The organism is Phenylobacterium sp. Root700 (genome assembly GCF_001429025.1).
Taxonomy (GTDB): Bacteria; Pseudomonadota; Alphaproteobacteria; order Caulobacterales; family Caulobacteraceae; genus Phenylobacterium.
The window spans coordinates 105160-162830 of record NZ_LMHT01000031.1; the positions used below are offsets into that span (position 1 = coordinate 105160).

Genomic DNA, 57671 nt, shown 5'->3' on the forward strand with positions numbered 1-57671 from the left:
GCATCGTCCCTCCATGCCTAAGCTCTCCGCGCCCACTTGGTGAGGTCTCGCTCCCGGCCCATCAGTGCCAGGCCCGAGGCGATGGATTCCAGTTCGCTGCCGCTCTCGATCTTCGAGGGCTCGAAACGGCGGTGGAAGATGTCGCGAACCGCCGGCACCAGGGACGAGCCCCCGGTCAGGAACACCCGGTCGATCTGCCCGGCGTCGAGCCCCGCGTCGACCAGGGCCTCGTCGACCGCCTTCTCGATCAGGCCCAGCTCCGGGGCGATCCAGCCTTCGAACTCAGACCGCGCCACGTCCCTGGTGATGGAGATGGTCCCGGCCTCGAACCGGAATTCGGCGCTCTCCTGCGAGGACAGGGCCTCCTTCAACTTGGAGATCGAGCGGTAGAGCATGTAGCCGTAGTTCTCATCGAGCACCTCGACCAGCCGCTCGATCTTCTCCGGCTCGACCGCCTCGCGGACCAGTTTGCGGATGTCGCGCATCTCGCGGCTGGCCCGCATCAAGGCCAGCTGGTCCCAACGCGCGAAGGTCGAATAGTAGCGGTTGGGGATCGGCAGCACCTTGCCGAACGAGGTGTAGCTCGAGCCCTTGCCGAGCTGCGGCGAGACCAGGTTGTCGATGATCCGGTAGTCGAAGGCGTCGCCGGCCACCCCGACCCCGGACCGACCGAGCGGCGTGGAATGGATCTCGCCGCCCTCGCGGGTGAAGCGGATGATCGAGAAGTCGCTGGTGCCGCCGCCGAAGTCGCCGACCAGTACGGTGGCGTCCTCGGTCAACTCCCGGGCGAAGAAGAAGGCCGCCCCGACCGGCTCGTAGGAATAGAGGATCTCGGTGAAGCCCAGCCGCTCGAAGGCGATCTCATAGCGGCGCAGGGCCAGCTCCTCGTCGGGCGCGCCGCCCGCGAAGGTGACCGGCCGGCCGACGATCACCCGCTTGGGCAGCTGCGCCATGTCGTCGCCCGCGTGGTCGCGCAGCTTCAGCAGGAAGGCCGAGAGCAGGTCTTCGAACAGATAGCGGCGACCCAGGATCTGGGTCTCGCTGAAGCTGGCGGAGGCCGCGAAGCTCTTGAAGGACTGGATGAACCGCGTCTCCAGCGGGTCTTCGACATAGGCCTCGATGGCCCAGGGGCCAGCCTCGACCTCGCGCTCCTTCGGCCGCTCGGCCGGGGCGTGGAAGGAGATCGCCGAGCGGAAGGCGAAGACTTCCTTCTCCGGCGCGGGGAAGCGCACCAGATGGGCCGGGCCCTCGGCCCCTGCGAGCGCGATGACGGTGTTGGTCGTGCCGAAATCGATGCCGATGCTGAGATCAGCCATGTCGCGCTCATTTCTCTTTTCTTGGAGCGCGACGGCCGCCGAAACCGGCTTCCACTTTCGGCTGTCGCGCTCTTCAAGGGGTGTGGACGACGCATCGTCCACACCCCCGAGAGCGGACGATCCGTTTAGTTGGTGGTCAGGACCACGCTCACGAGGCCGAGGCCTCGGCGATGTCCTGCTCATAGGCGGCGAGCGTCGCCATCTGCAGGACCCGAGAGACCGAGGCGGACAGCGGTGCGATCTGCACCGACTTATCCATGCCCAGCAGCAACGGTCCGATCACCGTGGCGCCGCCCAGGGCCTGGACGAGCTGGGTCGAGATCGCCGCCGAATGGATGGCCGGCATGATCAGCACATTGGCCGGGCCGGTCAGGCGCATGAACGGATAGTTGACCCGCTTGCTCGGGTCGAGAGCGAGTTCCGGCGGCATTTCGCCCTCGTACTCGAAATCGACCTCCATCTCGTCGAGGATGGCGACGGCGTCGCGCACCTTTTCCGAGCGCACGCCCATCGGATTGCCGAAGGTCGAGTAGGACATGAAGGCCACGCGCGGCACATAGCCGAGGGTCTGCACGGTCCGGGCCGCCTCCATGGCGATCTCGACCAGTTCCTCGGCCTCGGGCATCTCGGTGACATTGGTGTCGGCGATGAACAGGGTATGGCCCTTGGCCAGCACCACGCTCATGCCCATGACCCGGCCGCCAGGCGCCGGATCGATCACCCGCAGCACTTCTTCCAGCACCTGGTCATAGGAGCGGGTCACCCCGGTCACCATGCCGTCGGCGTGTCCCAGCGCCACCATGCAGGCGGCGAAGGAGTTGCGGTCCTGATTGATCAGCCGCTGGACGTCGCGCTTCAGGTAGCCCTGGCGCGACAGCCGCTCATAGAGGAAGTCCACGTACTCGGGGTTCCAGTGGGAAACCCGGGCGTTGATGATCTCCAGCTTGGTCTCGTCCAGGTCGAGGCCGGCCGTGAGCATGTTCTCGCGGACCAGTTCCTCGCGGCCGACCAGGACCGCGTGGCCAAGGCCGGCGGCTTCGAAGGCGTGCGCCGCGCGGATCACCGTCGGCTCCTCGCCCTCGGCGAAGACGATGCGCTTCTTCGGGGCCTTCAGCACCGCGCCCTGCAGCTTCTGCAGGAAGGCGGCGGTCGGATCGAGCCGCTGGGCCAGCGACGCGCGATAGGCGTCCATGTCCTCGATCGGCTTGCGGGCGACCCCGGTGTCCATCGCCGCCTGGGCGACGAAGGGCGGGATGTAGGACAGCAGGCGCGGGTCGAACGGGGTCGGGATGATGTACTGCGGGCCGAACTTCAGCTGGGTGCCGTGATAGGCGGCGGCCACTTCGTCCGGCACGTCCTCGCGGGCCAGGGCGGCCAAGGCGTTGGCGCAGGCGATCTTCATTTCCATGTTCACGCGGCGGGCGCGCACGTCCAAGGCGCCGCGGAAGATGTAGGGGAAGCCCAGGACATTGTTGACCTGGTTGGCGTAGTCGCTGCGCCCGGTCGCCACGATGGCGTCGGGACGCACCGCATAGACCTCTTCGGGGGTGATTTCCGGATCGGGATTGGCCATGGCGAAGATGATCGGCTTGGCCGCCATCGTCTTGACCATCTCCTGGGTGACCGCGCCCTTGGCCGAGAGGCCCAGGAACACGTCGGCGCCGACCAGCGCCTCGGCCAGGGTCCGCTTGTCGGTGTCGACCGCGTGGGCCGACTTCCACTGGTTCATGCCGGTCGGACGGCCGTGATAGATCACCCCGGTGTTGTCGACGGCGATGCAGTTCTCGGGACGCACGCCCATGGCCTTGATCAGCTCGAGCGAGGCGATACCCGCCGCGCCGGCGCCGCACAGCACGACCTTGACGTCCTTCAGCTCACGCCCGGTGATGGCGCAGGCGTTCATCAGGCCCGCCGCCGAGATGATCGCCGTGCCGTGCTGGTCGTCATGGAAGACCGGGATGTCGAGCAGCTCCTGCAGCTCGGTCTCGATCCGGAAGCACTCCGGGGCCTTGATGTCCTCGAGATTGATGCCGCCGAAGGTGACGCCGATGTTCTTCACCACCGTGATGATCTCGTCGGGATCGGTGGCGCTGACCTCGATGTCAATCGAGTCGACGTCGGCGAAACGCTTGAAGAGGACGCTCTTGCCCTCCATCACCGGCTTCGACGCCAGGGCGCCGAGATTGCCCAGGCCCAGGATCGCGGTGCCGTTCGAGATCACCGCCACCAGGTTGCCCTTGGAGGTGTAGTCGTAGGCCGCTTCCGGATCTTCAGCGATCTTCAGCACCGGCACCGCGACGCCCGGCGAATAGGCGAGCGACAGGTCCCGCTGGGTGGCCATCGGCTTGGTCGGCACAATGGCGATCTTTCCCGGCGTCGGGTACTTGTGGAAGCTCAGCGCTTCTTCATCGGTGAAGGTGCGTTTTTCAGCGTCGCTCATTGGGGGCGGCGTGTCCTCGTGGCGCGTGTTTGGGTCGGCCAACCTATAGGGCGGCCATTGCGCTCACAACACCTCTCAGGTGTCGGCGTGAGCGTTCTTTTCCTTGCTCGCGCTCGGTCAAACGCGGCGCGCGAACACCGTCGACGCGGCTATTTTTCAGCCGCTTGCGCCATGCTCCGGGCATAGCGTGAGCTGGAACCGTCGGTTCTGAGCATGATCAACGCGCCGTCCTCGAACCGCACGCGCCGCAACGGGGCGCCCTCGACCACGAACAGTCCGCCCTGATCGAGCGGCTTCAGCGTCGCTTCCGGCCGCCGCCCCTGGCGCAGCACCAGCCGCTCGCCCGCCGTAGTGACCCGATAGGCGCCGTAGTCACCGGCATAGGCCGCCAGTTTGCCGGGCTCCACGGCAGGCGCGTCGGCCAGCGCCTCCAGCGCCCAGCGGTTCTCCACGCTCGCGGCGCCCGGCGCGGCGGCCAGCTTGGTCAAGGCCAGGCTCTGGGCGCGGACCAGGGCCAGTTTGGCGGGAACCTCGACGTCAGGCGCGACGCCGGCTTCCTCCCAGTTCTTGCCGGTGATCGGGTTGATCGGCGTGCCGCTGGACACAAAGACCCGCAGCCCATCGCCGACCTCGACGTCGCCGCCGGGATTGGCCGCGCCGGCCGAGCGCTCCCCGACGACGATCGCGCGCTTGGCCGACTTCAGGGTGTAGGCGAAGCTCTCGGCGGCCGAGCCGGTGCGGCCGCTGACCAGCACATAGAGCGGGGTGTCCAACCGCCTAGGCTCGGTGATCGCCACCGTCGGGCGCTCGGTGGAGTCCGGCTCGCCGCGGGTCTTGAAGGTGTTGTAGACATTGGCGTCGGCGGCGACGAAACGCCCGACCAGATAGCCGACCATGGCCGGGGACCCACCGCCGTTCTCGCGCAGATCGAAGATCACTGCATCGGTCGAAGCGACCAGGGCCAGGGCCGCATCCGCCGTCTTGCGGGCCGCCTCGTCGCCGGGCGTGAAGTCGGCGAACTCGCTCACCTCCACATAGCCGATATTGCCCGGCAGCACCTCGGCGCGGCGGAAGCCATAGTTGATGCGGCGCAGGTGCTCGGCATAGGCGCCCGGACCCGCGCCTTGACGTCCAGCCTCGGCCGGCGCCGGCGGCGACCAGCTGACCCGGAAATGGCCATCCAGCGGTGACAGCCGGGTGGTGAGGGCGACGGCGAAATCGCTAGGATTGGTCAGGCCGTCGTACTTGCCCCGGCCAGCCTCGGCGCGCAGATCGCGAGCGATCCGCCCGGCCCTGGCCTCGTCATAGAACTGGGTCTGAATCACGCTGGCGATCTTCTCGACCGCCGCCCGCGGCTTGATGGCCTGGGCCTGCGCCAGAGCCGGCGCCGTCAGGGCCAAGGAAAGCCCCAGGATCGAGGCGAGAAGGGTCTTCATGCGAGGTCCAGCTCCACGTTCATTGAGCGATGTTCTGCGCAAGCTTGGCTATTTTGCGGCGACCAGGTCCATCTGGCGACCATGATCTCCAAACCCGGCTCGTGGCGCGCCGGCCTTGACCCCGTCGCCAAGGCCAGGACACTAACGCCTCGTGTTCGCGTGCCTCGGAGAGTTTCCCCTGACCAACCCCATCGATATCGCCGTCGCCGGCGCGCTCGGCCGCATGGGTCAGGCCGTGGCCGCCGTGATCGAGAGCCGCGACGACGCGCGTCTCGCCGCCCGCTTCGACCGTCCCGGCGCTGTCGGCGAAGGTCTGGTCGATGTCGACGCCGCCCTCGCCGCGGCCCAGGTGGTCATCGACTTCACCACCCCGGCCGCCTCGGTCGCCCTGGCCCAGGCCGTGGCCGTACGCGGCGGGCCGGCCCTGGTGATCGGCTCCACCGGCTGCTCGGACGAACAGCTGGCCGCCATCGCGCAGGCCGCCAAGTCGGTCGCCATCGTGCACGCCGGCAACTACTCGCTGGGCGTCAACATGCTGATGGGCCTGGTGGCCAAGGCCGCCCAGGCGCTCGGCCCCGAGGCCTATGACATCGAGATCTTCGAAGCCCACCACAAGCGCAAGGTCGACGCCCCGTCGGGCACCGCCCTGATGCTCGGCCAGGCCGCCGCCGAAGGCCGCGGCGTCAAGCTGGACGATGTCGCCCAGCGCGGCCGCGACGGCATCACCGGCCCGCGCCGGGTCGGCGACATCGGCTTTTCCGTCATGCGCGGCGGCGACATCATCGGCGAGCACTCGGTGACCTTCGCCGCCGAGGACGAAATCCTCACCATCAGCCACTCGGCCCGCGACCGGGGCCTGTTCGCCCGCGGCGCGGTGGTGGCCGCCCGCTGGGTGGCCGGCAAGCCGCCGGGCCTCTACGACATGCAAGATGTGCTGGGCCTGAAGGCGTGACCGATCTCCTCGCCCGCGACGCCACGGCTCAGCTGTCGGCGCTGAGGGCGAAGGATATTTCGGCGGTCGAGCTGCTGAAGCTCTCCCTGGCCCGGCACGAACAGACGCATCAGACCCTGAACGCCGTCGTCACGGCCGATCTCGGCCGGGCTCTCGACACCGCCCGGGCCATGGACGACCTGCGCGCCAAGGGCGCCTCGCTCGGTCCCCTGGCCGGCCTGCCGATGACCATCAAGGACGCCCTCGACGTCGCCGGCATGGCGGCGTCGTCAGGCGTCGAGCTGCTGCGGCGGCGCAAGCCCCAGGACGCCGTGGCCGTCGGTCACGTCCGTCAGGCCGGCGCGGTGATCTGGGCCAAGACCAATGTCCCGGTGATGACCGCCGACTGGCAGAGCTTCAACCCGCTCTATGGCACCACCAACAATCCCTGGGACCCCGCCCGCACACCCGGCGGATCGTCGGGCGGCGCGGCCGCGGCGCTGGCCGCCGGGGTCACCGCCCTGGAGATCGGCTCGGACATCGGCGGCTCGCTGCGCGTTCCGGCCAGCTTCTGCGGCGTCTTCTCCCACAAGCCGACCTGGGGCCTGGTCTCGCAACTGGGCCACGTGCCTCCGGCCCCTGGAACCCACGCCGAGCGCGACCTCAACGTCATCGGCCCGATGGCCCGCTCGGCCCGCGACCTGCGTCTGCTGCTGTCGGTGCTGACGGCCGGCGTGCCGGCCAAGGCCGAGGTCGCCGATCTCTCGCGCCTCAAGATCGGCCTGTGGCTGGAAAGCTTCCCCCTCGACCCGGAGGTCGCCGCGGTGATCGAGGTGCTGGGCGCCCAGCTCTCGGCGGCCGGCGCCGAGGTGCGGCCAATCTCCAGCCCGGTGTCTGCGGACCAGTTGACAGCCGCCTACCAGACCCTGCTCGGCGCGGTGCAGGCCACCGACATGCCGATCAAGGCCCAGACCTCGCTGCGGCGGATGCGCGGGGTGGCGGGCCTGGCCCTGCGACTGGGCGCCGGCCCGCAATCCTGGGCCGGACTGGCCCGCGCCTACGCAGCCACCCACGCCGAATGGATCGCCGCCGACGAGGTCCGCGCACGCCTGAAGCAGACCACCAACGAGGCCTTCGCCGCCTTCGACGTGATCCTGGCCCCCGTGGCGCCGGTCGTCGCCTTCCCTCACGACCACCGGCCGTTCATTCGGCGCAGGCTGACGACCTCCGAAGGCCAGGCGCTGCCGTACGCAACGATGTTCAACTGGATCGCGCTGGCCACCGCCTGCCATCTGCCGGTGACCACCATTCCGGCTGGTCTAGCGGCCAGCGGCCTGCCGGTCGGCGTCCAGATCATCGGCCCGCACGGCGCCGACTCCCGCACCCTGGCCATCGCCCAGGCCATCGACGAGCGCCTGGGCGGCTTCATCGCCCCGCCGATGGGGTAGGCCCCACCCCGCCAGAAGTTGTGCGACCACAATCCTTGCGCGTACAGACGACCGACCTGTAGGTTCGGCGCGGGGATATGGGGGAAACACAATGCGCCTGATGTTGGCGGCCGCATCGGCGGCGCTCTTGACCGTGGCCGCTCAGGCTCACGCCGCGCCGCCGCCGGCCTCGGCTTTCGGACGGGTCCCGGCCGTGGTCGACGCCACCATTTCGCCGGACGGCAAACGCGTCGCCATCCTTGGCGGAACCTCGGACCAACGGTTCGTCTCCATCGCCACCATCGATGATCCCGCCCTGCCGGTGCTGCCGCTTGGCGACGCCGAGGTGGTCGGGCTGTCCTGGGCCGGCAACGACCACGTCCTCGCCCGCGTCGGATACTGGGAGAAGTACGGCCCAAGGCTGGCCTACCGCTTCGAGCGGAACGTCTCCATCACGCCTCAGGCTAAGGCCGTCGCGCGTCTGCTGGACGGTGACGCCTTCTCCCAATACCTCGTCGAGCAGCCCGTCCTGGGCACATCGCCCGGTCCACCGGCCCAGGTGTTCGTCATGGGCCTCCTGCCTGGCGAGGCCGTCGGCGGCATGGACACCCGCATTCAGCGCAAGGGCGAGGAAGGCTATGTCTCAGCGCTATTCAAGGTCGATCCCGCGACCGGAAAAGGGGTGCGGATAGAGCGCGGCGATTCCGACACGATCGGCTGGGAGCTGAATACCGCAGGCGAGCCGCGCGTACGCCTCGACATCGACGAGCTCAGCCATCGCTTCACGGTCTACGCCCGCGGCGCCAGAGCCGGGCAGTGGACGGTTCTGTGGGACGGCGGCGATTTCGACAGCCGCCGGCGTTACCTCGGCTATTCGGCCCCGGAAGACGCCATCTATCTGTTCCTGGACGGCGCCGTGATCCGCAAACGCGTCAGCGACGGCGCGATGGAAACGGTCAGCCAGATCCCCGCCGACACCTCGCCGCGCCTGCTCTGGGACAGTCGCAGCCTTGGGGCCTTCGCCATTCTGACCGGAGGCGAGAAGCCGGCTTACCACTGGCTCGATCCCGAGATCGGCGCGGTCCATGCCGCCCTTACGAAGGCCTTCAAGACGCAGGACGTCTGGCTGTACGAGTGGTCGGCCGACCGGACGCGCTTCCTGGTCCGCGTGAGCGCGCCCTCCTCGCCGCCGACCTGGCACCTCTTCGACAAGATCCGAAAGGAACTCTCTCCGCTCGGGGACGAGTACCCAGACCTCAGGGGCGTAACGCTCGGCCAGACCCAGTGGATCACCTACAAGGCCCGCGATGGGCTTGAGATTCCGGCCTACCTCACCCTGCCGCCCGGCGCGGGGCCAAACGACAAGTCTCCACTGATCGTCCTGCCGCATGGCGGGCCGACCAGCCGGGACGTCTACGACTTCGACTATCTGGTGCAGTTCCTGGCCACGCGAGGTTATGCGGTGCTGCAACCGCAGTTCCGAGGCTCATGGGGCTTCGGCGCCGCTTTCGAAAAGGCCGGACAGGGCGAATGGGGCGGCAAGATGCAGACCGACCTGCTGGACGGCGTGGCCGCGGTCGCGGCCACCGGCCAGATCGACGCCGGCCGGACCTGCATCGTCGGCGGAAGCTTCGGCGGCTACGCCGCGCTGGCCGGCGCGACGCTGCACCCTGACGCCTATAGATGCGCGGCCTCGATCGCCGGCATCGCCGACCTCGGTTTCTTCCTGGTGCAAAGGCAGCAGCTCTATGGGGAGAGTTCAGGCACGATCGGCGAGCTTCGGACAGCGCTCGGCGCCGCCTCGAAGGACAAGCTGGCGGCCACCTCTCCCGCGCGACTGGCGGCGAACATCAAGACGCCGATCCTGCTCATCCACGGCGACAGGGACACCATCGTGCCGCCGGAGCAGTCGCAAAAGATGGTCGATGCGATGAAGGCGGCGGGCAAGCCGGTTGAGTATGTGGTCCTGGAAAACGAGAACCACTACCTGACCCGGTCGGCCACCCGGACGCAGACGCTGGAGGCGCTCGAAGGCTTCCTGGCCAAGCACCTGCCGGTCACGAACTGATCGACTGGCGGGCGTGTGACCCTGTCGCGCGCCTGACCGCCTTGAGGCGGCGGCCGGCATCTGGCATTCCGCCGCTTCAATCTCGTTTCCAAGGGCGACCGACCATGACTGAACCGCGCGGCGTGACGCCCCTGACGGCCGCCTTCAAGCGCTGGGAGGGCAACCACGACCTGCCCCTGCCCGCCTACGCCACCGCCGGCGCCGCCGGGTTCGACTTCCGCGCCGCGACGCCCGAGGGCGAGACGGTCAGCATCGAACCGGGCGCGCGGCGGCTGATCCCCACCGGCTTCGCCGTCGCCCTGCCGATCGGCTACGAGATGCAGATCCGTCCGCGCTCAGGCCTGGCGGCCAAGAACGGCGTCTCCATCGTCAATGCGCCGGGCACGGTCGACTGCGATTATCGCGGCGAGATTTCGGTCTGCCTGATCAATCTGGGCGCCGAGACCTTCCACGTCCGCCGCGGCGACCGGATCGGCCAAGGCGTCATCGCCGCCGCGCCGCAATGGACCCTGATCGAGGCCGACGAACTGGACGACACGGTCCGCGGGGCCGGCGGTTACGGTTCCACCGGGGTCTGAACCCCGTCGCTTGACATCTGTATACAGTAGGCGAGAAAGTCCCCTCACGCTTCCCTAGAGCCTCAAGGCCGGGACGCCCGTGCAGGCCCTCATGGCCCGCAGGTGCAGGAGCGATCAGGGGGCGATCCATGCGAGGCGTTTTGTTGGCGGCCGTTCTCGTGGCCAGCGCCGGGGTCGGCATGGTCCAGGCCCAGACCCGCGACACGCCGACCAATCCGTTCGCCGCCGATCCCGCCGCCGTCGGCGCCGGACGGGAAGTCTTCGAAGGGACCTGCTCGGCCTGTCACGGCCCGGGCGCTTCGGGCGGCCGCGCGCCGGCGCTGAACACCGGGCGCTTCACCCGGGGCGGCGAAGACTTCGAGCTTTTCACCACCATCCAGGACGGCGTGCCCGGCACGGAGATGCCGTCGTTCAAATTCATCTCGCCCCAAGAGACCTGGAAGGTCGTCAGCTATCTGCGCAGCTTGTCCGGCGGCGGCGGCGCTCCCTCTTCAGGTCCAGTCCCCGTCGCCTCGGCCGAAGCGGTTCAGCGCGGCGAGGCGGTGTTCTTCGGCAAGGGCCAATGCTCCACCTGCCATGAGGTGAACGGCCGCGGCCTGCATCTAGCCTCCGACCTCTCAGGCGCCGGATCCAGCGACGCCAAGGCCCTGCGCACCGGCGTCCTGCACGCCTTCCCACCGCGCCGTGGCGGCCCGGCCGCGCGCTATGTCGACGTGGTCAGGGCCGACGGCTCGCGGGTCGGCGGCCTGGTCCGCGGCGAGGACAGCTTCAGCCTGCATCTGCTGCAGGCGAGCGGCGAGCTGGTGATGCTCGACCGCGCCAAGCTGACCTCGATCACCAACCGGCCAGGGAACGGCTACCCCGCCGATGTCGCCCTGCGCCTGGGGGCTGAGGAGGTCGACGACGTCATCGCCTATCTGTCGCGCCAGAAGGGCCGCGACGTGACCGGCGCGCTCTCGCCGCAAGGCCCCGCCGTGCTGCCGGCCCAGCGGCTGCTGAAGGCCGCGGCCGAACCGGACAACTGGCCGACCTACTGGGGCGACTACACCGGCAAGCACTTCTCCGAATTGACGGAGGTCGACGCCGGCAATGTTGGAACCTTGCAGGCCAAGTGGGCCGCCCAGCTTCCCGGCCAATCGCCGCTGCAGGCCACGCCCATCGTCGTCGACGGGATCATGTACGTCTCCGGACCGCCCGGCGACGTCTACGCCTTCGACGCCCGCACCGGCCTGCAGATCTGGAAATACTCGCGCAAGCAGGACGTCACCAACCCCTACCAGATCAACCCGACCAATCGCGGCATCGCCGTGCTGGACGGCCGGGTGTTCATGGGCACGCTGGACAATCTGCTGATCGCGCTGGACGCCCGCAGCGGCCGGCCGCTGTGGGAGCGGCGGATCGCCGACACCCTGTTCGGCTACACCATGACCGGCGCGCCCCTGGCCCTGCCGGGCAAGATCATCGTCGGCGTCGGGGCCGGCGAGTACGCCATCCGCGGCTTCCTGGAAGCCTACGACCCGGCCACCGGCAAGCGACTATGGCGCTTCGAGCCGATCCCCGGGCCGGGCGAAAAGGGCAACGAGACCTGGGCCGGCGACTCCTGGAAAACCGGCGGCGGCGGCACCTGGCTGACCGGCAGCTACGACCCTGAACTGAAGCAGCTCTACTGGGCCATCGGCAATCCGGCCCCCAGCTTCAACCCGCACATCCGCAAGGGCGACAACCTCTACACCAACTCGGTGGTCGCCCTGGATCCGGAGACCGGCAAGCTGAAGTGGCACTACCAGTTCACGCCCAACGACAGCCACGACTGGGACTCGGTTCAGGACCTGGTGCTGACCGACCGGGTGGTGAACGGCCAAATGCGCAAGGTCATGCTGCACGCCGACCGCAACGGCTTCTTCTACATGCTGGACCGCACCAACGGGCGGTTCCTGTCGGGCGCGGCCTTCGTGCATCAGAACTGGAACGACGGCTTCGACGCCAAGGGCCGGCCGAAGGTTCGCCCCGAGTCCGTCGCCACGCCGGACGGCGTGCCGATCTATCCGGCGGTGGGCGCCACCAACTTCCAGGCGCCGTCCTATGACGAGAAGGCCGGGGTCTTCTACCTGGCCTTCCAGGACGCCGAGGGCTTCGCCGGCTACGGTCCCGCCGAGGTGGAGAAGGGCAAGCTCTACACCGCCCCGCGCCGCCTGCCGGCCCCGCCCGCCTCACGCGCGCCGATCCAAGGCGTCCGCGCCCTGGACGTCGCCACCGGCAAGGCGCTGTGGAGCTTCCCGCTGACCCGCAACTCCCTGGCCGCCGGCGTGCTGGCCACCCGCGGCGGGGTGATCTTCGCCTCATCGGCGGAGGGCTCGTTCCTGGCGCTCGACACCAAGAGCGGCTCTCCCCTGTGGCGCTTCAAGACCGGCGGCGGGATCTCCGGCTCGCCGATCTCCTACGCCGTCGACGGCCGCCAATACGTCGCTGTCTCGGCCGGCAACATCGTCTACAGCTTCGCCCTCCCTGGGGATGTGAAATGACCCGTATCGCGCTCGCCGCTCTGTTCGCCGCCACGGCGCTGTCCTCGGCCCAGGCCGCCGAGCTGCCGCTCAAATTGCTGATGATCGATGTCGAGGGCGGGGCCGCGACCCTGTTCGTGACGCCGGAGGGCAAGTCGATCCTGGTCGACGCCGGCTGGCCGGCCGGGGCCGGCGTTCCGCGCCCGCCGGAAGGCGCGCAGCCCGGGCCGCCGCAGCCCTCCAGCGCCGAGCGGATCGTCGCCAAGGCCAAGGCGGCGGGGGTGACCAAGATCGACTACCTGATCGTCACCCACTACCACATGGATCATGTCGGCGGGGTCCACGACCTGCTGGCCCGCATCCCGGTCGGGACCATCATCGATCACGGCCCGAGCCGCGAAGAGACGCCGGCGACCATGACCCCGGCCCAAGCGGCGAACATGCCGGCCAGCCTCTACGCCGGTTACGAAACCGCCGCCGCAAAACTCCATCGCTGGGTGGTGAAGCCGGGCGACGTCCTGCAGACCGGATCGCTGAGGATCACCTTCGTCGCGGCCGACGGCCAGGTGCTGAAGACCCGGCTGCGCGGGGCCGGCGGCAAGACCGCCTTCTGCGACACCACGCCCGACAAGGACGCGATCGGCGGCGAGGAGAACGTCCGCTCGACCGGCTTCGTCGCCACCTATGGCAAGGCCCGCATCCTCGATCTCGCCGACCTGACCTGGAACCAGGAAAAGGCCCTGGTCTGCCCGACCAACATGATGGGGCCTTCCGACGTGCTGATCGTCTCCCACCACGGCTCGGCGCTGAGCAGCAGTCCGCCGCTGATCGCCGCGGTCGCCCCGCGCGTGGCCCTGCTGGCCAACGGCGCGCGCAAGGGCGGCGACAAGGTGGTGCTGGACACCCTGAAGGCGGCGGCCTCCAAGCCCGTCGTCTGGCAGTCGCACTTCGCCACCCGCGAGCCGGACGGCAACCGCCCGGCCGACTACATCGCCAACCTCGACACCTGGCCCGACGCCGGCCACTCCATCGAGGCCGAGATCTCCAAGGACGGAACCATCAAGGTGGTGAACGCCCGCAACGGCTTCACCGAAACCTATCGGCCGAACTAGCGATCAGGGCTTGGGTGCGGGCCCGACCGAGACGCCCCAGGGGCTCTCGCCGACCTTCACCCGGCTCATGACCTTCAGGTTCTTGGCGTCGACGACGGAGACGTCGTTCGACGGGCCATTGGCGGTGTAGATAAACTTGCCGTCCGGGCTCGCGCCGATGCCCCACGGCCTCTGCCCCACCGGCTCCTCGCGCAAGACTTTCAGGCTGGCGACGTCGATGCTGACCAGGGTCCCGCCCCGGCCGGTGGACACGAACAGCGTCTTGTTGTCGGGCGAGACCACGGCGCCCATCGGCCGGGCCGCCTCGCCCTTGATCGCGATCGAACCGACCGCGACATGCTTGGCCGTGTCGATCACCGTGACCACGCCGCCGGTCTCGCCAGGGACATAGGCGCGCGATCCGTCGGGCGAGAACGCGATGTTGCGTGGCCGCGATCCGACCTCGATCTTGGCCAGCGGCCTGTGGGTCACGGTGTCGACGATGGTGACCGCATGGTCCTCCTCGGAGGTGATATAGACGTTCTTTCCGTCGGGGCTCACGGCCACGCCCTCCGGCTCGCCGCCGGCCGGGATGCTGGCCAGCGGTTTGCCCGCGGCGTCCCAGATGACCAGGGTCCCGGTGTCCTCGCTGGCGATGAACAGCAACTTTCCGTCCGGCGACACCACCACCTGTTCGGGGTCGGACACCCCGCGCAGCACGGTGACCAGTTTCAGGGTGGCGGTGTCGAACACGCCAATGCCGTCCGCGCCCTTGTCGGCCGGCGGCAGGGTGCTCTCATCGACGCCCGGCGGGGTGATCGGCGAGCCGGACAGGGCCACGAACAGCAGCTTGCCGTCGGCGCTCAGGCTCGACCCGCGCGGCCGTTTGCCCAGCGCGACCGTGGCGATGATCTTGTTGGACGGGGCCTCGATGACGGTCAGGTCGCCCGACCGCTCATTGGTCACATAGACCCGCCAGATCTGCGGCGCGGTGACGGCGGCAGGGGCCTGGTCGCTGGTCGGCCCTCCACATGAGGCCAGGACCAACGCCGCGACCCCGACAACCGCGGCGCGAGCCAGCAGCATAGATTTCGACCCAGGCATTGCGCCCTCCCAGATTATGACGTCCACGGACGAACCGCCGGCCAGGCTTTGAGCGCAAAGGCTCGGAGAACCGACACTCTGGACCCGATAGGGCGCCAGCCGTTCTCGGTCCGGCTTCAAGCCCGTTCCGCGATACGACGATTTTCAACCGGCGAGCGCGAAGCGGTTTGAAATTTGGGCCGAAACACGCTTCCCATCGATAATCTAAACTGTATACTAAATGCGGATTTGAGGTGTCAACGGGGCGACCTCCAGGCTGCACGGACGATTCCGCGCCGCTTGGCGGTTCTTAAGCACGGTGAAGCGCCCGCGACGGCCGCAAGCGCGGACCGCCAGCCGGCCGATCGTGTGTCGTCAGCTCATGAGAACTAAGAGGGAAGGTTGAGAATGAGCGATGCGTCGCGTGCGGCTGAGTCAGAGATTCCAGTGCGCCCCCTGAAGGGGAAGGTTGCGTTCGTCACCGGGTCCGGCCGTGGTTTGGGGCGGACGATCGCCGAGCGGCTGATGGCCATGGGGGCCGACGTCGCCCTTCACGACATCTCCGAGGAAGCTCCTGCCCGGTTCGGCGAGGTCGCCAGCCTGTCGGCCCTGGCCGAAGAGCTGACCAGCAACGGCGCTCGCGCCGTCGCCGTCACCGGCGACATCTCCGATAACGCCGCCGTCGAGCAGATGGTGGCCGCCGCCCAGGCCCGGCTCGGTCCGATCTCCATCCTGGTGAACTGCGCCGGCGGCGACATCGGCGCCAGCGGCGACAAGCCCAATCCCTCGACGCCCACCCAGTTCAAACTGGAGGACGTCCAGGCGGTCCTCAACCGCAACCTGATCGGCACCATGTTGATGTGCCGCGCCGTCGCGCCAGGCATGGCCGAGCGCAACGAGGGGGCCGTCATCAATATCGGCTCGATCCTCGCCCATCAGGGCAGCGCCATCGAGATCGGCTACGCCTGCGCCAAGGCCGCCGTCGTCCACTACAGCCGCTGCCTGGCGATGGAGATGCGGGGCCACGGCGTGCGGGTCAACGCGATCAGCCCCGGCCCCGCCAAGACCGCCCGCTTCCTGGCCACCCGCTCCACCGATCCGGTGATGATGGAGGAAGGCCCCTCGCTGGACCGCTACGCCACTCCGGCCGAGATCGCCGACGCCGTCGGCTTCCTGGCCGGCCCCGACAGCCGCTTTGTCTCCGGCCAGGTGATCCGCGTCGACGGCGCCGCCGGCCTCTACGCCGCCTGAGAATAGGAACTCCCCCATGACCAGACTGACCGGCAAGACCTGCGTCGTCACCGGCGCCGGCCAAGGCATCGGCCGGGCCATCGCCGAAGCCTTCAAGCGCGAGGGCGCCGACGTCGTCGCCGTCGACCTGCAGCAGGCCGTGCTCGAAGCCTGGGCGCCCGCCGCCGGCGTCAAGACCGCGGTGCTCGACGTCACCAACGAAGAGGCCGTCGGCAAGCTGGCCGCCGAATTCGCCCACGCCCAGGTGCTGGTCAACTGCGTCGGCATGGTCGGGGTCGGTACGGTGCTGGACGCCTCGGCCGCCGAGCTGGAGCGCAGCTTCCGCGTCAACGTCGTGACCATGGCCTCGACCATCAAGGCCTTCCTGCCGCACATGCGCGAGCGTCGCGACGGCTCGATCGTCAACATCGCCTCGGTGGTCTCCTCGGTGAAGGCCGCGCCGGACCGGTTCACCTACGGCACCACCAAGGCCGCGGTGATCGGCCTGACCAAGTCGGTAGCCCGCGACTTCATCGGCGACGGGGTGCGTTGCAACTCGATCAGCCCAGGGACGGTGGAGAGCCCGTCCCTGCAGGAGCGCATGGCCGCCCAGGGCGACGTCGAGAAGGCCCGCGCGGCCTTCATCGCCCGTCAGCCGATGGGCCGGATCGGCACGCCGCAAGAGATCGCCGAGGTCGCGGTGCTGCTGGCCTCAGACGAGGCCGGCTTCATGACCGGCGAAAACATCGTCATCGACGGCGGTATGAGCCTCTAGAGGGTCCTCACTCACAACCGCCTTCGTCGACGGCCGGCGCGCCCCAGCGCCGGCCGTCTTTTTTTGTGCGCGGCGGGGCGCAGCCCCGATGCTGTCATCCCGGTTTGCGCAGCAAGACCGGGACCCATGAACACCAGATGGGGCAAGTCGCCGCGAGGCTTCGCCAGCTTCCGCGAGCGCGGCGCGAATGGGTCCCGGACAAGCGCTTCGCGCTTTCCGGGATGACAGTCGTCGTTGGCGCGACTACCGCCGCAGGATGGCGCCGATGCGCAGGGTCCGGGGCTGGTCGTAGCTTTCGAGGCCATCGCCGGTCTGGGCGGTCTCGATCTTGGCGTTCAGCAGGTTGTCGGCGGCGGCGTAGAGGGTCACGGCGCGGGTCACCGACCAGTCGGCCCGCAGGCCGACCTCGACCCCGGCGGCCAATTGGCGAGTGTTGAGGTCGTCGTCATAGCGCTCGCCCTCGTAGCGGACCACGGTGCGCAGGTTCAGCGCCGGGGTCGGTCGCCAGCCGGCCTCGCCGGTGAGGCTGAGCCGTGGGGTCTGGGCCGGACGCAGGCCGGTCAGCTGCGGCGCCTGGGAGCCGCCATCGACCTCAGCTTCGGTATAGGCGCCGGCCAGCCGCAGCGAGACGCTCTCCCAGCGCCGCTCGACCTGCGCCTCGATCCCGTAAGCGTCAATCTGGCCGGCGTTCTGGCGCTGGCGCAGCACCCCGCCGGCCGGGATGAAGCCGGCGACGGGGAAGGCGCCGGGTCCGGCGCCGATGGTGACATTCGCCACCGCCTTCTCCAGCCGGTTGGCGAACGCGGTGACGTCCCAGCGCAGGACGCCTTCCGAGCCCAGCCCCAGCTCGACCCCGTAAAGCTGCTCGGGCTCAAGCCCGGCGTTGGCCTCGGTGACGTCGTTGCCGACCCGGAACGGGCGGTAGAGTTCGTTCAGGGTCGCCGGCCGGAACCCGGCATAGGCCGCGGCCCGCACATAGCCGTCATCCCAGGCGGCGTAGCGCGCGCCCAGGCGGCCGGTCGGCAGCCAGCCGTCGCGGTCCTGCGGACGGTTATCGAGGGTCGTCGCGCCATTGGCTGTGTCGTGCTCAGTCCGCTGGCCGTCGTAGGTGGCCCAGCGGTCGAGCCGCACCCCGCCGGTCAGCAGCCAATCGCCGGCGTTGCGATAGGCCTCGCTATAGAGCCCGGCCACCGACTGGGTTCCCCCAGCTACGCGCTCACGGGTGAAGGCGCCGGTCATGTAGCGGAAACGCTCGCGGGTCTCGCCGTCGAACACCCGCGCGTCGAAGCCCAACTCCCAGCCGCCCTGCGCGGCGTCACGGCGCAGGGCCGCGTTGAGGCCATAGCCAATGGCCGGGGTGGCGAACTGCTCGCTGGCCGGGGTGGTCGAATTGCGACCGGCCGCGACCGCCGCCGAGCGGTTCTCCAGGTCCGAGCGCTTCAGCCAGCCTTGCACCCGCCAGGCCAGCGCGCCCTCGGCGACCGGCGCCTGAGCCAGGGTCGCCGACAGGGTCGCGCCCAGCGCGCGGCTGTCGGCCCCGATCAGCCCCGCCCCGCGCTTCTCCTGATAGCCCGACAGCCGCAGCGCCAGCTCCTTGCCGGCCAGCTCCGGCGTCCAGCGCAGCGCCCCGCTCAGGCCGCGGTAATAGAGCGCCTGGTCGGCCGCCCCGCGCCCGGCCTTGCTCATCGGGATCCAGCCGTCGCTGCGCTCGGCCGCGGCGGTGACGAACACCTGCCCCAGCGCCCCGGCCATCGCCGCGCCGCTCAGGCCCTGCTCGCCGCCATAGACCTCGTACTCGCCGCCGCGCGGGACAGTGGTCCGCTCGGCCAGCTGGATGGTCCCGGTCAGCGCCCCGGCCCCATACGGCCCGGCCCCGGCGCCGCGGATCACGCGGGCCTGCTCCACCCCGATCGGCGGCAGGCCGGTCCACAGCACCCAGCCGCCGAACGGATCGTTCTGCGGCACCCCGTCCAGGGTCACCAGCGCCCGGCTGGCCCCCGACCCGGCGATCGCGCGCGCGCTGATCCCCTGGGTGGTCGGGTTCGAGGCCTGGCTCGAGGTCCGCCGGAACAGCTGCACCCCCGGCGTCGCCGTCAGCGCCTCGTCCAGACGCGGCGCCGTGGCGATCACATCGCCCTCCAGGGTCACGATCGAGAACGCTCGATCGGCCGGCGACACCGGCAGACGCGCCGCCTCAACGATCACGACATCAACGGCGGGGGGGAGATCTACAGGCACAGGGACGTCACTTCTCAGTTGAAGGATTTGCGGAGGCTGAGGCGCAGGTTGCGATAGGTCTCGTCGTCGCGCCGCTCGAGATATTGAAGGTCGGTCATGTGGCGCGGGCCGGCATAGACCTCGCGCAGGTTCCAGGATGGCCGCGCCGTTAGGTTGTTGATCTCCAGCCGCACGGTGACGTCAGACCTGGGAGTATAATCCACAAAGGCCGACGCGTACGGCTCAGCTTTCCAGGCCTCGGTCCGGTCGAAGCGATAGGTGGTCCGTTCGCTGGCGCCGGAGATGTTCACGCCCCAGGTGGCGTTCCAATCGGGAAGATCCTGGGTGAAGGCCGCGTTCCATTCCAGCGCCGGCTGGCCGGAGAACGCCCGCGACTCGCCGGTGGTGGGATCGGTCAGCTCCGAGCGCACCGCCTTGACCCCGGCCTTCAGCAGGCCGCCGGGAATCCCGCCCATGTCGAGCGGCAGGGTCGAGTTGACCTCGAGCACGTCGCGCACGCCCGAGCCGATGTTGCGGCGAATATCGAAGACGCCCGTTGGTCCGGTCACCGGCGCGCGGTCGATGACGTCGTTCAGCCGCTCGCGCCGGATGGCGGCGACCAGGGCGCCGCGCTCCCAGAACTGCTGCTCGAAGGCGACCTCCGCCCTCAGGGTCTGGGTTGGGATCAGCAAGCCCGCGCCGCCGGTCACCGAGCCGTTGTTGAGCGACGCCTCAGCCACGAAGTCGTTGAAGTTGAGCTGGCCGACCTCGCGCTCTATCCGCATGCGCACCAGCCGCTGCGGGGTCGGGGTCCAGGTCAGGGCCGCCGACGGCTTGGCGAAATCGAACTGCGTCTCCTCGCCGCGTCGGGGCGAGAAGCTTGAGACCTCGACGCGCAGACCCGCCTCCAGAGCCAGGCTCGGCGCCGCCTGCCAGACGCCGCTGCCGAAGCCTTCGCCGCGCCGTTCCTCGACCCGCGCCCGCGACCCGGGCACCTGGGTCAGCACGCCGTCGATGACCAGGGCGCTGTCGCCCTCCAGCCAGTTGGACGCCGCCTCGATCCCGGTCTCGAAGGAGACGGTGTTCCAGCGCTGCACCCGCAGGACCGCCCGCCCCACCGTCTCCCCGGACTCATCGGACCTCCGGTAGCCGGTCTGTGTCTCGCCATTGACCGAGTTGGCCAGGGTCTGGTTCTCGCGCCAGGACTTCAGCGCGATGGCCTCGATCTCCAGCCCGTCGGCGACCGGCGCGATATAGCGGCCGCCGAACTCGCCGCCCTGGCCGCGATAGGCCTCACGCAGAACGCCCAGCCCTCGGGGCAGGTCGAAGTCGTCGCGCTCGGTGATGTCGTGGGTGTTGCGGTAGGCGCGCGCGCTGACCTGGACGTCGCCGACCGGCAACGGCGTCTCGGCGGCGGCCGTCGCCGCCAATTCGGTGGCGGGCCGCTTGGCGGAGATACGGGAGTCCAGCAAGGGCGCGCCCGACCGGTCCTGGCGCTTGCGGTGAGTAAAGGCGCGGTCGTGGCCGTCGCCGGTCTCGTACTCGACCGAAGCCTCGATGACGCGGGCGCCGAACCGGGCGCCGACCTCGGCCTCCAGACCGACCTCGTTGCGACCATCAGCGTCCAAGGTCAGTCGATCGATCAGCTCCACCGCGCCGCTGATCCCGCCACGGGGATCGCGCACGACATTGGCCACCACCGGCTTGCGCTGCATGTCGATCCCGGGCGCGCCGCCGCGGATGACGTCGACGCGAAGCACCTGGTTGGCCGGCACCCGGCCCAGCACGTCGCTGAGCGCGTCGCTCTTGCTGGCCGGCCGGCGGCCGTCGATGAGGACATTGCCCGCCGCGCCGGACAGGCCCCGGACATTGCCGCCGCCGTCGAAGCTGAACCCCGGCAGGCGGTTGATCATGTCCATCGCGTTGGCCGGGCGCGCGGCGCTGAAGAAGTCGGGAGCGTAGGTCGAGACCGCGTGGTCTTCCGGCGCGGCGGGGCCCTGGGTCAGGGCCGCGGCGAGCAGCAACGAGGTCGGCAGTCCCACGGCGCTCTCCCCGAGCTTGATCAGTACACCGAATAAAAGCCCGGCTAGTGGGTCGAGCCTTCCGCCGTCTCGGGCAGCGCCTTTTCGAGATAGGCGGCGATCTGCTCGATCTCCTCGGGGGTCGCCACCGCGCCCTTGTCGACCATGGACTGCACCACGTCGGGCCAGGCCATGTCCTTCTGGGTGCGGTTCACGATCACCTCGGCGGCGTGACAGCCGGTGCAGACCTTGAGCACGGCCTCACGCCCCGCCCCTTCGGGCAACAGTTCGGCGCCGGGCGAGGCCGGTTGAGCCACCGCCTGCCCCAGCCCGATCACCAGGGCGCCGACGATCAGAGCTGTGAAGATACGCATCGCTTACTGTTTCCTAGCCCCTGGCCGTGGCGGACCACCGCTCCCCTAAGGAAGCGAATAGACCACCAGGGAATCGCTGAGCAAGGGCGCGCCCACCTGGCTGCCGCCGGTGGCGACGACCGCGAGGTACTGCTTGCCCTTGGCCTGATAGGTGACCGGCGTCGCGTAGCCCGAGGCCGGAAGCTTGGCGGCCCACACCTCTTTGCCGGTCTTGGTTTCAAAACCGCGGAAGCGGGCGTCGTCGGTGGCGGCCACGAAGGTCAGGCCGCTGGCCGTGGTGATGGCGCCGCCCAGGCCCGGACGGCCGGTGTTCTGCTTGCCTTCCGGGAAGTCGTCGGTGACCCCCAGGGTCGAGCGCCAGGCGATCTTGCCGGTGTTGATGTCCACGGCCACCAGCTGGCCCCACGGCGTCGGGCCGCACGGCAGGCGGGTTTCCGGGTTCCAGAAGCGGCGGGTGCCGGCCAGCGGCCCGGCGTTCTGGATGCTGCCGTCAGGGTTCAGAACCATGCGCATCGGCTGGGCCAGGTTGTTCACATTGACCACGAACAGGCCAAGCTTCGGATCGACCGTGCCGCCATAATAGTTCACGCCGCCCTGGGTGCCGGGCAGGTTCACCGTGTAGCGGTTGAAGGCGATAGGCGTGTACGGGACCTCGCCCAGCAGCATGTTGTTGTCGTCGACGAGCTTCTCGCAATATTCCTTATGCTCGGGCGTATCCTTGTAGAGGTTGTTCCTCGACAGGGTGTTCTGCGACAGCGGCTCGGGCAGGACCGGGAAGGGCTGGGTCGGGGAGTAGTGTTCGCCGGGGACGTCGCCCTTCGGCACCGGCCGCTCCTCGACGCCGAAGATCGGCTCGCCGGTGACCCGGTTGAAGATGAACATCAGCGCGTTCTTGTTCACGGTCGCGACGGCCGGGATCACCTTGCCGTCCTTCTTGACGTCGAACAGGGTCGGCGGCGACTGGGTGTCCCAGTCCCAGATGTCGTGGTGCACAACCTGGAAGTGCCAGAGGTACTTGCCGGTATTAGCGTCGGCGGCCACCAGCGAGGTGCCGAACAGATTGTCGCCCGGACGGTCGACGCCCTGGCGGTCGTTGTTCGGCGCGCCGAACGGCATGTAGACGATGCCGCGTTCGGCATCGACGGTCATGTGGCCCCAGACGTTGACGCCCGAGCGGTTCTTCCAGCTGTCTCCGCCCCAGGTGTCGTGCCCGAATTCGCCGGGCTTCGGCACCGAGTGGAAGGTCCACACCAGCTTGCCGGTCCGGGCGTCCCAGGCGCGGGTGTCGCCGCGCGGACCAGGGCCGGAGGCCAGGCCGCCGGGGCCCTCGCCCATGCCGGCGCCGGTGATGATCAAGTTCTTGAAGACGATCGGCGGCGAGGGCAGGAAGTAGGGCTTGTCCATGCCGGTCTGCATGACCTCGGGGGTCTTCAGATTGACCACCCCGGCCTCGCCGAAGGCTGCGTTCGGCTTCCCGGTCGCGGCGTTGATCGAATACATCCGGCCCATGCGGGTGCCAAACACGATGGACGCCGGGTGCTTGCCCTCGCCCTTCCAGTACTCAACGCCGCGCACCGACGGGGTGTCGCCGTCGGGGATCTCGAAGACCCATTTTTCCTTGCCGGTGGCCGCTTCCAGGGCGACGACCCGGCCGTAGGGCGTGCCCAGATACATGGTCCCGCCGATCACCAGCGGGATGCTCTCGGAGACCCGCAGGCCCGCCGAACCGCTGCGGCGGCCGGCGGTGGCGGCTTTCGCCGCGTCGGTCTGCATATGGTAGACCCAGGCCTCCTTCAGCTGACCGACATTGGCCGGCGAGATCTGGGTCAGGGGCGAGTGGCGCTGACCGCCCTGGTCGCGGCCGACGCTGGGCCAATCGGCGGGCGCGGGCGCCGCCGCGGCGGTGGTTCCCAGCGCCGCGCAGGCGGCGAGCACCCCAAGCGAGGTCCAATTGAAGCCGCGCCGAGCGCGAAACGAATTATTGGCGTCCATGGACGTCGTCCCCCGATGATGCACGACCGCTTGGCTGGTCTCACCCGCCCGCAGACGGGGTGCAATTGTTGCGCGGACCGTATCGCCCGGCGCCTGGGTGTCAATGAAAAATCTGTATACTAAATACCGACACCCGGCCGCGTGGCCCATCGGCGACACCTGTAGGTTTCAATCAAGAAAACTGTATACAGCATGCAATTATTGTGAAGGATAGCGCACGCGCCAATGGGTGGCTGCAATCGTGCGTGGTGCTCAACCCCTCGCACCCTTGCTGCTGAATGTTTCCAGACGCGCTCGGGGATTCGCCGTACGGCGAGCAACAAAAAGGGAGGGCGCCATGTACAAACATCGCCTCAAGACGTCTGCGGCCCGCGCCGCGCTCATCGGATCAGCGCGCTTCGGCGCCGCCGTCATTTCCGCCGCCGGCCTGCTGGTCGTCGCCGGCGCCGCCTCGGCCCAGGAGGCCGCGCTGGAAGAGGTGGTGGTCACCGGATCGCGCATCGTCCGCGACGGTTACACCGCGCCGACGCCGGTCACCGTGGCGACCACGGAACAGCTTCAGAAGACCGCGCCCGGCAGCATTCCGGACGGCCTGAACCAGCTGCCGCAGTTCACGGGTTCGAAGGGCACGCAGAACACCGGCAACCAGGCGACCAACGCCAACTCCGGCAACTACCTGAACCTGCGCGGCCTGGGCTCGGTGCGTAACCTCGTGCTGCTCGACGGCGCGCGGATCCCGCCCACCAGCTTCGACGGTTCGGTCGACACCAACGTCATTCCGCAAGCCTTGGTCCAGCGCGTCGATGTGGTCACCGGCGGCGCCTCGGCGGCCTACGGTTCGGACGCCGTCTCCGGCGTCATCAACTTCATCCTCGACACCCGCTACAACGGTATCAAGGGCAAGGTGCAGGCTGGGATCTCCGGCCAGGGCGACGATGAATCCTACGGCGCCAGCATCGCCGGCGGGGCCAATGTCCTGGGCGGCCGCGGCCACGTGCTGTTCAGCGCCGAGCACTATGAGCGCGAAGGCCTGCCGCGGAACGAGATGCGCTCGCAGGGCGACGGATGGTGGGCCGAGGTCGGCAACGGCAAGGCCGCGACCCCCTACCGCAACGCCCGGCCGGTCTTCTATCAGACCGGGACCTTCGGGACGGTCTTCCCGTTCGCGGTCAACAACTCGCGCAACGCCGGCAACCCGCTGGCCGGCTACCACTTCCTGCCGGACGGAACCCTGGTTCCGTTCAATCCGGGCGTCACCCCGGCCGGCAGCAGCAACATCGGCGTCGGCGGCGACGGCTCGCCCTCGATCGGCCACAGCCTGACCGGCTCGCAGCGCACCGACCAGCTGTTCGGGCGCTTCGACTACGACCTGACCGACAACATCAAGGCGTTCGCCCAGCTCACCTTCTCGGAGTCGCGCAACGAGTTCGTCACCATCGGCTCGGGCACCCAGACCAACGACTTCTGGATCTACGCCGCCAACCCCTACCTGCCGACCTGGGCGCAGAACGCCCTGGCCGCCACGCCGGGCCAACGCGTCTCCGGCGGCCGGATCCACGCCGACCAGCCGTTCAAGCGGGTCAATACGCTCAACGACGTCTATACGTTCCTGGGCGGCTTCGAAGGCAAGATCGCCGACTACAACTGGAAAGCCACCTACGCCCACGGCGACTCGCTGGTGCGTTCGAGCCACTCCGGCAACTTCAATCAGCGCCGCTGGTACGCCGCCCTGGACGCCGTCCGCGGCCCCAACGGCAACATCGTCTGCAACATCACGGTCACCAATCCGGGCCTGATGGACGACTGCGTGCCGATCAACATCTTCGGGGCGAACTCACCGACCGCGGCGAACTGGGCCTATATCAGCCAGGTCTCGCAGTATCAGGTGAGCCAGCAGATGGACATCGTCGCCGCCGAGTTCTCGGGCGACCTGTTCACCCTGCCGGCCGGTCCCGTGTCGTTCGCGGCCGGCGCCGAGTACCGCAAGCAGAAGCTGGAGCAGACCAGCAACTCCGACCCGGCGATCGCCACCTCGACCCTGGGCCTGCGCGCCAACGTCAACTCGACGATCAACAAGTTCAACTCCACCAACGTCGGCCTGGCCAGCGGTGAGTTCAACGCCAAGGAAGCCTTCGTCGAGTTCGCGATCCCGGTGCTGGCCGACCTGCCGTTCGTCGAGCACCTCGATATCAACGGCGCGGCCCGCTACACCGACTACTCGACCAGCGGCGGCGTCACGACCTGGAAGATCGGCGTCAGCTACCAGCCGATCGAAGAACTGCGCTTCCGCTACACCCGCTCGCGCGACATCCGCGCGCCGACCCTGAACGAACTCTATGCCGGCGAGCAGGCCGCGCGCGGCGGCTTCACCGACGACCTGTCGGGCCGCAACGACAACCTGCTGACCCTGCGGTCGGGCAATCCCAACTTGACCCCGGAAATCGGCGACACCTACGCGGTCGGCGTGGTCTGGCAGCCGAACTACATCCCCGGCTTCAGCGCCTCGGTCGACTACTACAATATCGAAATCACCGACGCGATTCAGAACCTGGACACCAACGACGCCAACAAGGAGTGCATCGCCAGCAACGGGACCTCGCCCACCTGCGCGTTCATCATCCGGCCGTTCCCGTTCAACCACACCCCGGCCTCCGAGAACTTCCCGATCGCGGTGCGGACGACGCCGTTCAACCGGGCTCTCGAGTATCAGCACGGCATCGACTACGAAGTCGGTTACCGGATGCCGATGGAGTGGCTGTACGACGGCTCGGAGGCTCACCTCGATCTGCGCCTGGTCGGCAACTACAACCCCAGCCGCAAGAGCCGCTCGTCGGAAACCGCCGCGCCGATCCAGCGGGGCAACACGGTCTCGGGCGGCTCGGCCTTCCCGCAGCACCGCATCAACCTGCAGGCCAACTATGTCGACGGTCCGTTCAGCCTGAGCGGTCAGGTGCGCTACATCGGCGAGATGAAGCGCAGCCGCACGCCGGGTGAGTTCTATGAGAACATGACCATCGAGGCGGTCACCTACGCCGACCTGACGGCCACCTACGAGTTCACCGTCAGCGAGCACAAGTTCGACGCCTTCGTGACCATCAACAACCTGTTCGACCGGGAGCCGCCGCTGCTCCCCAACGGCCAGCCCGGTCAGCAATATCCCACCAGCCAGGCGATCTACGACGTGGTCGGTCGCTACTTCACCACCGGCCTGCGCTTCGAGTTCTAGTCTCCGCGCGACGACTGAAGGCCCCGGCGACCGCAAGGTCTCCGGGGCTTTTTTTTGGCCCGTGCAGCAGCCTCGAACCGGTCTGGAAAGTCCGTACGCCACGTCAGCTTCGCCTTGTCACGCCCCGCCACATCGCATATTGTATACGAAATAGAAGCGGCTTGGGCGGCAAGCCCCACGCGGACTCGGCGGACATTCGGTTCGCGGAAGCTCGCCCGCGATCATTGGGAGTTCAGCACGCCATGAAGCACTTCGCGCCCCTCCTCCTACTCGCCTTAGCGGCGCCGGCGTCCGCGGCGGCCCAGGATCACGCCCAGCACATGCCAGCCTCCGCCCCCGCGCTCGCCCCCAAGAACGCCTTCTACGAACTGCGCACCTACTACGCCGCGCCCGGCAAGTTCGAGGCGCTGAACGCGCGGTTCCGCAACCACACACTGGCCCTGTTCACCAAGCACGGCATGATCAATGTCGCCTATTGGAGCCAGCCCGACGTCACCGACGGCAAGCTGATCTACGTGCTGGCCTACAAGGATTTGGCGGCGCGCGACGCGGCCTGGGCGGCCTTCCGCGCCGACCCGGAATGGCAGGCCGCCGCCGCGGCCTCCGAGGTCGGCGGCAAGCTCACCGCCAAGGTCGAGTCCGTCTACCTGACGATGACCGACTACTCCCCGACTTTGCGCCTGGGCCAATGACACCAGGAGCTCGCCAGATGAAGTTCACCACCCTCCTGCTCGGTTGCGCCCTCGCCCTCGGTGGAACCCAGGCCCTGGCCGAAACCAAGGTCATCGCCAATGTCGGCCTCCAGGGCTCTGAATCGGCCCGCTACGACGCCGCCGACGACCGCATCGTCGTGGCCAATCTGGGTCCGCGCGGCGGCGGCGACGACGGCTTCGTCTCGCTGTTCACGCCCGACGGCGTGGTGACGAACCTGAAGTGGATCGAAGGCGGCAAGAACGGCGTCGAACTGCGCGATCCGCTCGGCGTCTTCGTGAAGGGCGAGAGCGTCTATCTGGCCGACGTCGCCGCGATCCGGGTCTTCGACCGCAAGACCGGCGCGCCGAAAGCCACCCATAAGGTCGACGGCGCGGTGCGTCTGAACGACGTGGTCGTGGCTGACGACGGGACCATGTACGTCACCGACTCCGGCAACGACGACAATGCGGGCGCGCTCTACAAGATCACCGCCGCCGGCAAGGTCTCGGCCTTCGCCGCCCGCGATCCGGCGCTGGAACGGCCGAACGGCATCGCCATCATGTCGGACGGCGACATCGTCCACGGCGGCCGCGGCGTGAACCTCGTGATCCGCACGCCCAAGGGCAAGATCGTCCGCGAGGTCAGCCTGCCCTACGGCCGCATGGACGGCATCGTCGCCCTGCCGAACGGGGCGCTGCTGGTCGCCAGCCAGGACGGGCACAACGTCTATCACGTGCCGGCGTCCGGCAAGCCGACCGTGGTCGCCTCCGACATCACCGTCCCGGCCGCCATCGGCCTCGACACCAAGCGCAACCGCTTGATCATCCCCCAAATCGCCGCCGCGTCGCTGACGCTGGTCGACCTCCCCTAGCGAAACGGTCCAGCAGACATGGCCAATCCCGTATTCACCGACGACTACGAAGTCCTCATCGACATCCTGGTGGAGACCCGCCGCGGCGCGTCGGTCTCGCAGCGCGGCCTGGCCGCGCGGCTGGGCAAGTCGCAGTCGCACATCAACATGATCGAGCAGCGCCAACGCCGGGTCGAGGTCCGCGAGTTCTATCTGCTCTGCAAGGCGCTCAACGCCGACCCGGTCGCGGTGTTCCAGCGCTTCACGTCCGAGATCGAGATCCGCCGGGCGGCGTAGCCCTCTCCGCGCTCGTCATCCCCGGGCTTGTCCCGGGGACCCATGCACACGAACCGTCCAAGCAAATCCGCGAACGCGGAGTCTATGGGTGGTCGGCACAAGAGGCCGGCCATGACGACCTATATGAGAAACGCCTAGCCGCCCGTCGCGAAGCGCGTGCTCGCCAGGGCCGCGGGGATCGGACCGCCCGCCGCCCAGTCCAGCAATTCCACCGTATGGACGATCGGCACGTCCGATCCGCCGCCGATCTGGGTCATGCAGCCGATATTGCCGGTGGCGATGACGTCGGGGCGCGTGGCTTCCAGATTGGCCACCTTGCGCTCACGCAGCTGGCCGGCGATCTCCGGCTGCAACAGATTGTAGGTGCCGGCCGAGCCGCAGCAGATATGCGGCTCCAGCGGCTCGACCACGGTAAAGCCCGCCGCCTTCAGCAGCGCCTTGGGTTGGTCACGGACGCCCTGGCCGTGCTGCAGCGAGCAGGCCGAGTGATAGGCCACGCGCAGGCCCAGCGAGGCGACCGCCGAGGGGCCGCTGTCCAGGCCCGTCAGGACCTCGCTGACGTCCTTGGCGATCGCCGAGACCGCCGCCGCCGGACCCGCCCACACCGGATCGTCCCGGAACATGAAGCCGTAGTCCTTGACCGTCGTGCCGCAGCCCGAGGCGGTGATCATGATGGCGTCCAGTTCGCCGCGCGCCATCTCGGCGCTCCAGGCGGTGATGTTGGCCTTGGCCTGGGCGTGCGAGCGGTCGGTCTTGCCCAGATGGTGCGTGAGGGCGCCGCAGCAGCCGCTGCCCTGCGAGGTGACAATCTCGACGCCAAGCCGGTTCAGCAGCCGGATCGCCGCGCCGTTGATCTCCGGCGCCAGCACCGGTTGGGCGCAGCCGGCCATCAGCGCGACGCGCGCGCGCCTTGTTCCCTGGGCGGCGAAGACCTGGGGCTTTTCGGCCGGATCAGGAGCTGGCAGGCGCCTCGGCGCCATGGCCGCCATGCCCTTCAGGCGGCCGGGCAGCAGGCCTGCGAACGGCCGGCCGAGATTGGCCAGCCGCAGGGCCCAGCGGAAGACCGTGCGGTCGGGCAGCACGAAGGCCAGCATCGAGCGAAGGAAACGCTCCGGCCACGGACGAACGTGGTGCTCCTCGATGTAGGAGCGGGCGTGATCGACCAGGTGCATGTAGTTCACGCCCGACGGGCAGGTGGTCATGCAGGACAGGCAAGAGAGGCAGCGGTCGACGTGCTTGACCGTCTGCGGCGAGGGCGGGCCGCCCTTCTCCAGCATCTCCTTCATCAGGTAGATGCGGCCGCGAGGGCTGTCGAGCTCGTCACCGAGCAGCAGGAAGGTCGGGCAGGTCGCCGTGCAGAACCCGCAGTGGACGCAGGTGCGGATGATCTTTTCCGACGAAGCGTTGTCCGGCGAGGCCAGTTGCTCAGGTGTGAAACTGGTCTGCATCAGAGGCCTCCGTACATCCGACCCGGATTGAAGATCCCCTGGGGATCGAACTGCTGCTGCACGCGCCGGGTCAGGGCGGCCAAGGCTGGAGCCAGCGGCTGGAAGACGTCCTCGGTCCCCCGCACGGCGTCAGGCGCGCGCATCAGGGTCGCGTGGCCGTCGCCGGCCACCACCTCGTTCAGCACGCGGCGGACATGGGCGGCATGGGCGTCGTCGGCGCCCGGCAGCTCAAGCCAGATCCCGCCGCCGCCCCAGTCGTAATAGCAGCGCCCCGAAAGCTCGCCGGCCAGGCGCGCGCCAACGGCCGCGCCCTTGCTGGGCGGAACCGACAGTTTCCAGACCACCGTGTCGCCGCCGCCGGCGAACCAGGCCGCATCGGCGATCTCTTTCCAGAGCGCCACGGACTGTTCGCGGCCCAGCAGCGCCTGCGGCCCCAGCGCCTGCAAGGTGTCGGCGAGATGCGCCACGCGGGCGGTGACCGAGGGGCGGACGCCTTCCAGCCGCAGCAGCGTGACCGCCGCCGACTGACCGACGATCTCGGGCACCGACGACGCCCGGGCGATGTCGGCCGGCAGGTGCGCCGCCGAGGACACCTGGGCCGAGCTGCCCAGGGCCTTCGACATGACCGACATGGCCGCTTCGTCGCTGAGCCCCACCAGCACCAGGGTGGCGGCGTCCGAGGCGGCGGGCAGGACCTTCAGGGTCAGCTCAGTGGCCGCACAGAGCGTGCCGAAGCTGCCGGTGATCAGCTTGGTGAGGTCAAAGCCGGTGACGTTCTTGACCACCCGGCCGCCGGCGGCGAAGGCCTCGCCGAAACCGTTGACGCCCTTGACGCCCAGGCAGTGGTCGCGCGGGCCGCCGGCGCTCAGGCGGCGCGGGCCGCCACGGCCGGTCATCACCAGGCCGCCGATCGTGCCGCGGCCGGCGGGCAGGCCCCAGAGCGGTCCGAAGTCAGGCGGTTCGAAAGCCAGTTGCTGGCCGCGTTCGCCGAGCATGGCCTCGATCTCGGCGAGGCGCGCGCCCGGCGCGACGGCCAGGATCAGTTCCTCGGGTTGATAGGTGAGGACCTCGGTCAGGGCCGACAGGTCGAGGACCACGTCGGCCTCCACCGGACGACCGAAGCCGCGCCGCGATCCGCCGCCGATCAGCTCCAGGCTCTTGCCCGCGCTCAGCGCGTCGCCGACGGCGCTTGCGACATCAGCCGCGTCCTTGGGTTTCCAGGTCTCAGGCACGCTCAGAACCGATCGAGTTCGGGGAAGCGGACCTTGCCGCCATGAATATGCACCCGGCCAAGCTCGGCGCAGCGGCAGAGCTTGGGGAACACCTTGCCGGGATTGAGCAGGCCGTCGTCGTCGAAGGCGCACTTCAGCCGCTGCTGCTGCTCGAGATCGGCGGGGCCGAACTGGACCTCCATCAGGTCGCGCTTCTCGACCCCGACCCCGTGCTCGCCGGTCAGCACGCCGCCGACCTCGACGCAGAGCGTCAGGATCGCCGCGCCCAGCTCCTCGGCCTTGTGCAGCTCGCCCGGCTTGTCGGCGTCATAGAGGATCAGCGGGTGCAGGTTGCCGTCGCCGGCGTGGAAGACGTTGGCGATCCGCAGGCCGCAGCCGTCGGCCAACTCGTTCATCCGGCGCAGCACCTTGGGCAGGGCCGCCCGCGGAATGGTGCCGTCCATGCAGTAGTAGTCGGGGGAGATGCGCCCCACCGCCGGGAACGCCGCCTTGCGTCCGGCCCAGAAGCCCTTGCGCTCATCCTCGTTCATCGAGATCCGCAGGTAGCTCGCGCCGCAGCCCTCGCCGATCTCGCGCACCACCTCGATCAGGTGGTCGACCTCGGCCGGCGGGCCGTCCAGTTCGATGATCAGCAGCGCCTCGACGTCCAGCGGATAGCCGACCTTGACGAAGGCCTCGGCCGCCGAGATCGCCAGCCGATCCATCATCTCCATGCCGGCCGGAATGATGCCGGCGGCGATGACGGCCGCCACGCAGGCGCCGGCCGCCTCGACCTCGGCGAAGCCCATCAGCAGGGCGCGCTGGGTCTCGGGAGCCTGCAGGATGCGGACCGTGACCTCGGTCACCACCGCGAGCAGGCCCTCCGATCCGCAGACCACGCCCAACAGGTCGAGCGCCGCCGGGTCTAGGTGCTTGCCGCCCAGGCGCAGCACCGTGCCGTCGATCAGCACGACCTCGACGCCCAGCAGGTTGTTGGTGGTCATGCCGTACTTCAGGCAGTGCACCCCGCCGGCGTTCTCGGCGACATTGCCGCCGATCGAACAGGCGATCTGGCTGGAGGGGTCCGGCGCGTAATAGAAGCCCTCGCTGGCCACCGCCTGGGTGACCGCCAGGTTGGTCACGCCGGGCTGAACCACCGCGCAGCGGTTCTCGTAGTCGACCTCGAGGATGCGGTTGAACTTGCCGAGCCCCAGGATGATGCCGTCGGCCAGGGGCAGCGCCCCGCCCGACAGCGACGTCCCGGCCCCGCGCGGCACCACCTTCAGGCCTTGCGAATGGCAATAGGCCAGCACGCGGCTGACCTGATCCACCGTCGTCGGCAGCACCACGATCATCGGGCGCTGGCGGTAGGCGGTCAGGCCGTCGCACTCATAGGCGGCGAGTTCGGCGTCGTCGCTGATCACCCCTTCGCCGGGCACGATGGCGCGCAGAGCCGAGACGAACTCAGCCCGCCGGGCCAGCAGCCCGGCGTCAGGGGTAGGCATCAACATGGGTACGCGGCCTTCAGCCCAGGTGGCGCCAGCCGACCACCGATTGTCGTTGTTCGCCCAGCTTCTCGATGCCGAGCGTGATGGTGTCGCCGGCCTTGAGATAGATCGGCGGCTTGAAGCCGAGGCCGACGCCGGGCGGCGTCCCGGTGGTGATGATGTCGCCGGGCACCAGGGTCATGAAGCGGCTGACATAGCTGACCAGGTTGGCGACGCCGAACACCATGGTCCGGGTGTTCCCGGTCTGCATGCGCTTGCCGTTCACTTCCAGCCACATGTCGAGGTTCTGGGGATCGCCGACCTCGTCGCCGGTGACCAGCCACGGGCCGATCGGGCCGAAGGTGTCGCACCCCTTGCCCTTGTCCCATTGGCTCCCACGCTCCAGCTGGTACTCGCGTTCCGACAGGTCGTTGACGGTGACGTAGCCAGCCACGTGCTCCAACGCCTTGTCCTCGTCGACATAGCGCGCGGTCTTACCGATGACCACGCCCAGTTCGACCTCCCAGTCGGACTTCACCGAATCCTTGGGCAGCATGACCTCGTCGTCCGGCCCCTGGATGCAGGAGGTGGCCTTGGTGAACAGGATCGGCTCGTCGGGAACCGGCATGTTCGACTCCGCCGCGTGGTCGGCGAAGTTCAGGCCGATGGCCAGGAACTTCTGCGAGCCAATGATCGGCGGGCCGTAGCGCTGCGGCCCCTCGACCTTGGGCAGGGAGGCCGGGTCGATGGCGGCCAGCCGCTTCAGGTTCTCGGGCGAGAGTTGGTCGGGGGTGAAGTCGGGCACGTGCGCCGACAGGTCCCGGATCACGCCCTCGGCGTCCAGCAGGCCGGGCTTTTCCTGGCCCACCGGCCCGTAACGAAGCAGCTTCATGCGTCTAACTCACTTGGTCGAAGGATAGGCCCGCGGGCCTAATGGTTGTGGCGGGGCGTGGTGCGGGCCACGCCGCGATACTTGACGGCGAACTCCAGCACCCCGCCGGTGTCCAGCCCGCCCACATGGGCGCGGTAGAACTCCTGCCAGGGGGTCTGGCTCTCGGGGTAGGGCGGCGGCGGCTGGGCCTTGCGCTCGGTGATTTCGGCGTCCGACAACAGCACGTCGCACTTGCGGGTGTTGAGATCGACCCGGACCACGTCGCCGGTGCGCAGCCAGCCCAGCCCGCCGCCGATCGCGGCCTCGGGCGAGGCATGCAGGATGGCGGGGCTGTCGGAAGTGCCCGACTGACGGCCGTCGCCGATCACCGGCAAGCCGCTGATCCCCTGCCGCAGCAGGGCGTCCGGCGGCTGCATGTTCACCACCTCGGCGGCGCCCGGCCAGCCCACGGGGCCGGCGTTGCGCACCACCAGGATGCTGGTCGCATCGACGCCCAGCGCCGGATCATTGATGCGGTGGTGATAGTCCTCGGCGCAGTCGAAGACCACGACCTTGCCCTCGAAGGTGTTCTCCGCGCCCGGCTTGCTCAGATAGCGGCGACGGAACTCCTCGGAGATCACGCTGGTCTTCATCACCGCGAAGTCGAACAGGTTGCCCGACAGCACGACGAAGCCGGCGTCCGCCTTCAGCGGCTGGCTGAAGGGCTTGATCATCTCGCGATCCCAGGTTTCGGCGTCCTGGACGTTCTCGCGCAGGGTCTTGCCGCTGACCGTCAGACGGTCGGCGTTGAGCTTTCCGGCGTTCATCAGCTCCCAGAGGATGGCCGGAACCCCGCCGGCGCGGTGGAACCGCTCGCCCAGGAACTCACCGGCCGGCTGCATGTTGAGGATCAGCGGCAGGGCGTAGCCGTGCTCCACCCAGTCGGCCGCGGTGATCTCCACCCCGGCGTGCCGGGCCATGGCGTTGATGTGCGGCTGGGCGTTGGTCGAGCCGCCGATCACCGTGGTCAGGGCGATGGCGTCGAGGAAGGCCTCGCGCGTCAGGATCTTGGAGGGGGTGACGTCCTCATAGGCCAGCTCGACGATCCGCTTACCGGTCTCGTAGGCCATCTGGCCGCGCTCGCGGTAAGGCGCCGGGATCGCCGCGCAACCGGGCAGCGACAGCCCCAGCGCCTCGGCGATGGCGTTCATGGTCGAGGCGGTGCCCATGGTGTTGCAGTGGCCGACCGAGGGGGCCGAGGCGGCCGCGGCGTCGATGAACTGCTCCTCGGTGATCTCGCCCGCCGCCAGCTTGCGGCGCGAGCGCCAGATCACCGTGCCCGAGCCGACCAGCTCGCCGTTGTGCCAGCCGTCCAGCATCGGACCGCCCGACAGCACGATGGCCGGGATGTCGACCGTGGAGGCGGCCATGATGCCGGCCGGGGTGGTCTTGTCGCAGCCGGTGGTCAGGACCACCGCGTCGATCGGATAGCCGTGGAGGATCTCCACCAGCGACATGTAGGAGAGATTGCGATCAATCGAGGCGGTCGGACGACGGCAGTTCTCGAAGATAGGATGGGTCGGGAACTCCATCGGGATGCCGCCGGCGTCGCGGATGCCGTCGCGGACCCGGCTGGCCAGCGACAGGTGGACCCGGTTGCAGGGCGAGAGGTCGCTGCCGCTCTGGGCGATGCCGATGATCGGGCGGCCGCTGCGCAGCTCGTCCGGGGTGATCCCGTAGTTCATGAAGCGCTCGAGATAGACCGCCGTCATGTCGTTGCGGGACGAGTCGGCGAACCACTCGCGCGAACGGAAGGGTCTGGCGGGCTGTCGGGGTGTCATCTTCGTCATTCCGCGCCGCCTGGGGCCGCACTCAGTTTACACATCACGCTTCATCTCCTGGGACGACGCCGTGGAGGGGGCCACGGCGTCGTCGAACCGGACCTCACATCAGGTGATGTGAGCACGGCCCCAATCGAGGGTCTTCCGGTTATTGTCTTCCTCGGCCTGCAGGCGCTCCTGCGGGGTCAGCTGACTGACGTAAGGCAGCTTCAACGCCTTGGTCTTCACCCATTGAATATGGGTGGCCAGGTCGATCGCCGTGCGGTTCGGGTAGCTCGCCCAGTATTCGGGCTTGAAGTACGGCACCTGCAGCGGATCGCGGGTGATCAGCTCATGCAGGCAGTTGAGCTTGGGGTTGCCCGCCTTCAGGATCGACCACAGCTGCGCCTGGTTGGTCACGCCGGTGTCGAACAGCACTTCGGAGAGCAGGAAGCCGTCCTCGTACGGGGCGACGCCCATGTCCTTCAGCGAGCAGGACAGCACATAGGGCGCGAGCTTGGTGCAGACCTCGGTCGGGTCCTCCAGCATCGAGGAGTTGTTGCCCGGATCGACCAGGGCGCCGAGATATTCGTTGGAGGTCTTCTTGATGAACTCCACGTGCTCGTCGACCAGCCGGTCCTTGTGGTTTTCGAGCGCGATCTTCACGCCGATCTTCTCGGCGATCGGCAGGCACTTCAGGATGATGGCGTTCGCCTCCTCCTGCCAGGCCGTGTACTCGGCCAGCGACTTGAAGCCCTCGTAGCGACGGCCGCTCGTGCCCTTCGGCGGGCGGCTGACCGTGCGCACGACGTTCCCGCCCATGGCCTTGGTGTCCAGCAGGGACTTCTCGAAGGCGGCGGTGTCCTCGCTCAGGCTGCCCGGTGTGCGGGCTTCGCCCTCGAACCACATGCCCAGCTGCTCCATCCGCCTGCGGAGCTTCTTCAGGTCGCCCGTCGGGGTGAACTGCAGGCCGCCGGCGCCCAGCGAGCGGCAGTATTCCACATAGGCCATGGAATCGTCGCGCATCGGCTTGGCGACGCCCAGGCCGTTCAGGTGCATGGCCATGGCCGTGGAGGCGATGCCCATGGCGGTCTTCGGCGGCAGCGGCGCGGCCAGGGCCTCGCTGCTGAGCGTGCTGACCAGGCCGGCGGCGGCGCCGGCCATCAGGAAGTCTCGTCTTGTCGTCATCGGTTTCCCCCCGAGGGTCGCCGACGCCCAGTGGACGCCGGCCTTGTTATGAGCGGCTATTTCGCAGTCCAGCCGCCGTCGATCACGATGTCGGTGCCCGTGATGAACCCGGCGAGGTCCGAGCAGAGGTAGCAGGCCAGCCCGCCGATCTCCTCGATCTTGCCCCAGCGGCCGACCGGCAGATTGGCCAGGAAGTCGGCGTTGGCCTTGGGATCGTTCATCACCGCGTGGTTCATCTCGGTGCCGAACGGGCCCGGGCTGATGCCGTTGACGGTGATCCCCTCGGCGGCCAGCTCCAGGGCCAGCGCCCGGGTGAAGCCCAGCAGCGCGGTCTTGGCCGACGAATAGGGCGTGCGGCCCGGCAGCGAGACGTGGCTGAGCATCGAGGTCATGTTGATGATGCGGCCGTAGCCCGTGCCCTTCATGCCGGGCGTGAAGGCGCGGCTGACCAGGAAGGTCGAGGTCAGGCTGGAGTCGAGCACGCTCTGGAACTCGGCCAGCGAGAGGTCGACCAGGTGCTTGCGGACATTGGTGCCGGCGTTGTTGATCAGGATCTGGGCGGCGCCGAGCTGGCTCTCCACCTCCTGGGCGATCCGCGTGACGTCGGCTTCATTGGTGACGTCGCCCATGAAGTAGGCGGCCTTGCCGCCGGCGGCGACCAGCTTGTCGCGAACCCCGGCCAGCTTGGCTTCGTCGCGGGCCACCAGGGCGAGCGTCGCGCCCGCCGCCGCCAGGGTCGTGGCCATAGCCTCGCCCAGACCACGGCTGCCGCCGGTGATCACCGCCACCTTGCCCGTAAGATCGATCTTCATACTCACTGTATCCGTTCTGGTTCGGCGCTGGGGCCGTAAGGAGTTGGTCGGGTTGGAGGGGCGCGGCCTCAGGCCTCGCCCACCGTGGCCCCCGCCTGACCGTCCGCCGCGTCGAGCGAGGCGTTGCGGCGGGCGATCTTTTCGGGATCAAGGAACAACCAGCAGGCCGCCGAGATGCAGGCCGCGCCGGTCATCACGTAGAGCAGGGCGTTCCAGTCGCCGGCGTGCCGCTGCAGGATGAACCCGCCCAGCACCGGAGCCACGAAGCCCGAGAAGTTGCCGAACATGTTCATCGTGGCCGCGACGGTGGCCGTGTACTTGCGGCCGATTTCCACGCAGGTGTTCCACGAGATCGGCATGGTCAGGTCGCTGAAGAAGCTGGCGAAGGCCATGCAGATCATGGCCAGGGCCACATTCTCCATCTTGGTGACCGCGAACAGCAGCACCGCGGTGCTGGCGAAGCCCAGCAGGGCGACGAGCCGGCGCGGAATCTTGACCGGCAGCATGCCGCTGATCAGCGACCCGAAACCGCCGAACAGCAGCGGCAGGACCGAGTAGCCGGCGGCCTGCACGGTGGTCAGGCTCCAGGCTTCGCGCAGATAGGTCGGCAGCCAGGTGACGTAGAAGTACCAGACGAAGGAGAAGAAGAAGTACTGGGTGACCAGCAGGAAGACTTCCGGCTTGACGAACAGCTTGAGCCAGCTGCCGCCATGGCTGTCGCCGGCCAGTTGGCGCGCGCCTTCGAGCAGCTTCAGCTCCTCGGCGTTGACGCCCTTATGGTCGGCCGGATCGTCCTTGAACCAGCTGCGGAAGGCCAGCACCCAGACCACGCCGACGACGCCGAACACCACGAACGACCAACGCCAACCGAAGGCGCTGATGGCCAGCAAAGCCAGGGGAGGCGTCACCGCGCCGCCCCAGCGGGTGCAGGCCCACATGATGGCCTGGGCCTTGACCCGCTCGCCCTGCGGCAACCAGGTGCCGAGCATCTTGGTGAGGTTCGGGAAGGCGCCGGCCTCGCCCGCGCCGAACAGGAAGCGGATCACCCACAGCGAGGTGAGGCTCCAGGCCGCCCCGGTCAGGGCCGTGAAGGCCGACCACAGGATGACGATCTGGGTGAGCACCCGGCGGACGCCGAGCTTGTCGCCCAGCGCGCCCATCGGAATTTCGAACAGGGCGTAGGAGAGGCCGAAGGCCCCGAAGATCATCCCCATCTGCACCTTGGACAGGCCAAGATCCTCGGAAATCGGGCCGGCGGCCTGCGAGATGGCCACCCGCTGGATATAGGCGATGATGGCCAGGGTGAGGGCGAAGCCCACCACCGTGTAGCGAGCGCGGGTCGGCCTCATCGGGTCGGCTCCATGTAATCGGGGCGCTTGGAAACAGCTTCCGAGGGGTGGCGGACGGCCACGTCAGGGTGTGGCGAAGCCGCCTCCTGCGCTCGAGCCGACCAGATCAATAATCCGCGCATTCTATCCCCCCGTATGGTGGCGCCTCATCGGGCTGGACGCCTCGTAAGCAGCCTATTTCTCTTGAAGTCTCCAAAACATCGCGCAGTTGAATTGGAGTCTGCTGGCACGCCGGGTTAGATTGGGCGAAAGTCGCTCAAGCGATTTCAATCCCGCTTTCCATCGGCGGCTCGATCTGTATACTAAATACGGATTGCCGAGTGTCAACGGGGCTGGGGTTCGCGGCCAGACTTTATCGACGCACGGAACATGAGCACGGATAATGGACGGGAATTCGACCCTAAACGGCCCTGAGGCCCAGCGCCCCATCGCGACGCCGACGACGCTCAAAGCCCATGTTTTCAACATGTTGCGCGAAGCGATCATCAGCGGCCGCTATAAACCGGGCGCGCGCCTCAACGAGAGCCAGCTGGCCCGCGAGTTCAACATCAGCCGGATTCCGATCCGCGAAGCGCTGATGCAGCTCCAGGAGCACGGCCTGGTGATGAACCACGAACGGCGCGGCATGTTCGTGACCGAGCTCACGGACGAAGACGTCCAAAGGATCAACAGCCTGCGCGTCGTGCTGGAGGCCGAGGCGTTGAAACTCTGCCGCGCCAACATGACCAAGCAGAACGCCGCCAAGCTCACCAATCTGGTGGAGCAGATGGAAGCCTGGGAGGACGGCGCGGAGATCGACGCGGCCGCCATCGACCTGGAGTTTCACCGCACCCTGTGGGCCCTGGCGGGCAACCCATATCTAACCAAGACCCTGGACTCGCTCTCCACCGTTCTCTTCGCCCACACGGCGCTGGAACACGTGAGCAACGAGACCATCAAGTGGCGATTGAATCACCATCGCGGCCTGCTTGATGTGGTTTTGGGAAAATCGGACGTCTCACCAGAAGACGCTGTGATCAGCCACTTGAGGGTTTCCTATGACGAGCCGGAGAAATTCTCCAGCTACGCGGCCGAACAACCGGCAGGACCCGAAGCCGATGCGCCGCGCGCCAAGCGCAAGGCCGCCGGGGTCAAGTAGCAGATCGACCAGCGTCAGACGGAGAGACCCGAAGAACAGTTGGGCGAAACGCGGGGCCGCCCAGCGGCCCTCTAATCGCCCAACCCTGGATGAGCTCATCGTTCATCCGCGCTTCATTCGGGAACACTCAAGGTTCCTGCGTATTCAGGAGGATCCAAGTGTTTCGTATCTCGCCTCGCCATCTGCTCGCCCTGACCGCCCTCGTCGGGGGCGTCGCCGCCAGTTCGGGGGCGCTCGCCGCCCCGACGCCCGGCGAGACTCTGTTCCAGCAGCGCTGTTCGGTCTGCCATGCGATCGCGCCCGGCGCGACGAAGATGGGTCCGCCGCTGAAGGGCGTGGTCGGGCGCAAGTCCGGCACGGTCGCCGGCTACGCCTACAGCCCGGCGATGAAGGCTTCGGGCCTCACCTGGAACGCGGCCACCCTCGACAAGTACCTGACCAAGCCCGCGGCCGTGGTTCCCGGCACCAAGATGATGATCGGCCTGCCCGACGCGACCCAGCGGACGGCTGTGATCACCTACCTCACAACGGCAAAATAGCACAGGCAGCAGCATGAGCACCGCCGACCTCCTGCACGGCCATCGTCGCTCCGGCGCCATGGCCCCCCCGCTTCAATCGAAGCGCGGCGCGGCGGAGTCGGCGGCGCCCGACTATCATGCGCTGGGGACCTTCTCCGAGACCTGGGCGTTCCTGGAACTGTTCCTGGACCGCTGCGTCAGCGTCATCGATTTCGACCCTGATCGGGACGCGCGCGAACCATCCAGCCTGAAGGCCAAGCTCGACGCGCTCGACACCGCGGTGCGCCTGCCTTCGCCGCTCAAGGAATTGACCGACGAGGTCACCACCCTGACCGCGGAGGTCCGCATCCTGGCCGGCAAGCGCCAGGCTGTTCTCCAGAACGTCGCCCGCGCCAGCCTCAACCGTCTGGGCATGAACCTGTTCGCGATCCCCGGCGCCACGCTGGGCGCAGGCGCCGTCGGTTCGTCGTTCGGCGACGACGAGACCATCGAGGCGCTGCATCTGAGGACCTGCGACCTGGTCCGCCGCAGCGTCCTGCTAATCGGCGCCCTGCAGGCCCGCTGCGGGCGTTAGGCGCTTAAGGACCTTCAGCCGATCTCGACGACCAGGTCCTTGGCGTCGACCATGTCGCCGGGCGCCACATGGATTTCCTTCACCACCCCGGCATGCGGGGCGTGGAGGTCGGTCTCCATCTTCATCGCCTCGATCGACAGCAGAACGTCGCCGGCCTGCAAGGCCTGGCCCTTGCGCACCGCCACCAGAGACACAGCCCCCTGGAACGGCGCCGCCACCTGCCCGGCCAGCGTCTCGTCGGCCTTGCGCCGGGCCTTGGCCTGCTTGGCCGAGCGGTTGGGCGCGCGGACGCTGCGCGGCTGGCCGTTCAGTTCGAAGAACACCTGCACCTGGCCGTCGTCATGGGTGTCGCCGATGGTCAGCAGCCGGATCACCACGGTCTTGCCGCGCTCCAGGTCGACGGTGATCTCCTCGCCCGGGTTCATGCCGTAGAAGAAGACGTCGGTGGGCAGGGCCGAGACCGGACCGTACTTGCGGCTCTGGACGCAGAACTCGGCGAAGACCTTGGGGTACATCAGGTAGGAGGCGAGCTCGCGGTCATCGAGTTGGCGACCGCAGCGCAAGGCCCCGGCCGTGCGTTCGGCGGCGAGATCGGCGGGCGCCAGCAACGAACCGGGCCGGGCCGAACCGGGCTTCTCGCCCTTCAGCGCCTTCTTCACCACCGCCGCCGGCCATCCGCCATGCGGCTGGCCTAGGTCGCCGCGCAGCATCTCCAGCACCGATTGCGGGAACGAGACATCGCGCGCGGGATTGACCACGTCGGCCGGGGTCAGCCCCTGCGACACCATCATCAGCGCCATGTCGCCGACCACCTTGGAGGACGGCGTGACCTTCACGATGTCGCCGAACATGTCGTTGGCGTCGCGATAGGCCTGGGCGACCTCGTGCCAGCGGGTTTCGAGGCCCAGCGCCCGGGCCTGCTCCTTCAGGTTGGTGAACTGCCCGCCGGGCATCTCGTGCAGATAGACCTCCGAGGCTCCCGACTTCAGGTCGCTCTCGAAGGCGGCGTACTGGTGACGCACACCCTCCCAATAGAGGCTGAGCTTGCGGATGGCGTCGGGATCTAACCCCGTGTCGCGCTCGCCGCCGCGTAGCGCCTCGACCAGCGAGCCGAGGCAGGGCTGGGAGGTGGTGCCCGACATCGGGTCCATGGCCGCGTCGAAGGCGTCGACCCCGGCCTCCACCGCCGCCAGCACGGTGGCCGATGCGATGCCGGAGGTGTCGTGGGTGTGCAGGTGGATGGGCAGCCCCACCTCCTGCTTCAGCGCCTTGACCAGCATCCGCGCCGCGCCGGGCTTCAGCAGCCCCGCCATGTCCTTGATCGCCAGGATATGACAGCCGGCCGCCTCAAGCTGCTTGGCCAGGTCGACATAATAGCCGAGCGGATATTTGGCCCGCGCCGGGTCGGTGATGTCGCCGGTGTAGCAGATCGCGCCCTCGGCCAGCTTGCCGGCCTCGCCCACGGCGTCGATGGCGACCCGCATGTTCTCGACCCAGTTGAAGCAGTCGAACACCCGGAACAGGTCGACGCCGGACTGCGCCGCCTGGCGCACGAAGAACTTCACCACATTGTCGGGATAGTTGGCGTAGCCGACCCCGTTCGCCCCGCGCAGCAGCATCTGCAGCAGCAGGTTGGGCGTGCGTTCGCGCAAGGCCGCCAGCCGCTCCCACGGGTCCTCGGTCAGGAACCGCATGGCCACGTCGAAGGTCGCCCCGCCCCAGCATTCCAGCGAGAACAGCTGCGGCATGCCCTTCGAATAGGCCCGGCCGGCCGCCACGATGTCGGCGGTGCGCATCCGCGTGGCCAGCAGCGACTGGTGGGCGTCGCGCATGGTGGTGTCGGTGACCAGCGCCCGTTGCTGAGCGGCCATCCAGCCGGCGAAGCCCTTGGGCCCCAGCCGGTCCAGCACCTGCTTGGTTCCCTCGTGAGCCGAGGGCTGGAAGATCGGCGTGGTCGGGCGCCGCGCGGCCGGGACCGGCAGGGCGCGGCCCTTGGTCTCCGGATGGCCGTTGACCGACACGTCGGCGATATAGGTCAGCAGCTTGGTCGCCCGGTCGCGGCGCGGCTTGACCTTCATCAGTTCGGGCGTGTCGTCGATGAAGCGAGTGGTGACCTCGCCGGCCTTGAACTTCGGATGGCTCAGCACCGCCTCCAGGAAGGCGAGGTTCGTCGCCACGCCGCGGATCCGGTATTCGCGCAGCGCCCGGTCCATCCGCGCCACAGTCTCTTCCGGCGTCGGCCCCCAGGCGGTCAGCTTCTCCAGCAGCGGATCGTAGAACGGCGTCACCACCGCGCCCGAATAGGCCGTGCCGCCGTCGACCCGGATGCCGAAGCCGAACGCCCCGCGATAGGCGGTGATCCGGCCATAGTCCGGGATGAAGTTGTTCTCTGGATTCTCAGTGGTGATCCGGCATTGCAGGGCGTGGCCGTTCAGCCTGATGTCGCCCTGCGGCGGCACACCGGTCTCGGCGGTGACGCCCAGCCGGCCGCCCTCGGCGATGCGGATCTGCGCCTTGACGATATCGATGCCGGTCACGACCTCGGTGACCGTGTGCTCGACCTGGATGCGCGGATTGACCTCGATGAAGTAGAAATGGCCGCTGTCGGCGTCGAGCAGGAACTCGACCGTGCCTGCGCCCACATAGTCGGTGGCCGCGCCGATCCGCAGCGCCGCGTCGCAGATCTCCTGGCGCTGGGCCTCTGACAGATAGAGCGCCGGGGACCGCTCGATGATCTTCTGGTGCCGGCGCTGGATCGAGCAGTCGCGCTCGAACAGATGGATCAGGTTCCCGTGGCTGTCGCCCAACAGCTGGACCTCGACGTGGCGCACCCGGCGGACCAGCCGCTCCAGATAGACCTCGTCCTTGCCGAACGCGGCCATGGCCTCGCGCTTGCCCAGCGAGACGGCGTCCAACAACTGGTCCTCGCCCTCGATCGGCCGCATGCCGCGCCCGCCGCCGCCCCAGGACGCCTTCAGCATCACCGGATAGCCGACCTCGGCGGCCAGCCGCTTGATCTCCGCCGGGTCGTCGGGCAGCGGCCCGGTCGCCGGGGTCACCGGCACGCCGACCGAGACGGCCACATTGCGCGCCGACACCTTGTTGCCCAGCGTGCGCATGGTCTCGGGCTTGGGGCCGATGAACAGGATGCCCGCCGCCGCGCAGGCCTCGGCCAGCTCCGGGCTCTCCGACAGCAGGCCATAGCCCGGATGGATGGCGTCGACCCCGGCGGCTGTCGCCACCCGCATGATCTCCTCGATGGAGAGATAGGCCTCGACCGCGCCCAGCCCGGCCCCGATCTGGAAGGCCTGGTCGGCCTTGAACCGATGCAGCGACAGCCGATCCTGCTCGGCGAACACCGCGACGGTGGCGATCCCCAGCTCAGTGGCGGCGCGGAAGACCCGGATGGCGATTTCGCCGCGGTTGGCGACGAGGAGGCTACGGATGGCGGTCAATTGCGAACTCTATCAATAGGTCTGCCGCCGCTCGCGCTGCAGCGCAACACGGCCCAATATTGAATTCTGTATACAGTTGATAGTCGAGCCGCAAGCAGGCTTTCGCCGCCGTTCGGGGAACGGCGGCGCTGGGTTCGGCGGTGGAAAGAGGCCTAGCTGAGCGCCTGGGCCATGCGGGCGGCGAGCTTGCGGGCCACCTCGGTCTTGGCGACCCGGTCCCAGCGCTCGATCCCGTCTGCGCTGACAATGGCCACGGCGTTGTCGTCGCCGCCCATGGTGCCGGCGATGCTGACGTCATTGGCGACGATCCAGTCGCAGCCCTTCTTGGCCAGCTTGGCCTGGGCGTAGGTCTCGACGTCGTTGGTCTCGGCTGCGAAGCCCACCACCAGCTTCGGGCGCCGGGCGCTCGCCTGCGACAGGGTCGCCAGGATGTCGGGGTTCTCGACCAGGCTGATGGTCGGCGGACCATCGGCGCCCTTCTTCATCTTGGTCCCGGCGGCGTTTTCCGGCCGCCAGTCGGAGACCGCCGCCACGCAGACGGCGATGTCGGCCGGCAAGGCGGCCTCGCAGGCGGCCAGCATCTGGCGGGCGGTCTCGACATCCACGCGGGTGACGCCGACCGGGGTCGGCACGGAGACCGGCCCGGCGACCAGGGTCACCTCGGCGCCCAGGTCGGCCAGGGCCTTGGCGATGGCGAAGCCCTGCTTGCCGCTGGAACGGTTGGTCAGCAGCCGCACCGGATCGATGGGTTCGGCGGTCGGTCCCGCCGTGACGATGGCGCGCTTGCCGGCCAGCGGCCGCGCCGCAGGGCCAGCCAGAGCGGCCAGGATCGCCTCGAAGATCACGGCCGGCTCGGCCATCCGGCCAAAGCCAAACTCGCCGCAGGCCATAGCCCCCTCGTCGGGTCCGACGAACGAGACGCCATCGCCCTTCAGGGTCGCCAGGTTGCGGCGCGTGGCGGCGTGCTCCCACATCCGCACATTCATGGCCGGCGCCATCAGCACCGGCTTGTCGGTGGCGAGCAGGGTGGTGGAGGCCAGGTCATTGGCGTGGCCGTTCGCGGCCTTGGCCATCAGGTCCGCCGTGGCCGGGACCACGACAACCAGGTCGGCCGAGCGCGACAGCTCGATATGGCCCATCTCGGCTTCGTCGGTCAGGGAGAAGAGCTCGGAATAGACCTTGTCCTCGCTGAGCGCGGCCAGCGACAGCGGAGTCACGAACTGGGCGCCCGCCAAGGTGAGGATCGGCCGCACCGCGACGCCCGCCTTGCGCAGCAACCGCGTCAGTTCCAGGGCCTTATAGGCGGCGATCCCGCCCCCGACGATCAGCAGAACCCGCTTGTCCGACAAGGCTTTCAGCCCTCCTGTGAAGGTCGCTAGGTCTAGGACAAACAGGGCGGCTGGACAAACCCCTCGATCTGTTCTTAATTTGTTCTGCAACCTGACCGGGCGAGGGAGGAAATGCGTGGCTAAGTACAAGATAGCGTTGAGCATGGGGCTGGCCTTGATCCTGGTCGCCGCCTGCGAACGCTCCTCCGCGGTCGCCCAGAAAGACGAAGCGAGCGCCCCGACGGAGCGGCGCGAGTTCGCCTCGGCGGAGTCGCCGCGCTCCGAAGACCGGGCTCAAGAGCCCGTGCGGGAACTCGACGGCGAGCCGATCTGGTCGGCCAGCCGCCGCGGCACCGCCGAGGAAAACGCCCAGCGCGCCTTCGAGCGCAACGGCGAGACGTTCGGCGCCAGGAACCTCGACGACTTCGTGCGCAAGGCCCACGCCTTCGTCGAGAACCCGCCGGCCGGGACCGAACGCGTCACCCGGCCGAACGGCGACACCCTGCTCTATGATCCCAAGGGCACCGTCTTCGCCGTGGTGACCAAGGCCGGCTCGCCGCGCACCATGTTCAAACCCGACGACGGCGCGGCCTATTGGCAGGAGCAGAAGACCAACATGGATCGACGTCAGGCCTCGCGCGGCGAGCGCAGCCGCGCCGAATGACCCGCCACGTCGTTCCCGCCAACGAACTCGACTGGGACGCCGCCTTCCGCGGTCGCCACCCCTTCAACCCGGCCTCCGAGATGAGCATGATCCGGCTAGGTGAGATGACCGGCCTCAAGCGGCTGGGCGTCAACCTGATCCGCATCCCGCCGGGCAAGGAGAGCTTCATCCCCCACGCCCACACGGTGGAGGAGGAGATGGTCTTCGTGATCGAGGGCGCCGGCGCGGTCGTGCTGGACGGCGTCTCCCACCCCATCGGCCCCGGCGATTATGTGGGTTTCCCGACCGACGGCGTGGTCCACAACCTCGTCAACACCGGGGAGAGCGACCTCCTCTACCTGACCGTCGGGGAACGCGCCCGCGCCGAGGTGGCCGACATGCCGACCATCGGCAAGACCACCATCTTCCGCAACAATCGCATGACCCTGTTCGGCCCCGACGGCATCGAGGAGCTCAGCGCCGAAGAGTGGTTCGCCAGAATGCAGATCGGCCCGCCGCCTGAGCGGTAGGGGGCCGATAGACGGGGTTAGAACAGCCAAGCCGCCAGCAGGAAGGTCAGGCCTGACACCGCCGCGCCGATGGCGAACCACGTCAAGGGCGAGCCCTTGGCCTCGGTGACGACCGCCGCCGGCTGCGGCGGGGTCTCCACCAAGCGAGCGAGGTTGCGCAGGGCCTCCAGGCCCTCGTCGGCGAAGCGCTTGGCGCGGGCGGCGGGGCCGAGTTCGCGCAGCATCCAGCGCCGCACCACCGGATCGGCGGCCCGCCAGATGTCGTGGTCCGGGTCGATACGGCGGGCGACGCCCTCGACCGTCATCATGGTCTTCTGCAACAGCACCAGCTGCGGCTGCAGGCGCATGTCGAACAGGGCGGTGATCTCGAACAGCTGGGTCAGGACGCGGCTCATCGAGACGTCGCCGGCCTTGCGGCCGAACACCGGCTCGCCCACCGCCCGCAGCGCCTGGGCGAAGGCCGAGACCGAATGGGTGCGCGGCACATAGCCGGCGTCGAAATGGGTCTGGGCGACCTTGTTGTAGTCGCGCTCCAGGAAACCCCAGAGGATCTCGGCGAGATAGCGCCGCTCGGCCGGAGCCAGCCGGCCGATGATGCCGAAGTCGACGGCGGTCACCTGGGCCGGGGCGGCCACGAACAGGTTCCCCTCGTGCAGGTCGGCGTGGAACACCCCGTGGTCCAAGGCCTGGGCCAGGAAGGCGCGGATCAGATTGTCGGCCAGGGCCGGGCGATCAAGACCGGGCAGCTCGAGCGCGGCGGCTTCCGACAGCGGCGTGCCGCTCGCCCACTCCTGGGTCAGGACCCGCTTGCCGACCCCGTCCCACACCACCTTGGGCGCGGACATGTAGCCGTCCTTGGCCATCACCTCGGCCAGTTCGTCGCCGCCGGCCGCCTCCAGCCGGAAATCGAGCTCCAGTTCGGTGGCCCGGATCACGGTGTCGGCCAGGGCGCGGGGCTCCAGCCGGCGCGCGGCGACCGACCAGCGCTCGGCGATCCGCGCCGCCAGGGTCAGCACCTCGGCGTCCTGCGCGACCCGATGCGCGATGCCGGGCCGCAGCACCTTCACCGCCACCCGGCGCCCGTCGATCAGGGTCGCGTCATGGGCCTGGGCCAGCGAGGCCGCCGCCACCGGATCGCCGAACCGCGAGAACAGCGCCTCGACCGGGCGGCCCAGGGTCGCCTCGACCTCGCGCCGCGCGACCTCGGTCGGGAAGGGTTCGAGCTTGTCCTTCAGCCGCGACAGATCCTCGGCGAAGGGGACGCCGAAAATGTCGGCGCGGGTCGAGAGCAGCTGGCCAAGCTTGATCGCCACCGGCCCCAGCTTCTCGAGCGATCGCGCCAGCCGTTCGCCTGGACGCCCATCACGGGCCTGACGGCCGGCGAAAACCTGCAGGCTCTTGGACAAGGCGCTGAGGCTGGGCGGATAGAGATCGTCCAGCTCGCGCGGCAACAGGGCGTCGTTACGCGCCAGCGACCACGCCGCCGCCGTCAGCCGTCCGAACGCCGCAAGGCTTCCCATGGACCTAGATCGCCCAGCCGTGGTGCAGGGCCGCGACGCCGCCCGTGAAGTTGGTGTAGCCGGCGCGGCTGAAACCGGCCTTCTCGATCATGTCGACAAAGGTCCGCTGATCGGGGAAGCGGCGGATGCTCTCGACCAGGTACTGGTAGCTTTCGCGGTCCTTCAGCACGACCTGGCCGATGGCCGGGATCACCTTGAAGGAATAGGCGTCATAGGCTTTGCGCAGCGCCGCCGCCGGCGGCTGCGAAAATTCCAGGCACAGGAACCGCCCGCCCGGCTTGAGCACCCGGCGCGCCTCGCGCAGGGCCGCCGAGACGTCGGTGACGTTGCGGATGCCGAACGAGATCACATAGGCGTTGGCGCAGGCGTCCGGCAGCGGCAGGTTCTGGGCGTCGCCGACGCTCCAGGTGATCTCCGGTTCGCCGCCCTTCTGGCGGCCGGCGGCGATCATCTCGGCGTTGTAGTCGATGACCATCACCGAGGCGTCCGGGCCGCCGCGACGCTCCTGAGCGCTGCGGGCCATCTTGGCGAAGCGGCGGGCCATGTCCCCGGTGCCGCCGGCGCAGTCGATGATCACCTCGCCGGGCTGGGGATTGAGCCGCGCCGCGACCGCATCCTTCCACAGCCGGTGGACGCCGCCGCTCATCAGATCGTTCATCAGGTCGTAGCGGCTGGCGACGCGGTCGAAGACCCCGCGCACCAGGCCAGGCTTTTCAGCCGGATCGACGTCGCGGAATCCGAAGGTGGCGGCAGGTCCTGTCATGAGAGGGGTATTAGCTCGCGCACGCGAGCCGCGCCAGCGGGGGAGGCGCGGGTTGTCGATCTGGTCACGCCATGCCACTTCAACAGCATGCCCGAACTTCCCGAGGTCGAAACGGTCCGGCGCGGCCTGCAGCCGGTTCTCGAAGGCCAGCGCCTGTCGCGCGTCGAGGCGCGCCGCGCCGATCTGCGCTTCCCCTTTCCCGACGGTTTCGTCCAGCGCCTGACCGGCGCGACGATCCAGCGCCTGGAGCGGCGAGCGAAATATCTGATGGCGGTGCTCGACCGCGGCGAAACCCTGGTCATGCACCTAGGGATGAGCGGCCGTTTCGAGATCGCGCGGCCGGAAGGCTCCACCCGTCCGGGCGAATTCCATTATGCGCCCGACCCCGATCCCAAGCACGCCCACGTGGTCTTCGAGACCGACGGCGGCGGCCGAGTCACCTATTACGATCCCCGGCGCTTTGGCTACATGGCGCTGATCGACACCGAAACCCTGGCCGAGCACCCCTGGTTCGCCGGCCTCGGCCCCGAACCGCTGTCGGAGGCCTTCAACGCCCAGCGGCTGATCGACGCCTTCGCCGGCCGCAAGCAGGGCCCCAAGACCCTGCTGCTGGACCAGCGGGTCGTGGCGGGCCTGGGCAACATCTATGTGTGCGAGGCCCTCAACCGGGCCAGGATCTCTCCGTTCAAGCCGGCCGGCGCCATCAAGCCCCGGCAGATCGAGCCGCTGGTGGGGATCATCCGCGACGTCCTGGGCGAAGCTATCGAGGCCGGCGGCTCCACATTGCGCGACTACGCCGCCGCCGACGGGGCGCTGGGTTACTTCCAGCACCGCTTCCGCGCCTATGACCGCGAGGGCCAGCCCTGCCTGAACGAAGGCTGCAACGGCGTCATCCATCGCGAGATTCAGGCCGGCCGCTCGACGTTCTTTTGCTCCACCTGCCAGAAGTGACCGCCGCATGTTGAAACACGCCCTGGCCGCCGTCGCCGGTCTGTTGCTCGCCGGCTGCGTCGAAACCCCGGCCCAGGCCCGTCCGCCGGTCTGGACCGTGCGCGACGCCGATTCCGAGATGGTGATCTTCGGCTCCGTCCACGTCCTGCCGCCGGGCCTGGACTGGCGGCCCGACAAGCTCAACGCGGCGCTGGCCAAGGCCGACGACCTCTGGTTCGAACTGCCCATCGACCCCGCCTCCGAGGCCAGGGTCAGCCAGCTGGCCATGAGCATGAGCCAATTGCCGGAAGGCCAGTCGCTGTCGAAGCTGCTGTCGCCGCAGAGCGCCCAGGCCTTGGCGGCCGCGGCTCAGGACCTGAACCTCAGCCTGGCGGTGCTGGACCGCTTCGAGCCCTGGTTCGCCGAGGTGATCCTGGCCACCGCCCAGTTCCGCAAGGCCGGGGCCGACGCCAGCTCCGGCGTCGAGAAATCCATCGCCGCCAACGCGCCCGCCTCGGCCCAGCGCCGCGCCTTCGAGACCCCGGAGGAGCAGATCGCCATCTTCGACGCCGCGCCGCTCTCCGAGCAGGTCGCCTCGCTGGAGGAGACCCTGCGCGAGCTGAAGTCGAACCCGGACGCCTATGACAAGCTGATCGGCCATTGGATGACCGGCGACCTCAAGGCCCTGGACGCCGATGCGCTGGGGCCGCTGCGCAAGGCCGCGCCCGGCCTCTACGCCCGACTGGTCACCGATCGGAACGACCGCTGGATCGCCGAGCTGAAGACCCGGATGGCCGGTAGCGGCTCCACCGTGGTGGTGGTCGGGGTCGGGCATCTGGTCGGTGACGACGGCCTGCCCGCCCAGCTGCGCGCGCTTGGCTATTCCGTCGAGGGGCCTTAAGCCCGGTCCGACATTTCCGACGGAGACGGCCATGAGCTACGAGACCCTGATCGTCGAGACCACTGACGGCGTGACCTTGATCCGCCTGAACCGGCCGCAGGCGCTGAACGCGCTGAACAGCCAGCTGCTCTCCGAGCTGTCGGCGGCGCTGGACGTCGCCGAGGCCGACGCCGCCGTGCGTTGCCTGGTGCTGACCGGATCGGACCGCGCCTTCGCGGCCGGGGCCGACATCAAGGAGATGTCGACCAAGACCTACGCCCAGATGTTCGAGCAGGACTTCTTCGGGGCCAGCGCCCGGCGCATCGAGCAGTTCCGCAAGCCGATCATCGCCGCGGTCAGCGGCTACGCGCTCGGCGGCGGCTGCGAGCTGGCCATGCTGTGCGACTTCATCATCGCTTCCGAGAGCGCCAAGTTCGGCCAGCCGGAGATCAATCTCGGCGTCGCGCCCGGCATCGGCGGCACCCAGCGCCTGACCCGCTTTGTCGGCAAGTCCAAGGCCATGGAGATGATCCTGACCGGCCGGATGATGGATTCCGCCGAGGCCGAGCGCTCGGGCCTGGTCTCGCGCGTGGTCGCGAACGACAAGCTGATCGAGGAGGCCATGACCGCCGCGACCAAGATCGCCGGCCAGTCGCCCCTGGCGGTGAAGATGAACAAGGAGCTGGTCGAGGCGGCCTACGAGACCACCCTGGCCACCGGCGTGGCCCTAGAGCGGCGCCTGTTCCACTCGCTGTTCGCCTTTGACGACCAGAAGGAGGGCATGGCCGCCTTCATCGAGAAACGTAAACCCGACTTCAAGGGCTCCTGACCCTTGTTCGCCAACCGCCCCGCACGGCCGACCATCAGCCTTGTGGATTAAACTCGTCGTGGGCGCATTGACCCGGAGACCCGTCTCCCGTATATCCGCGCCTCCGATTTACCCGCCCGAGCGAAGGTTCGGGCGCGACCCGTTTTGAGAGCTGACACATGGCCAATACGCCCGGCGCCAAGAAGGCGGTCCGCAAGATCGCACGCCGCACCGAAGTGAACAAAGCCCGCCGTTCGCGCGTGCGCACCTATCTGCGCAAGTTCGATGAGGCGGTCGCCGCCGGCGATCCCGCCGTCGCCAAGACCGCGTTCGTCCAGGCCGAGAGCGAGCTGATGCGCGCCGTGACCAAGGGCGTCGTCCACAAGAACACGGGCTCGCGCAAAGTGTCCCGTCTGGCCGCGCAGCTTAAGAAAATGGCTGCCGCCTGAGGTTGAAGGCCAAGCCCATGAGCTTGGCCGCTAACTTCCTGAACTACTAAGCCTTTTTGACGCACCCGCGGGTTGAAAGACCTGCGGGCGTTTTCTTTTTGCGCCGCACCTAAAGTGTTAGCGGATGCAGTGAATCTTCTCAGTTAACGGATCGTTGAAAATCGGATTCCCTTGCCCTGTGGGCGGTGGTTTTGAGTCAACGAAAATATCCGCTGGAGCCGCGAAGAATCACCGTTGACCCCCTAACCGCCCTGACTAGGGTGACAAGTCTCAAGACGTCCTTCCATCTGATCTCGGATGAAAAAAGGCGGCGGCGGGGGCTTCGCGCTCGCCGGGTAAAGCTTTGTGTTTGCTTAACAAAGTGGTTCCGCTGCGGGGGCGCTGACGGATGACAATAAGAGAGGTTGGAATGATGGCCACTGGGGGCTTTGCGGGTTCTGTTGCCGAGACACCGGCCGTCGCTGTCTGGACCAAAACCTGCGTCGCGCTGAAGCGCGAGCTCGGTGAGGCCACCTTCGGTTCATGGCTCGGACAAGCCGCCCTGCGTGAGCGCGGGGAGGAATTGTGCCTGGTCGCCGCCACCGGCGTCGCCCGGGACTGGATTCGACGCCACGCCTGGCGCCGGATCGGTGAACTCTGGGCCCAGAACGACCCGATGGGCCGCAATCTGGACCTCAAGTCGCGGATGGAGTTCGACGCCCAGGGACCGGCCTCGGCCACCCATACGGACGCCTCGGCCACGACTGAAGCCCAGGTGATCGAGATCGAGGTTCCGGTCGAGGTGTCGGCTCCGGCCGCCCGCGCCGGCCGTCAGCAAGGCCTGCAGGACCGCTTCTCGTTCGAGACCTTCGTATCGGGTCCGGGCAACGAATTCGCCTTCGCCGTGGCCCGCCGCGTGGCGGCCTGGTCGGACGGCCACTTTAATCCGGTGATCTTCCACGGCCCCTACGGCTTCGGAAAGACCCACCTGCTGAACGCTCTGGCCTGGGAAGCCATGCAGACCGCGCCGACCAAACGCGTGGTCTACATCACCGCCGAGCGCTTCACCTCGACCTTCGTCAAGGCCGTGCAGGACCGCCAGACCGCGGCCTTCAAGGAAGAACTGCGCAACGCCGACCTGCTGCTGATCGACGACGTCCAGTTCGTGGCCGGCAAGACGTCCACTCAAGAGGAACTGTTCCATACCCTGCTTGCTCTCGTCGAGGATGGCCGCCGCGTGGTGATGACCGCCGACCGTTCGCCCTCCGAACTCACCGAAATGGACGCGCGCCTGCGCTCGCACCTGCAGGCCGGCCTGGTCTGCGGCATCGAGCCAGCCGACCGCACGCTTCGCCTCGGCATCCTGGAACGCAAGCTCGCCACCCTGGCGGGGCAGGGCAAGTTCGTGCCCTCGGCGCGGGCCGACGTGCTGCAATTCCTGGCTGACCGCTTCACCGACAGCGTCCGCGAGCTCGAGGGCGCCCTGAACACCCTGGTGGCCCGCGTGGGCGGCGACATCTCGCGCATGACCCTGGACGAAGCCCAGGCCATCCTGCGCCCCAACCTGGCCTGCACCGAGCGCCGGGTGACCGTCGACCAGATCCAGAAGGTCGTGTCCGAGCACTATCAGCTGAAGCAGGCCGATCTGATCTCCGAACGCCGCGCCCGGGTCGTGGCCCGTCCGCGCCAGGTGGCGATGTGGCTGGCCAAGCAGATCACCACCCGCTCGCTGCCCGACATCGGTCGTCGGTTCGGCGGTCGCGACCACACCACCGTCCTGCACGCCGTCCGCAGGATCGAAGCCCTGAAGCTCGAAGATCCGTTGATCGCCCGCGATCTGGACGTGCTGCTGCGCAAATTGAGGGGGTAGGACGGGGCCGAAGAGCCTAGTTCTACGAAAAGGCCCGCCGGCGACGGCGGGCCTTTTCAATTGTGGGGCCGCCTCGGCTTCGCTCCTTAGCTGTCATCCCGGTTTCGGCTCTTGGGCCGAAGACCGGGACCTATGGACACCGGATGGCTCAGAAGGCGGCGAGGCCTCACCCCTAATCCCCACCGAGAGCGTCAATGGGTCCCGGCCTTCCGCGGAGCCTGTCCTCGGGCTGGCCAAAGGCCAGGCCCGGGGGCTCCAGCCGGGATGACAGACGTGAAGGCTACCGCTTCTTCAGGCCGCCCATGATGCCGCGCATCAGTTCGCGGGCGATGGTGCTGCCGGCCTGGCGCAGCAGCGACTTGGTGAAGGCCTCGCCCATCGACTGGCGGCTCGAGGCGCGGGGCTTGGGCTCGGCCCTGGGGCGCGGGGCGGGGGCCGCGACCGGCCCTGGGTTCCACGGCGAGTTCGCGGCCGGCGCATCCTCAGGCGCCTGGGCCGCCACGGCGCGGGCTTGGAGCTTCTCGTAGGCGCTCTCGCGATCCGCCGTCGTGTCGTAGAGCCCGCGCACCGGGCTCTGGGCCATGATCGCCGCGCGCTCGGCCGGGGTGATCGGCCCCAGCCGGGAAACCGGCGGCCGCACCAGGGTCTTCTGCACCACGGTCGGCGCGCCCCGCTCGTCCAGCACCGAGACCAGCGCCTCGCCGACGCCCAGGCCCTGGATCGCCTCGGCGGTGTCGAAGCTCGGATTGGCCCGGAAGGAGTTGGAGGCGGCCTTCAGCCCCTTCTGCTCGGTCGGGGTGTAGGCCCGCAACGCATGCTGGATGCGGTTGCCCAGCTGACCCAGCACGGTTTCGGGAATGTCGGCCGGGTTCTGGGTGACGAAATAGACGCCGACCCCCTTGGAACGGATCAGGCGCACGACCTGCTCGACCTTTTCCAGCAGCGGCTTGGGCGCGTCGCGGAACAGCAGGTGGGCTTCATCGAAGAAGAAGGCCAGGCGCGGCTTTTCCGGATCGCCGACCTCGGGCAGCTCTTCGAACAGCTCGCTCATCAGCCACAGCAGGAAGGTCGCATAGAGCCGGGGGCTGGCGATCAGCTTGTTGGCGGCCAGGATGTTCACGTAGCCGCGGCCCGAGCCGTCGGTGCGCATCAGGTCCGAGAGCTTCAGCGCCGGTTCGCCGAACAGCCCCGCCCCGCCCTGGTCCTCCAGCACCAGCAGCTTGCGCTGGATGGTGGCGACGGTGGCCGGCGAGACATTGCCGTACTTGGCCCCCAACGCCTGGGCGTTCTCCGAGGCGAAGGTCAGCGCCGCCTGCAGGTCCTTCAGGTCGAGCAGCAGCAAGCCTTCGTCGTCGGCGGCGCGGAACACCACCGTCAGCACGCCCTCCTGGACGTCGTTGAGCTCCAGCATCCGGGAGATCAGCAGCGGCCCCATCTCCGAGACCGTCGCGCGGATCGGGTGGCCCTGCTCGCCGAACAGGTCCCAGAACACCGTCGGCGCGGCCGCGGGGTTGAGGGTCAGGTTCATGGTGGCGGCGCGGGCCAGCATCTTTTCATTGGGGGCGCCGACCGCGGCGATCCCGCAAAGGTCGCCCTTCACATCAGCGGCGAACACCGGGACGCCGGCGTCCGACAGGCCCTGGGCCAGGATCTGCAAGGTGACCGTCTTGCCGGTCCCGGTCGCCCCCGCCACCAGGCCGTGGCGATTGGTGCGGTCGAGCCGCAATAGCTCGGGATGATCCGAGAAACCGATCAAGACATCGTCGGACATGGTTCGCTCCGCAACTTCACACGTCTGGCGAAGCTAACCGGAGCGCGGCTCGGCTTCCACCGAACTCGTATTCTGGATGGCGATTGCCGAATTTTCTGCGGACACGATGAGGTTTGACCACAGTTCAACGTCTTAACGGCATAGACCCTCCCCTCCCTCCGCAAACCGGGGTAGGGATGGTCAAAATTGACGCGGCCGGCCCCGACGCGGACAGTCGGCGGGGAAACCACGGCCGCAAGAAAGATCCATGACCGTCTCAGCGCTTGAGTCCAAAACCACCCGCGTCTCACTCGTCATCCTGGCGGTGATCGCGTCGGGCGCCGCGCTATATATGCTGCGCGGCATCCTGACCCCCCTGGCGCTGGCGGTGTTCCTGGCGGTGATGATCGACGGCTTCGCCCGCGTGATCCGCTCGCGCCTGCCCTGGGTCAGCGACCGGGCCGCCCTGCCGAGCGCCATCGTCCTGTCGGTCCTGCTGTTCGGCATCTCAACCTTCGTAATCGCCGAGAACGCCACCAGCTTCGTCGGCCAGCTGGTCACCTACACCCCGCGCCTGAACGGCCTGATCGCCCAGGTCGCCGGCCTGCTCAAGATCGACGTCCCGCCGACGCTCAACGAGCTGTTCGCCCAGCTCAATCCCAGCGCCTATCTGGCCGACGTCGCCAAGGGGCTTCAGGGCTTCGCCTCCGACGCCTTCTTCATCCTGATATATCTTGGCTTCATCATCGCTTCGCGGCGGGGCTTCCAACGCAAGGTGATCGGGCTGTTCCCGCACCACGCCGAGCGCAGCGAAGCCATGCAGGCTTTCCTCAGGATCCGCGACGGGGTGGAGCGTTATCTGTGGGTGCAGACGGTCACCGGCCTGATCATCGCGGCGTCCTCCTGGATCGCCATGGCGGTCCTTGGCCTCGACAACGCGGTCTTCTGGGCCTTCCTGATCTTCATCGCCTCCTACATCCCGGTGATCGGGGGCGCGGTCGGCATCCTGGCGCCGCCGATCTTCGCCCTCGTCCAGTTCGAGAGCTTCTGGCCGGCGATCATCCTGCTGGGCGTGCTGCAGGCCATCCAGTTCGTGGTCGGCAACATCATCCTGCCGCGCATGCAGGGCGACAGCCTGAACATGGACCCGGTGGTGGTGCTGCTCAGCCTGGCCTTCTGGGGCGTGATCTGGGGCATGACCGGCATGTTCCTCTCCACGCCGCTCACCGTCATGGCCATGGTCATCCTGGCGCAGTTCGACGGCACCCGCTGGCTGGCGGTGCTGCTGTCGGCCGACGGCCAGCCCGAGAAGCTGCGCGACCACAAACCCACCGGCTCACCTGCTGAGAAACCCGCGCTGGAACGACGCTCTCCCGCGTCACGCAAGCGTGAACCCAAAGTCTGAAAACCAGGGCCTTCAACTTGTTCGTTTACTCCCTATCTAAAGTCCGTTCGGGCAACCCCCGAAACAAAGGCGGCTCTGGCGTTTGCCCCCGCCGTAGCGAGCCCCGAGCGCTCTGCCTGTCCCCCCCAGGTGGAGCCATGCGCCGCCGGACTCTCTCCTCCGGCGGCGTTCTCGCGTCCGGATATCTGACCGGAGCCCAATCATGAGCAAGCGCCCCAGGATGAGCACGGCCCAGCGCGGCCTGATCACCGCCTTCACCCAGCTGGTCGGCGACGAAAGCCCCGCTGCCCACGCCTTCATCGCCCAGGCCGCGGAAGACGCCGCGCCGGACGAACTGCCCGAGCTGCCGACCAAGGCGCTGGCCGCGCTGGCGGCCGACTTCTGGGCCTTCGCCGCCAC

General features: G+C 68.4%; 45 protein-coding genes (1 of these 45 running past the window's edge). 24 read left to right on the forward strand and 21 right to left on the reverse strand.

Translation table 11 applies throughout. From position 1 onward, the window contains the following. Positions 1 to 17: 17 nt before the first annotated feature. The 3 genes from ASE02_RS16155 to ASE02_RS16165 all read right to left on the reverse strand — a co-directional run bounded on the left by ASE02_RS16155 (position 18) and on the right by ASE02_RS16165 (position 5192). Positions 18 to 1316: an Hsp70 family protein gene (locus ASE02_RS16155; RefSeq protein ID WP_056735564.1), complete on the reverse strand. Its 1299-nt coding sequence runs from the start codon at positions 1314 to 1316 to the stop codon at positions 18 to 20. A gap of 148 nt (positions 1317 to 1464) precedes the next feature. After that, positions 1465 to 3756 (reverse strand): NADP-dependent malic enzyme, encoded by a 2292-nt coding sequence (locus ASE02_RS16160; RefSeq protein WP_056735565.1) that lies wholly within the window; start codon positions 3754 to 3756, stop codon positions 1465 to 1467. Between the two features lie 149 nt (positions 3757 to 3905). Further along, positions 3906 to 5192 carry a S41 family peptidase gene (locus ASE02_RS16165; RefSeq protein ID WP_056735566.1) on the reverse strand — a complete coding sequence of 429 codons (1287 nt, stop codon included), beginning with the start codon at positions 5190 to 5192 and terminating at the stop codon, positions 3906 to 3908. A gap of 151 nt (positions 5193 to 5343) precedes the next feature. On the opposite strand from ASE02_RS16165, the gene dapB reads away from it, so the two are divergent. From dapB to ASE02_RS16195, 6 genes are all read left to right on the forward strand, one after another. Continuing rightward, positions 5344 to 6144, forward strand: coding sequence for a 4-hydroxy-tetrahydrodipicolinate reductase (gene dapB / locus ASE02_RS16170; RefSeq protein ID WP_369818575.1), 801 nt, complete (start codon positions 5344 to 5346; stop codon positions 6142 to 6144). After that, positions 6141 to 7571, forward strand: coding sequence for an amidase family protein (locus ASE02_RS16175; RefSeq protein WP_056735567.1), 1431 nt, complete (start codon positions 6141 to 6143; stop codon positions 7569 to 7571). Before dapB ends, ASE02_RS16175 begins: the two co-directional genes overlap by 4 nt. A gap of 91 nt (positions 7572 to 7662) precedes the next feature. Further along, positions 7663 to 9618: a S9 family peptidase gene (locus ASE02_RS16180; RefSeq protein ID WP_056735568.1), complete on the forward strand. Its 1956-nt coding sequence runs from the start codon at positions 7663 to 7665 to the stop codon at positions 9616 to 9618. Between the two features lie 104 nt (positions 9619 to 9722). Beyond that, the gene (gene dut / locus ASE02_RS16185) at positions 9723 to 10196 is read left to right on the forward strand and encodes a dUTP diphosphatase (protein WP_056735569.1); all 474 of its coding nucleotides are present in this window, start codon (positions 9723 to 9725) and stop codon (positions 10194 to 10196) included. A 143-nt stretch (positions 10197 to 10339) separates the two neighbouring features. Then, positions 10340 to 12718, forward strand: a complete 2379-nt coding sequence (locus ASE02_RS16190) for a PQQ-dependent dehydrogenase, methanol/ethanol family (protein WP_162257190.1) — start codon at positions 10340 to 10342, stop codon at positions 12716 to 12718. Beyond that, positions 12715 to 13809 carry a ComEC/Rec2 family competence protein gene (locus ASE02_RS16195; RefSeq protein ID WP_056735571.1) on the forward strand — a complete coding sequence of 365 codons (1095 nt, stop codon included), beginning with the start codon at positions 12715 to 12717 and terminating at the stop codon, positions 13807 to 13809. Before ASE02_RS16190 ends, ASE02_RS16195 begins: the two co-directional genes overlap by 4 nt. Before the next feature lie 3 nt (positions 13810 to 13812). Here ASE02_RS16195 and ASE02_RS16200 read toward each other — a convergent pair whose 3' ends face one another. Next, complete coding sequence (locus tag ASE02_RS16200) at positions 13813 to 14874, reverse strand: beta-propeller fold lactonase family protein (RefSeq protein WP_056735572.1); 1062 nt, start codon at positions 14872 to 14874, stop codon at positions 13813 to 13815. A 444-nt stretch (positions 14875 to 15318) separates the two neighbouring features. Here ASE02_RS16200 and ASE02_RS16205 point away from each other — a divergent pair, with 444 nt between their 5' ends. Continuing rightward, complete coding sequence (locus ASE02_RS16205; protein WP_200957705.1) at positions 15319 to 16122, forward strand: SDR family NAD(P)-dependent oxidoreductase; 804 nt, start codon at positions 15319 to 15321, stop codon at positions 16120 to 16122. Positions 16123 to 16138: 16 nt separating this feature from the next. Further along, a complete protein-coding gene (locus ASE02_RS16210) occupies positions 16139 to 16876 on the forward strand; it encodes an SDR family oxidoreductase (protein WP_056735574.1) in 738 nt (245 codons plus the stop codon). A 243-nt stretch (positions 16877 to 17119) separates the two neighbouring features. On the opposite strand, the gene ASE02_RS16215 is transcribed toward ASE02_RS16210, so the two are convergent. The 4 genes from ASE02_RS16215 to ASE02_RS16230 are packed head-to-tail and all read right to left on the reverse strand — an operon-like array spanning position 17120 to position 23480. Next, positions 17120 to 19114, reverse strand: coding sequence for a TonB-dependent receptor (locus tag ASE02_RS16215; protein WP_056735575.1), 1995 nt, complete (start codon positions 19112 to 19114; stop codon positions 17120 to 17122). Positions 19115 to 19128: 14 nt separating this feature from the next. Next, positions 19129 to 21135 carry a TonB-dependent siderophore receptor gene (locus tag ASE02_RS16220; RefSeq protein ID WP_056735576.1) on the reverse strand — a complete coding sequence of 669 codons (2007 nt, stop codon included), beginning with the start codon at positions 21133 to 21135 and terminating at the stop codon, positions 19129 to 19131. Between the two features lie 44 nt (positions 21136 to 21179). Then, complete coding sequence (locus tag ASE02_RS16225; RefSeq protein WP_056735577.1) at positions 21180 to 21488, reverse strand: cytochrome c; 309 nt, start codon at positions 21486 to 21488, stop codon at positions 21180 to 21182. A 45-nt stretch (positions 21489 to 21533) separates the two neighbouring features. Then, positions 21534 to 23480, reverse strand: a complete 1947-nt coding sequence (locus ASE02_RS16230; protein WP_056735578.1) for a pyrroloquinoline quinone-dependent dehydrogenase — start codon at positions 23478 to 23480, stop codon at positions 21534 to 21536. 337 nt (positions 23481 to 23817) lie between these two features. Here ASE02_RS16230 and ASE02_RS16235 point away from each other — a divergent pair, with 337 nt between their 5' ends. The 4 genes from ASE02_RS16235 to ASE02_RS16250 all read left to right on the forward strand — a co-directional run bounded on the left by ASE02_RS16235 (position 23818) and on the right by ASE02_RS16250 (position 28546). Next, positions 23818 to 26706 carry a TonB-dependent siderophore receptor gene (locus ASE02_RS16235; RefSeq protein WP_056735579.1) on the forward strand — a complete coding sequence of 963 codons (2889 nt, stop codon included), beginning with the start codon at positions 23818 to 23820 and terminating at the stop codon, positions 26704 to 26706. A gap of 320 nt (positions 26707 to 27026) precedes the next feature. Continuing rightward, the gene (locus ASE02_RS16240; protein ID WP_200957706.1) at positions 27027 to 27398 is read left to right on the forward strand and encodes an NIPSNAP family protein; all 372 of its coding nucleotides are present in this window, start codon (positions 27027 to 27029) and stop codon (positions 27396 to 27398) included. A gap of 17 nt (positions 27399 to 27415) precedes the next feature. Further along, a complete protein-coding gene (locus tag ASE02_RS16245; protein WP_056735581.1) occupies positions 27416 to 28270 on the forward strand; it encodes an SMP-30/gluconolactonase/LRE family protein in 855 nt (284 codons plus the stop codon). A gap of 18 nt (positions 28271 to 28288) precedes the next feature. Continuing rightward, a complete protein-coding gene (locus tag ASE02_RS16250; protein ID WP_056735582.1) occupies positions 28289 to 28546 on the forward strand; it encodes a helix-turn-helix domain-containing protein in 258 nt (85 codons plus the stop codon). A 134-nt stretch (positions 28547 to 28680) separates the two neighbouring features. Here ASE02_RS16250 and glcF read toward each other — a convergent pair whose 3' ends face one another. The 8 genes from glcF to ASE02_RS16290 all read right to left on the reverse strand — a co-directional run bounded on the left by glcF (position 28681) and on the right by ASE02_RS16290 (position 38732). Then, a complete protein-coding gene (glcF, locus tag ASE02_RS16255; RefSeq protein WP_056735583.1) occupies positions 28681 to 29994 on the reverse strand; it encodes a glycolate oxidase subunit GlcF in 1314 nt (437 codons plus the stop codon). Then, positions 29994 to 31226 carry an FAD-binding protein gene (locus tag ASE02_RS16260; RefSeq protein ID WP_056735584.1) on the reverse strand — a complete coding sequence of 411 codons (1233 nt, stop codon included), beginning with the start codon at positions 31224 to 31226 and terminating at the stop codon, positions 29994 to 29996. The genes glcF and ASE02_RS16260 overlap by 1 nt, the downstream gene beginning before the upstream one ends. Before the next feature lie 2 nt (positions 31227 to 31228). After that, complete coding sequence (locus tag ASE02_RS16265) at positions 31229 to 32716, reverse strand: FAD-linked oxidase C-terminal domain-containing protein (RefSeq protein WP_056735585.1); 1488 nt, start codon at positions 32714 to 32716, stop codon at positions 31229 to 31231. Positions 32717 to 32729: 13 nt separating this feature from the next. After that, positions 32730 to 33584 carry a fumarylacetoacetate hydrolase family protein gene (locus ASE02_RS16270; RefSeq protein ID WP_056735586.1) on the reverse strand — a complete coding sequence of 285 codons (855 nt, stop codon included), beginning with the start codon at positions 33582 to 33584 and terminating at the stop codon, positions 32730 to 32732. 38 nt (positions 33585 to 33622) lie between these two features. Continuing rightward, positions 33623 to 35404: an IlvD/Edd family dehydratase gene (locus ASE02_RS16275; RefSeq protein WP_369818581.1), complete on the reverse strand. Its 1782-nt coding sequence runs from the start codon at positions 35402 to 35404 to the stop codon at positions 33623 to 33625. A 108-nt stretch (positions 35405 to 35512) separates the two neighbouring features. Then, positions 35513 to 36571 carry a sugar phosphate isomerase/epimerase gene (locus ASE02_RS16280; RefSeq protein WP_082602152.1) on the reverse strand — a complete coding sequence of 353 codons (1059 nt, stop codon included), beginning with the start codon at positions 36569 to 36571 and terminating at the stop codon, positions 35513 to 35515. Positions 36572 to 36627: 56 nt separating this feature from the next. Beyond that, entirely contained in the window at positions 36628 to 37383 is a 756-nt protein-coding gene (locus tag ASE02_RS16285) for an SDR family NAD(P)-dependent oxidoreductase (RefSeq protein WP_056735589.1), read from the reverse strand. Positions 37384 to 37451: 68 nt separating this feature from the next. Next, the gene (locus ASE02_RS16290) at positions 37452 to 38732 is read right to left on the reverse strand and encodes an MFS transporter (protein WP_056735590.1); all 1281 of its coding nucleotides are present in this window, start codon (positions 38730 to 38732) and stop codon (positions 37452 to 37454) included. 382 nt (positions 38733 to 39114) lie between these two features. On the opposite strand from ASE02_RS16290, the gene ASE02_RS16295 reads away from it, so the two are divergent. From ASE02_RS16295 to ASE02_RS16305, 3 genes are all read left to right on the forward strand, one after another. Then, positions 39115 to 39870 carry a GntR family transcriptional regulator gene (locus ASE02_RS16295; RefSeq protein ID WP_056735591.1) on the forward strand — a complete coding sequence of 252 codons (756 nt, stop codon included), beginning with the start codon at positions 39115 to 39117 and terminating at the stop codon, positions 39868 to 39870. Between the two features lie 158 nt (positions 39871 to 40028). Further along, positions 40029 to 40409, forward strand: coding sequence for a cytochrome c family protein (locus tag ASE02_RS16300; RefSeq protein WP_235536722.1), 381 nt, complete (start codon positions 40029 to 40031; stop codon positions 40407 to 40409). 13 nt (positions 40410 to 40422) lie between these two features. Then, a complete protein-coding gene (locus ASE02_RS16305; RefSeq protein WP_056735592.1) occupies positions 40423 to 40962 on the forward strand; it encodes a hypothetical protein in 540 nt (179 codons plus the stop codon). 14 nt (positions 40963 to 40976) lie between these two features. Here ASE02_RS16305 and pyc read toward each other — a convergent pair whose 3' ends face one another. Together pyc and coaBC are read right to left on the reverse strand one after the other, a co-directional pair. Continuing rightward, complete coding sequence (gene pyc / locus ASE02_RS16310) at positions 40977 to 44417, reverse strand: pyruvate carboxylase (protein ID WP_056735593.1); 3441 nt, start codon at positions 44415 to 44417, stop codon at positions 40977 to 40979. 152 nt (positions 44418 to 44569) lie between these two features. Further along, positions 44570 to 45766 carry a bifunctional phosphopantothenoylcysteine decarboxylase/phosphopantothenate--cysteine ligase CoaBC gene (gene coaBC, locus ASE02_RS16315; RefSeq protein ID WP_056735594.1) on the reverse strand — a complete coding sequence of 399 codons (1197 nt, stop codon included), beginning with the start codon at positions 45764 to 45766 and terminating at the stop codon, positions 44570 to 44572. Positions 45767 to 45881: 115 nt separating this feature from the next. Between coaBC and ASE02_RS16320 the strand changes: the two genes are divergently transcribed. Both ASE02_RS16320 and ASE02_RS16325 read left to right on the forward strand, forming a co-directional pair. Next, on the forward strand, positions 45882 to 46409 hold the full coding sequence (locus ASE02_RS16320) for a hypothetical protein (RefSeq protein ID WP_235536723.1): 528 nt from the start codon (positions 45882 to 45884) through the stop codon (positions 46407 to 46409). Then, entirely contained in the window at positions 46406 to 46918 is a 513-nt protein-coding gene (locus ASE02_RS16325) for a cupin domain-containing protein (protein ID WP_056735596.1), read from the forward strand. Before ASE02_RS16320 ends, ASE02_RS16325 begins: the two co-directional genes overlap by 4 nt. 17 nt (positions 46919 to 46935) lie before the next feature. Here ASE02_RS16325 and ubiB read toward each other — a convergent pair whose 3' ends face one another. Together ubiB and ASE02_RS16335 are read right to left on the reverse strand one after the other, a co-directional pair. Further along, entirely contained in the window at positions 46936 to 48438 is a 1503-nt protein-coding gene (ubiB, locus tag ASE02_RS16330; RefSeq protein ID WP_056735597.1) for a 2-polyprenylphenol 6-hydroxylase, read from the reverse strand. Between the two features lie 4 nt (positions 48439 to 48442). Continuing rightward, positions 48443 to 49201: a class I SAM-dependent methyltransferase gene (locus tag ASE02_RS16335; RefSeq protein ID WP_056735598.1), complete on the reverse strand. Its 759-nt coding sequence runs from the start codon at positions 49199 to 49201 to the stop codon at positions 48443 to 48445. A gap of 87 nt (positions 49202 to 49288) precedes the next feature. On the opposite strand from ASE02_RS16335, the gene mutM reads away from it, so the two are divergent. The 5 genes from mutM (at position 49289) to dnaA (ending at position 54117) form a co-directional block, all read left to right on the forward strand. Further along, entirely contained in the window at positions 49289 to 50152 is an 864-nt protein-coding gene (gene mutM, locus ASE02_RS16340) for a bifunctional DNA-formamidopyrimidine glycosylase/DNA-(apurinic or apyrimidinic site) lyase (protein ID WP_056735599.1), read from the forward strand. 7 nt (positions 50153 to 50159) lie between these two features. Beyond that, on the forward strand, positions 50160 to 51032 hold the full coding sequence (locus tag ASE02_RS16345) for a TraB/GumN family protein (protein ID WP_056735600.1): 873 nt from the start codon (positions 50160 to 50162) through the stop codon (positions 51030 to 51032). 31 nt (positions 51033 to 51063) lie between these two features. Then, positions 51064 to 51840, forward strand: coding sequence for an enoyl-CoA hydratase (locus ASE02_RS16350; protein WP_056735601.1), 777 nt, complete (start codon positions 51064 to 51066; stop codon positions 51838 to 51840). 158 nt (positions 51841 to 51998) lie between these two features. Continuing rightward, a complete protein-coding gene (gene rpsT, locus ASE02_RS16355; RefSeq protein WP_056735602.1) occupies positions 51999 to 52268 on the forward strand; it encodes a 30S ribosomal protein S20 in 270 nt (89 codons plus the stop codon). 409 nt (positions 52269 to 52677) lie between these two features. Further along, a complete protein-coding gene (dnaA, locus tag ASE02_RS16360) occupies positions 52678 to 54117 on the forward strand; it encodes a chromosomal replication initiator protein DnaA (RefSeq protein ID WP_369818576.1) in 1440 nt (479 codons plus the stop codon). Between the two features lie 280 nt (positions 54118 to 54397). Here the strand turns inward: dnaA and ASE02_RS16365 are convergent, their stop codons facing one another. Further along, positions 54398 to 55888 carry a helicase HerA-like domain-containing protein gene (locus tag ASE02_RS16365; protein WP_056735604.1) on the reverse strand — a complete coding sequence of 497 codons (1491 nt, stop codon included), beginning with the start codon at positions 55886 to 55888 and terminating at the stop codon, positions 54398 to 54400. A 247-nt stretch (positions 55889 to 56135) separates the two neighbouring features. Between ASE02_RS16365 and ASE02_RS16370 the strand changes: the two genes are divergently transcribed. After that, positions 56136 to 57272: an AI-2E family transporter gene (locus tag ASE02_RS16370; protein ID WP_056735605.1), complete on the forward strand. Its 1137-nt coding sequence runs from the start codon at positions 56136 to 56138 to the stop codon at positions 57270 to 57272. Positions 57273 to 57474: 202 nt separating this feature from the next. Beyond that, positions 57475 to 57671, forward strand: partial view of an NAD-glutamate dehydrogenase gene (locus ASE02_RS16375; protein WP_056735606.1) — the start only. Its footprint extends 4642 nt past the window's final position; 197 of the gene's 4839 nt are visible here — the first part of the coding sequence; the start codon lies at positions 57475 to 57477; the stop codon falls past the right edge of the window.

Excerpts from the sequence above, each read along its gene's own strand:
- ASE02_RS16370 (WP_056735605.1), top strand. The coding sequence starts at position 56,136 with ATGACCGTCTCAGCGCTTGAGTCCAAAACCACCCGCGTCTCACTCGTC.
- ASE02_RS16235 (WP_056735579.1), top strand. The coding sequence starts at position 23,818 with ATGTACAAACATCGCCTCAAGACGTCTGCGGCCCGCGCCGCGCTCATC.
- dut (WP_056735569.1), top strand. The coding sequence starts at position 9,723 with ATGACTGAACCGCGCGGCGTGACGCCCCTGACGGCCGCCTTCAAGCGC.
- ASE02_RS16225 (WP_056735577.1), bottom strand. The coding sequence starts at position 21,488 with ATGCGTATCTTCACAGCTCTGATCGTCGGCGCCCTGGTGATCGGGCTG.
- ASE02_RS16245 (WP_056735581.1), top strand. The coding sequence starts at position 27,416 with ATGAAGTTCACCACCCTCCTGCTCGGTTGCGCCCTCGCCCTCGGTGGA.
- ASE02_RS16200 (WP_056735572.1), bottom strand. The coding sequence starts at position 14,874 with ATGCTGCTGGCTCGCGCCGCGGTTGTCGGGGTCGCGGCGTTGGTCCTG.
- ASE02_RS16270 (WP_056735586.1), bottom strand. The coding sequence starts at position 33,584 with ATGAAGCTGCTTCGTTACGGGCCGGTGGGCCAGGAAAAGCCCGGCCTG.
- ASE02_RS16350 (WP_056735601.1), top strand. The coding sequence starts at position 51,064 with ATGAGCTACGAGACCCTGATCGTCGAGACCACTGACGGCGTGACCTTG.
- ASE02_RS16290 (WP_056735590.1), bottom strand. The coding sequence starts at position 38,732 with ATGAGGCCGACCCGCGCTCGCTACACGGTGGTGGGCTTCGCCCTCACC.
- ASE02_RS16250 (WP_056735582.1), top strand. The coding sequence starts at position 28,289 with ATGGCCAATCCCGTATTCACCGACGACTACGAAGTCCTCATCGACATC.
- ASE02_RS16230 (WP_056735578.1), bottom strand. The coding sequence starts at position 23,480 with ATGGACGCCAATAATTCGTTTCGCGCTCGGCGCGGCTTCAATTGGACC.
- ASE02_RS16280 (WP_082602152.1), bottom strand. The coding sequence starts at position 36,571 with ATGACGACAAGACGAGACTTCCTGATGGCCGGCGCCGCCGCCGGCCTG.
- ASE02_RS16160 (WP_056735565.1), bottom strand. The coding sequence starts at position 3,756 with ATGAGCGACGCTGAAAAACGCACCTTCACCGATGAAGAAGCGCTGAGC.
- ubiB (WP_056735597.1), bottom strand. The coding sequence starts at position 48,438 with ATGGGAAGCCTTGCGGCGTTCGGACGGCTGACGGCGGCGGCGTGGTCG.
- ASE02_RS16265 (WP_056735585.1), bottom strand. The coding sequence starts at position 32,716 with ATGTTGATGCCTACCCCTGACGCCGGGCTGCTGGCCCGGCGGGCTGAG.
- glcF (WP_056735583.1), bottom strand. The coding sequence starts at position 29,994 with ATGCAGACCAGTTTCACACCTGAGCAACTGGCCTCGCCGGACAACGCT.
- rpsT (WP_056735602.1), top strand. The coding sequence starts at position 51,999 with ATGGCCAATACGCCCGGCGCCAAGAAGGCGGTCCGCAAGATCGCACGC.
- dnaA (WP_369818576.1), top strand. The coding sequence starts at position 52,678 with ATGATGGCCACTGGGGGCTTTGCGGGTTCTGTTGCCGAGACACCGGCC.
- ASE02_RS16180 (WP_056735568.1), top strand. The coding sequence starts at position 7,663 with ATGCGCCTGATGTTGGCGGCCGCATCGGCGGCGCTCTTGACCGTGGCC.
- ASE02_RS16295 (WP_056735591.1), top strand. The coding sequence starts at position 39,115 with ATGGACGGGAATTCGACCCTAAACGGCCCTGAGGCCCAGCGCCCCATC.
- ASE02_RS16365 (WP_056735604.1), bottom strand. The coding sequence starts at position 55,888 with ATGTCCGACGATGTCTTGATCGGTTTCTCGGATCATCCCGAGCTATTG.
- ASE02_RS16195 (WP_056735571.1), top strand. The coding sequence starts at position 12,715 with ATGACCCGTATCGCGCTCGCCGCTCTGTTCGCCGCCACGGCGCTGTCC.
- ASE02_RS16325 (WP_056735596.1), top strand. The coding sequence starts at position 46,406 with ATGACCCGCCACGTCGTTCCCGCCAACGAACTCGACTGGGACGCCGCC.
- ASE02_RS16305 (WP_056735592.1), top strand. The coding sequence starts at position 40,423 with ATGAGCACCGCCGACCTCCTGCACGGCCATCGTCGCTCCGGCGCCATG.
- ASE02_RS16210 (WP_056735574.1), top strand. The coding sequence starts at position 16,139 with ATGACCAGACTGACCGGCAAGACCTGCGTCGTCACCGGCGCCGGCCAA.
- ASE02_RS16285 (WP_056735589.1), bottom strand. The coding sequence starts at position 37,383 with ATGAAGATCGATCTTACGGGCAAGGTGGCGGTGATCACCGGCGGCAGC.
- mutM (WP_056735599.1), top strand. The coding sequence starts at position 49,289 with ATGCCCGAACTTCCCGAGGTCGAAACGGTCCGGCGCGGCCTGCAGCCG.
- ASE02_RS16240 (WP_200957706.1), top strand. The coding sequence starts at position 27,027 with ATGCCAGCCTCCGCCCCCGCGCTCGCCCCCAAGAACGCCTTCTACGAA.
- ASE02_RS16165 (WP_056735566.1), bottom strand. The coding sequence starts at position 5,192 with ATGAAGACCCTTCTCGCCTCGATCCTGGGGCTTTCCTTGGCCCTGACG.
- ASE02_RS16345 (WP_056735600.1), top strand. The coding sequence starts at position 50,160 with ATGTTGAAACACGCCCTGGCCGCCGTCGCCGGTCTGTTGCTCGCCGGC.
- ASE02_RS16275 (WP_369818581.1), bottom strand. The coding sequence starts at position 35,404 with ATGACACCCCGACAGCCCGCCAGACCCTTCCGTTCGCGCGAGTGGTTC.
- ASE02_RS16335 (WP_056735598.1), bottom strand. The coding sequence starts at position 49,201 with ATGACAGGACCTGCCGCCACCTTCGGATTCCGCGACGTCGATCCGGCT.
- ASE02_RS16155 (WP_056735564.1), bottom strand. The coding sequence starts at position 1,316 with ATGGCTGATCTCAGCATCGGCATCGATTTCGGCACGACCAACACCGTC.